The organism is Lacrimispora sphenoides JCM 1415, from assembly GCF_900105615.1.
Taxonomy (GTDB): Bacteria; Bacillota; Clostridia; order Lachnospirales; family Lachnospiraceae; genus Lacrimispora; species Lacrimispora sphenoides.
The window spans coordinates 4,402,501-4,459,363 of sequence record NZ_LT630003.1; the positions used below are offsets into that span (position 1 = coordinate 4,402,501).

Annotated in this window: 53 protein-coding genes, 7 tRNA genes and 3 rRNA genes (2 of these 63 running past the window's edge); 44 read left to right on the forward strand and 19 right to left on the reverse strand. The window is 45.6% G+C overall.

From position 1 onward, the window contains the following. The 10 genes from BMX69_RS19845 to BMX69_RS19890 form a co-directional block, all read left to right on the forward strand. A 16S ribosomal RNA gene (locus BMX69_RS19845) occupies window positions 1-181 on the forward strand; it begins 1,351 nt to the left of the window's first position. A gap of 95 nt (window positions 182-276) precedes the next feature. After that, window positions 277-394 (forward strand): 5S ribosomal RNA (gene rrf, locus BMX69_RS19850). 467 nt (window positions 395-861) lie between these two features. Then, window positions 862-3,753: ribosomal RNA gene (locus BMX69_RS19855) — 23S ribosomal RNA — on the forward strand. Together the 16S, 23S and 5S rRNA genes with 7 tRNA genes alongside form the textbook arrangement of a ribosomal RNA operon. 91 nt (window positions 3,754-3,844) lie before the next feature. After that, window positions 3,845-3,918, forward strand: a tRNA-Asp gene (locus BMX69_RS19860). Window positions 3,919-3,941: 23 nt separating this feature from the next. Then, window positions 3,942-4,014, forward strand: a tRNA-Val gene (locus BMX69_RS19865). A 36-nt stretch (window positions 4,015-4,050) separates the two neighbouring features. Then, a tRNA-Thr gene (locus BMX69_RS19870) sits at window positions 4,051-4,123 on the forward strand. A gap of 21 nt (window positions 4,124-4,144) precedes the next feature. Next, window positions 4,145-4,226 (forward strand) — tRNA-Tyr (locus BMX69_RS19875). A 46-nt stretch (window positions 4,227-4,272) separates the two neighbouring features. Next, window positions 4,273-4,346, forward strand: a tRNA-Met gene (locus BMX69_RS19880). 48 nt (window positions 4,347-4,394) lie between these two features. Next, window positions 4,395-4,467, forward strand: a tRNA-Phe gene (locus BMX69_RS19885). Between the two features lie 3 nt (window positions 4,468-4,470). Further along, window positions 4,471-4,543: transfer RNA gene (locus BMX69_RS19890), tRNA-Lys, on the forward strand. A 48-nt stretch (window positions 4,544-4,591) separates the two neighbouring features. Here BMX69_RS19890 and BMX69_RS19895 read toward each other — a convergent pair. After that, the gene (locus BMX69_RS19895) at window positions 4,592-4,822 is read right to left on the reverse strand and encodes a hypothetical protein (protein ID WP_025230668.1); all 231 of its coding nucleotides are present in this window, start codon (window positions 4,820-4,822) and stop codon (window positions 4,592-4,594) included. A gap of 169 nt (window positions 4,823-4,991) precedes the next feature. On the opposite strand from BMX69_RS19895, the gene BMX69_RS19900 reads away from it, so the two are divergent. Together BMX69_RS19900 and BMX69_RS19905 are read left to right on the forward strand one after the other, a co-directional pair. Beyond that, window positions 4,992-6,467 (forward strand): aminotransferase class I/II-fold pyridoxal phosphate-dependent enzyme, encoded by a 1,476-nt coding sequence (locus tag BMX69_RS19900; protein ID WP_100043313.1) that lies wholly within the window; start codon window positions 4,992-4,994, stop codon window positions 6,465-6,467. Between the two features lie 67 nt (window positions 6,468-6,534). Further along, window positions 6,535-7,125, forward strand: coding sequence for a guanylate kinase (locus BMX69_RS19905; RefSeq protein ID WP_054792004.1), 591 nt, complete (start codon window positions 6,535-6,537; stop codon window positions 7,123-7,125). Between the two features lie 125 nt (window positions 7,126-7,250). Here BMX69_RS19905 and BMX69_RS19910 read toward each other — a convergent pair whose 3' ends face one another. The 6 genes from BMX69_RS19910 to BMX69_RS19935 form a co-directional block, all read right to left on the reverse strand. Then, window positions 7,251-8,252 carry an ABC transporter permease gene (locus tag BMX69_RS19910; protein ID WP_025230671.1) on the reverse strand — a complete coding sequence of 334 codons (1,002 nt, stop codon included), beginning with the start codon at window positions 8,250-8,252 and terminating at the stop codon, window positions 7,251-7,253. Further along, entirely contained in the window at window positions 8,249-9,754 is a 1,506-nt protein-coding gene (locus tag BMX69_RS19915; RefSeq protein ID WP_100043314.1) for a sugar ABC transporter ATP-binding protein, read from the reverse strand. Before BMX69_RS19915 ends, BMX69_RS19910 begins: the two co-directional genes overlap by 4 nt. 36 nt (window positions 9,755-9,790) lie before the next feature. Next, complete coding sequence (locus tag BMX69_RS19920; RefSeq protein ID WP_100043315.1) at window positions 9,791-10,765, reverse strand: sugar ABC transporter substrate-binding protein; 975 nt, start codon at window positions 10,763-10,765, stop codon at window positions 9,791-9,793. 224 nt (window positions 10,766-10,989) lie between these two features. Beyond that, window positions 10,990-12,420 carry a sugar ABC transporter ATP-binding protein gene (locus BMX69_RS19925; RefSeq protein WP_100043316.1) on the reverse strand — a complete coding sequence of 477 codons (1,431 nt, stop codon included), beginning with the start codon at window positions 12,418-12,420 and terminating at the stop codon, window positions 10,990-10,992. Further along, window positions 12,417-13,451 carry a sensor histidine kinase gene (locus BMX69_RS19930; RefSeq protein ID WP_100043317.1) on the reverse strand — a complete coding sequence of 345 codons (1,035 nt, stop codon included), beginning with the start codon at window positions 13,449-13,451 and terminating at the stop codon, window positions 12,417-12,419. Before BMX69_RS19930 ends, BMX69_RS19925 begins: the two co-directional genes overlap by 4 nt. A gap of 17 nt (window positions 13,452-13,468) precedes the next feature. Next, the gene (locus BMX69_RS19935) at window positions 13,469-15,097 is read right to left on the reverse strand and encodes a response regulator transcription factor (protein ID WP_100043318.1); all 1,629 of its coding nucleotides are present in this window, start codon (window positions 15,095-15,097) and stop codon (window positions 13,469-13,471) included. Window positions 15,098-15,353: 256 nt separating this feature from the next. On the opposite strand from BMX69_RS19935, the gene holB reads away from it, so the two are divergent. From holB to BMX69_RS20020, 17 genes are all read left to right on the forward strand, one after another. After that, complete coding sequence (gene holB, locus BMX69_RS19940; RefSeq protein WP_100043319.1) at window positions 15,354-16,343, forward strand: DNA polymerase III subunit delta'; 990 nt, start codon at window positions 15,354-15,356, stop codon at window positions 16,341-16,343. Between the two features lie 3 nt (window positions 16,344-16,346). After that, entirely contained in the window at window positions 16,347-17,255 is a 909-nt protein-coding gene (locus BMX69_RS19945) for a PSP1 domain-containing protein (protein WP_025230678.1), read from the forward strand. Continuing rightward, window positions 17,245-17,982, forward strand: a complete 738-nt coding sequence (locus BMX69_RS19950) for a tRNA1(Val) (adenine(37)-N6)-methyltransferase (RefSeq protein ID WP_100043320.1) — start codon at window positions 17,245-17,247, stop codon at window positions 17,980-17,982. The genes BMX69_RS19945 and BMX69_RS19950 overlap by 11 nt, the downstream gene beginning before the upstream one ends. Beyond that, window positions 17,982-18,875: a 16S rRNA (cytidine(1402)-2'-O)-methyltransferase gene (rsmI, locus tag BMX69_RS19955; protein ID WP_051515223.1), complete on the forward strand. Its 894-nt coding sequence runs from the start codon at window positions 17,982-17,984 to the stop codon at window positions 18,873-18,875. The genes BMX69_RS19950 and rsmI overlap by 1 nt, the downstream gene beginning before the upstream one ends. A 124-nt stretch (window positions 18,876-18,999) precedes the next feature. Then, entirely contained in the window at window positions 19,000-19,965 is a 966-nt protein-coding gene (locus BMX69_RS19960; protein ID WP_100043902.1) for a beta-ketoacyl-ACP synthase III, read from the forward strand. 78 nt (window positions 19,966-20,043) lie between these two features. Then, window positions 20,044-20,277 carry an acyl carrier protein gene (acpP, locus tag BMX69_RS19965; RefSeq protein WP_025230682.1) on the forward strand — a complete coding sequence of 78 codons (234 nt, stop codon included), beginning with the start codon at window positions 20,044-20,046 and terminating at the stop codon, window positions 20,275-20,277. Then, window positions 20,277-21,200: an enoyl-[acyl-carrier-protein] reductase FabK gene (gene fabK / locus BMX69_RS19970; protein WP_092241458.1), complete on the forward strand. Its 924-nt coding sequence runs from the start codon at window positions 20,277-20,279 to the stop codon at window positions 21,198-21,200. Before acpP ends, fabK begins: the two co-directional genes overlap by 1 nt. Window positions 21,201-21,216: 16 nt before the next feature. Further along, complete coding sequence (gene fabD, locus BMX69_RS19975) at window positions 21,217-22,137, forward strand: ACP S-malonyltransferase (RefSeq protein ID WP_100043321.1); 921 nt, start codon at window positions 21,217-21,219, stop codon at window positions 22,135-22,137. 43 nt (window positions 22,138-22,180) lie between these two features. After that, window positions 22,181-22,921, forward strand: coding sequence for a 3-oxoacyl-[acyl-carrier-protein] reductase (fabG, locus tag BMX69_RS19980; RefSeq protein ID WP_054791996.1), 741 nt, complete (start codon window positions 22,181-22,183; stop codon window positions 22,919-22,921). 15 nt (window positions 22,922-22,936) lie between these two features. Beyond that, on the forward strand, window positions 22,937-24,175 hold the full coding sequence (gene fabF / locus BMX69_RS19985; protein WP_054791995.1) for a beta-ketoacyl-ACP synthase II: 1,239 nt from the start codon (window positions 22,937-22,939) through the stop codon (window positions 24,173-24,175). 10 nt (window positions 24,176-24,185) lie between these two features. Then, a complete protein-coding gene (accB, locus tag BMX69_RS19990) occupies window positions 24,186-24,665 on the forward strand; it encodes an acetyl-CoA carboxylase biotin carboxyl carrier protein (RefSeq protein ID WP_100043322.1) in 480 nt (159 codons plus the stop codon). A 62-nt stretch (window positions 24,666-24,727) separates the two neighbouring features. Then, window positions 24,728-25,153 (forward strand): 3-hydroxyacyl-ACP dehydratase FabZ, encoded by a 426-nt coding sequence (gene fabZ / locus BMX69_RS19995; RefSeq protein WP_174715190.1) that lies wholly within the window; start codon window positions 24,728-24,730, stop codon window positions 25,151-25,153. A 9-nt stretch (window positions 25,154-25,162) separates the two neighbouring features. Then, window positions 25,163-26,515 (forward strand): acetyl-CoA carboxylase biotin carboxylase subunit, encoded by a 1,353-nt coding sequence (locus BMX69_RS20000; protein WP_100043323.1) that lies wholly within the window; start codon window positions 25,163-25,165, stop codon window positions 26,513-26,515. 20 nt (window positions 26,516-26,535) lie between these two features. Next, entirely contained in the window at window positions 26,536-28,260 is a 1,725-nt protein-coding gene (locus tag BMX69_RS20005) for an acetyl-CoA carboxylase carboxyltransferase subunit alpha (RefSeq protein WP_100043324.1), read from the forward strand. Further along, complete coding sequence (locus tag BMX69_RS20010; protein ID WP_100043325.1) at window positions 28,260-29,381, forward strand: NAD(P)H-dependent flavin oxidoreductase; 1,122 nt, start codon at window positions 28,260-28,262, stop codon at window positions 29,379-29,381. Before BMX69_RS20005 ends, BMX69_RS20010 begins: the two co-directional genes overlap by 1 nt. Window positions 29,382-29,657: 276 nt before the next feature. After that, a complete protein-coding gene (gene uraA / locus BMX69_RS20015; protein ID WP_100043903.1) occupies window positions 29,658-30,920 on the forward strand; it encodes a uracil permease in 1,263 nt (420 codons plus the stop codon). A 196-nt stretch (window positions 30,921-31,116) separates the two neighbouring features. Next, on the forward strand, window positions 31,117-31,749 hold the full coding sequence (locus tag BMX69_RS20020) for a nucleoside recognition domain-containing protein (RefSeq protein WP_100043326.1): 633 nt from the start codon (window positions 31,117-31,119) through the stop codon (window positions 31,747-31,749). A 63-nt stretch (window positions 31,750-31,812) separates the two neighbouring features. Here the strand turns inward: BMX69_RS20020 and BMX69_RS20025 are convergent, their stop codons facing one another. From BMX69_RS20025 to BMX69_RS20070, 11 genes are all read right to left on the reverse strand, one after another. After that, a complete protein-coding gene (locus BMX69_RS20025; RefSeq protein WP_100043327.1) occupies window positions 31,813-32,226 on the reverse strand; it encodes a M67 family metallopeptidase in 414 nt (137 codons plus the stop codon). Beyond that, entirely contained in the window at window positions 32,223-33,026 is an 804-nt protein-coding gene (locus tag BMX69_RS20030; RefSeq protein WP_054791993.1) for a HesA/MoeB/ThiF family protein, read from the reverse strand. Before BMX69_RS20030 ends, BMX69_RS20025 begins: the two co-directional genes overlap by 4 nt. A 1-nt stretch (window position 33,027) precedes the next feature. Beyond that, window positions 33,028-33,234, reverse strand: a complete 207-nt coding sequence (thiS, locus tag BMX69_RS20035; protein ID WP_054791992.1) for a sulfur carrier protein ThiS — start codon at window positions 33,232-33,234, stop codon at window positions 33,028-33,030. Window positions 33,235-33,312: 78 nt separating this feature from the next. Continuing rightward, window positions 33,313-33,558 carry a sulfurtransferase TusA family protein gene (locus BMX69_RS20040; protein WP_054791991.1) on the reverse strand — a complete coding sequence of 82 codons (246 nt, stop codon included), beginning with the start codon at window positions 33,556-33,558 and terminating at the stop codon, window positions 33,313-33,315. Then, entirely contained in the window at window positions 33,551-34,411 is an 861-nt protein-coding gene (locus BMX69_RS20045) for a 4Fe-4S binding protein (protein WP_100043328.1), read from the reverse strand. The genes BMX69_RS20040 and BMX69_RS20045 overlap by 8 nt, the downstream gene beginning before the upstream one ends. Then, the gene (locus BMX69_RS24805; RefSeq protein WP_054791990.1) at window positions 34,401-34,580 is read right to left on the reverse strand and encodes a PLP-dependent transferase; all 180 of its coding nucleotides are present in this window, start codon (window positions 34,578-34,580) and stop codon (window positions 34,401-34,403) included. Before BMX69_RS24805 ends, BMX69_RS20045 begins: the two co-directional genes overlap by 11 nt. A 56-nt stretch (window positions 34,581-34,636) precedes the next feature. Then, a complete protein-coding gene (locus BMX69_RS24810) occupies window positions 34,637-34,867 on the reverse strand; it encodes a PLP-dependent transferase (protein ID WP_054791989.1) in 231 nt (76 codons plus the stop codon). Beyond that, entirely contained in the window at window positions 34,857-36,470 is a 1,614-nt protein-coding gene (locus BMX69_RS20055; protein WP_100043329.1) for a sulfate adenylyltransferase subunit 1, read from the reverse strand. The genes BMX69_RS24810 and BMX69_RS20055 overlap by 11 nt, the downstream gene beginning before the upstream one ends. Then, window positions 36,470-37,402, reverse strand: coding sequence for a sulfate adenylyltransferase subunit CysD (cysD, locus tag BMX69_RS20060; RefSeq protein WP_330387489.1), 933 nt, complete (start codon window positions 37,400-37,402; stop codon window positions 36,470-36,472). Before cysD ends, BMX69_RS20055 begins: the two co-directional genes overlap by 1 nt. A gap of 48 nt (window positions 37,403-37,450) precedes the next feature. Continuing rightward, window positions 37,451-37,762, reverse strand: a complete 312-nt coding sequence (locus tag BMX69_RS20065; RefSeq protein WP_054791985.1) for an indolepyruvate ferredoxin oxidoreductase subunit alpha — start codon at window positions 37,760-37,762, stop codon at window positions 37,451-37,453. Continuing rightward, a complete protein-coding gene (locus BMX69_RS20070) occupies window positions 37,752-39,440 on the reverse strand; it encodes an adenylyl-sulfate reductase subunit alpha (RefSeq protein ID WP_100043331.1) in 1,689 nt (562 codons plus the stop codon). Before BMX69_RS20070 ends, BMX69_RS20065 begins: the two co-directional genes overlap by 11 nt. A 225-nt stretch (window positions 39,441-39,665) precedes the next feature. Between BMX69_RS20070 and BMX69_RS20075 the strand changes: the two genes are divergently transcribed. From BMX69_RS20075 to BMX69_RS20100, 7 genes are all read left to right on the forward strand, one after another. After that, window positions 39,666-40,703 (forward strand): LacI family DNA-binding transcriptional regulator, encoded by a 1,038-nt coding sequence (locus BMX69_RS20075; protein WP_100043332.1) that lies wholly within the window; start codon window positions 39,666-39,668, stop codon window positions 40,701-40,703. Further along, window positions 40,700-40,876, forward strand: coding sequence for a hypothetical protein (locus BMX69_RS24210; protein ID WP_157724441.1), 177 nt, complete (start codon window positions 40,700-40,702; stop codon window positions 40,874-40,876). The genes BMX69_RS20075 and BMX69_RS24210 overlap by 4 nt, the downstream gene beginning before the upstream one ends. Before the next feature lie 285 nt (window positions 40,877-41,161). Next, window positions 41,162-42,226: a sulfate ABC transporter substrate-binding protein gene (locus tag BMX69_RS20080; RefSeq protein ID WP_100043333.1), complete on the forward strand. Its 1,065-nt coding sequence runs from the start codon at window positions 41,162-41,164 to the stop codon at window positions 42,224-42,226. A gap of 32 nt (window positions 42,227-42,258) precedes the next feature. Continuing rightward, window positions 42,259-43,107: a sulfate ABC transporter permease subunit CysT gene (gene cysT, locus BMX69_RS20085; RefSeq protein ID WP_100043334.1), complete on the forward strand. Its 849-nt coding sequence runs from the start codon at window positions 42,259-42,261 to the stop codon at window positions 43,105-43,107. A gap of 6 nt (window positions 43,108-43,113) precedes the next feature. Then, window positions 43,114-43,923 (forward strand): sulfate ABC transporter permease subunit CysW, encoded by an 810-nt coding sequence (cysW, locus tag BMX69_RS20090; protein WP_100043335.1) that lies wholly within the window; start codon window positions 43,114-43,116, stop codon window positions 43,921-43,923. Window positions 43,924-43,928: 5 nt separating this feature from the next. Then, a complete protein-coding gene (locus BMX69_RS20095; protein WP_100043336.1) occupies window positions 43,929-44,987 on the forward strand; it encodes an ABC transporter ATP-binding protein in 1,059 nt (352 codons plus the stop codon). A 93-nt stretch (window positions 44,988-45,080) separates the two neighbouring features. Further along, complete coding sequence (locus tag BMX69_RS20100) at window positions 45,081-45,617, forward strand: hypothetical protein (RefSeq protein ID WP_054791268.1); 537 nt, start codon at window positions 45,081-45,083, stop codon at window positions 45,615-45,617. Between the two features lie 415 nt (window positions 45,618-46,032). Here BMX69_RS20100 and BMX69_RS20105 read toward each other — a convergent pair whose 3' ends face one another. Next, window positions 46,033-46,281, reverse strand: a complete 249-nt coding sequence (locus tag BMX69_RS20105) for a TIGR03905 family TSCPD domain-containing protein (protein WP_054791270.1) — start codon at window positions 46,279-46,281, stop codon at window positions 46,033-46,035. 268 nt (window positions 46,282-46,549) lie between these two features. On the opposite strand from BMX69_RS20105, the gene BMX69_RS20110 reads away from it, so the two are divergent. The 8 genes from BMX69_RS20110 to BMX69_RS20145 all read left to right on the forward strand — a co-directional run. After that, on the forward strand, window positions 46,550-47,248 hold the full coding sequence (locus tag BMX69_RS20110; RefSeq protein WP_100043337.1) for a 5'-methylthioadenosine/adenosylhomocysteine nucleosidase: 699 nt from the start codon (window positions 46,550-46,552) through the stop codon (window positions 47,246-47,248). A 127-nt stretch (window positions 47,249-47,375) separates the two neighbouring features. Then, on the forward strand, window positions 47,376-48,317 hold the full coding sequence (locus BMX69_RS20115; RefSeq protein WP_054791271.1) for a hypothetical protein: 942 nt from the start codon (window positions 47,376-47,378) through the stop codon (window positions 48,315-48,317). Between the two features lie 206 nt (window positions 48,318-48,523). After that, entirely contained in the window at window positions 48,524-49,870 is a 1,347-nt protein-coding gene (locus tag BMX69_RS20120; RefSeq protein WP_100043338.1) for a glucose-6-phosphate isomerase, read from the forward strand. Window positions 49,871-50,060: 190 nt separating this feature from the next. Beyond that, entirely contained in the window at window positions 50,061-50,831 is a 771-nt protein-coding gene (locus BMX69_RS20125) for a DUF6612 family protein (RefSeq protein WP_092241392.1), read from the forward strand. Between the two features lie 772 nt (window positions 50,832-51,603). Continuing rightward, a complete protein-coding gene (locus tag BMX69_RS20130) occupies window positions 51,604-52,842 on the forward strand; it encodes an ABC transporter substrate-binding protein (RefSeq protein ID WP_054791272.1) in 1,239 nt (412 codons plus the stop codon). A gap of 104 nt (window positions 52,843-52,946) precedes the next feature. Further along, entirely contained in the window at window positions 52,947-53,867 is a 921-nt protein-coding gene (locus tag BMX69_RS20135) for a carbohydrate ABC transporter permease (RefSeq protein WP_025230729.1), read from the forward strand. Continuing rightward, on the forward strand, window positions 53,867-54,688 hold the full coding sequence (locus BMX69_RS20140) for a carbohydrate ABC transporter permease (protein ID WP_100043339.1): 822 nt from the start codon (window positions 53,867-53,869) through the stop codon (window positions 54,686-54,688). The genes BMX69_RS20135 and BMX69_RS20140 overlap by 1 nt, the downstream gene beginning before the upstream one ends. Before the next feature lie 96 nt (window positions 54,689-54,784). Beyond that, window positions 54,785-56,863, forward strand: partial view of a glycoside hydrolase family 2 TIM barrel-domain containing protein gene (locus BMX69_RS20145; RefSeq protein ID WP_100043340.1) — the 5' portion only. Its footprint extends 912 nt past the window's final position; the window shows 2,079 of its 2,991 coding nt (coding positions 1-2,079); it begins with the start codon at window positions 54,785-54,787; the stop codon falls past the right edge of the window.

A 56,863-nucleotide genomic window follows, 5' to 3' on the forward strand; every position in this document is an offset into this window, starting at 1 on the left:
AATGCCGCGGTGAATACGTTCCCGGGTCTTGTACACACCGCCCGTCACACCATGGGAGTTGGTAACGCCCGAAGTCAGTGACCCAACCGTAAGGAGGGAGCTGCCGAAGGCGGGACTGATAACTGGGGTGAAGTCGTAACAAGGTAGCCGTATCGGAAGGTGCGGCTGGATCACCTCCTTTCTAAGGAAGAAGAAGTAAGGGTTTTATATACTGTTGAGTCTTAAGTTTTCAAAGAAGTAAAAATGAATATGGAAACACCAAGAAGACAAAAGATTTCTGGTGCCGATGCGCTTAGGGGAGACACCCGTTCCCATCCCGAACACGATGGTTAAGACTTAAGCGGCCGATGGTACTATGCTGGAGACGGCATGGGAGAGCAGGTGGGTGCCAGATTACTTTAAAAAAATTCACTCTAGCGAGTGTTTTATATAGAACGGACATGTTCCAATGGGCGGAGGGAAAAGCGAAGCCTGTGTTAAAGAATGTGTTAACCTGATTCAGCAGGGCAGTGCTGTTTTATATAGCTGGTTTTTACCAGTGATTCGTGGGTTCGAGTCCATCGAGCAAGCGAATGACTGATAAACTTCAGTCAGGTGATGCCAAAAGAAAGTATTTATTGCTTTTGATGACATCGTGTATGTACCTTGAAAACCACATATTGAAATATATCTAGATAGAGTTTTTATATGTTAAAGTATAAAGACGACATCAAGACATCCGAGGTGTTACATCGAACGATGTAACCAAACAAAACTCGTTAAAGTAACCGTAACGTACGGTGAAATAACAAACCTAAGACCAGAGATACAACGCTATGTATCTTAGATTAGTAACCCGCACCCGCAGGTGAACATCGAATTGGTTAAGCTAATAAGAGCGCAGGGTGGATGCCTTGGCACTAAGAGCCGATGAAAGACGTGATAAGCTGCGAAAAGCTTCGGGGAGGAGCAAATATCCTTTGATCCGGAGATATCTGAATGGGGAAACCCAACTGAGCAAACCTCAGTTGTCGTATGGTGAATACATAGCCATACGTCGGGAACCCGGGGAACTGAAACATCTAAGTACCCGGAGGAAAAGAAAGAAAACTCGATTTCCAAAGTAGCGGCGAGCGAAATGGAAGGAGCCTAAACCAGTATGCGTGCATACTGGGGTTATGGACTGCAATAAGTGAGACGATTTGTTACCAGAACGGTCCTGGAAAGACCGGCCATAGAAAGTGAAAGCCTTGTATGGGAAAGCAATAGTCAGCGAGCAGGATCCAAAGTACCACGAGACACGAGAAACCTTGTGGGAATTCGGGGGGACCACCCCCCAAGGCTAAATACTACTTAGTGACCGATAGCGCATAGTACTGTGAAGGAAAGGTGAAAAGGACCCCGGGAGGGGAGTGAAAGAGAACCTGAAACCCTGTGTTTACAAGCTGTGGAACCACGTTAAAGGTGGAACCGCGTACTTTTTGTAGAACGGTCCGGCGAGTTACCGTTACTGGCAAGGTTAAGCACTTAAGGTGTGGAGCCGAAGGGAAACCAAGTCTTAATAGGGCGTTGAGTCAGTAAAGGTAGACCCGAAACCGGGTGATCTACCCATGTCCAGGTTGAAGTTTCCGTAAAAGGAAATGGAGGACCGAACGCACATCCGTTGAAAAGGGTGGCGATGAGGTGTGGGTAGGGGAGAAATTCCAATCGAACCCGGAGATAGCTGGTTCTCCTCGAAATAGCTTTAGGGCTAGCCTCGTATTAGTCTGCCGGAGGTAGAGCACTGAATTTCCTAGGGGGCGTCAAAGCTTACCAAAGAATATCAAACTCCGAATGCCGGCCAGATGATGTACGGGAGTCAGACTGCACGAGATAAGTTGGGTAGTCAAAAGGGAAAGAGCCCAGACCACCAGCTAAGGTCCCAAAGTGCGTGTTAAGTGGAAAAGGATGTGGGATTTCACAGACAACTAGGATGTTGGCTTAGAAGCAGCCACACATTCAAAGAGTGCGTAATAGCTCACTAGTCGAGAGGTCCTGCGCCGAAAATGTCCGGGGCTGAAACACGACACCGAAGCTGTGGAATGTATATTTATATACATTGGTAGAGGAGCATTCTTAACGCACAGAAGCATTACCGTAAGGAGATGTGGAGTGTTAAGAAGAGAGAATGCCGGAATGAGTAGCGAGATGGAGGTGAGAATCCTCCAGGCCGAATATCTAAGGTTTCCAGAGTAAAGCTGATCTGCTCTGGGTAAGTCGGGGCCTAAGGCGAGGTCGAAAGACGTAGTCGATGGACAACAGGTTGAAATTCCTGTACCGCATATTATCAGAACTGTGGGGACACAGAACCGAAGAAGAACCCGGGAATGAAAAGACCGGGGCAAGCACTGGACTGGCTGGAATGGCAAATCCACCCAGCAACAGGAAGGTGTGACGCGTACCGAACATAAGTAGGGAAGTCTTCGTAGGGGCTGTCAAGAAAAGCCGCTATTGTGTAATATGTGCCCGTACCGTAAACCGACACAGGTGGATGAGGAGAGAATCCTAAGGCCGGCGGGAGAAGCATTGTTAAGGAACTCGGCAAAATGACCCCGTAACTTCGGGATAAGGGGTGCCTGGGAAACCAGGCCGCAGAGAATAGGCTCAAGCAACTGTTTAGCAAAAACACAGGTCTATGCAAAACCGAAAGGTGAGGTATATGGGCTGACGCCTGCCCGGTGCTGGAAGGTTACGAGGAGGGGTTAGCGGCAACGCGAAGCTCTGAATTTAAGCCCCAGTAAACGGCGGCCGTAACTATAACGGTCCTAAGGTAGCGAAATTCCTTGTCGGGTAAGTTCCGACCCGCACGAAAGGCGTAATGATTTGAGCGCTGTCTCAACAATGCACCCGGTGAAATTGAAGTACCAGTGAAGATGCTGGTTACCTGCGCCAGGACGGAAAGACCCCATGGAGCTTTACTCCAGCTTGATACTGGGATTCGGTACTGCATGTACAGGATAGGTGGGAGGCTAAGAAGATAGGACGCCAGTCTTATCAGAGCCGATGTTGGGATACCACCCTTGCGGTATTGGATTTCTAACCTGCAGCCATGACCTGGCTGGGGGACAATGTCAGGCGGGGAGTTTGACTGGGGCGGTCGCCTCCGAAAGGGTATCGGAGGCGCTCAAAGGTTCCCTCAGAATGGACGGAAACCATTCGAAGAGTGCAAAGGCATAAGGGAGCTTGACTGCGACACCGACGGGTGGAGCAGGTAGGAAACTAGGACTTAGTGATCCGGTGGTATAAAGTGGGATTGCCATCGCTCAACGGATAAAAGCTACCCTGGGGATAACAGGCTTATCACTCCCAAGAGTTCACATCGACGGAGTGGTTTGGCACCTCGATGTCGGCTCATCGCATCCTGGGGCTGTAGTAGGTCCCAAGGGTTGGGCTGTTCGCCCATTAAAGCGGTACGCGAGCTGGGTTCAGAACGTCGTGAGACAGTTCGGTCCCTATCCGGCGTGGGCGTAGGATATTTGAGAGGAGCTGTCCTTAGTACGAGAGGACCGGGATGGACTGACCTCTGGTGTATCTGTTGGCTATCAAAGCCATGGCAGAGTAGCCAAGTCGGGAAGGGATAAACGCTGAAGGCATCTAAGCGTGAAGCCCCCCTCAAGATGAGATATCCCATCGCAAGAGTAAGACCCCTTGAAGACGACGAGGTAGATAGGGCAGAGGTGGAAGCATGGCAACATGTGCAGCTGACTGTCACTAATAGGTCGAGGGCTTAACCAGGTTGGTTTAGGTAAGAGGAAGAACGGATGAAAATAGATATGTAGCAATGTGTGGTTTTGAGGGTATATGCAACAGCCTTCAAAAAAGGTTTGGCCTGGTGGCTCAGCTGGTTAGAGCGCCGCCCTGTCACGGCGGAGGTCGTGGGTTCGAATCCCATCCGGGTCGTTTGAAAACTAAATTTTGTATATGGGATCTTAGCTCAGCTGGGAGAGCATCTGCCTTACAAGCAGAGGGTCATAGGTTCGAGCCCTATAGGTCCCATTCAGTATGCAAAGCAACACGCATGAGAAGATTTGTGCCGATGTGGCTCAATTGGCAGAGCAGCTGATTTGTAATCAGCAGGTTATCGGTTCGAGTCCGATCATCGGCTTGCATCACTTTAATAAAATATGGATGGGTTCCCGAGTGGCCAAAGGGGGCAGACTGTAAATCTGTTGCGACACGCTTCGATGGTTCGAATCCATCTCCATCCATTTAGTGATTAAAATCTTAATCACTGCATATACTATAATTGAATAACGCGGGGTGGAGCAGTCTGGAAGCTCGTCGGGCTCATAACCCGAAGGTCGCAGGTTCAAATCCTGCCCCCGCAATTTTTTTTGACTAATTTTATAAAAACGTGTACTAATGAAAGTACATAGGCCCAGATAGCTCAGTTGGTAGAGCAGAGGACTGAAAATCCTCGTGTCGCTGGTTCGATTCCGGCTTTGGGCATATGGGATACTAGCTCAGGTGGTAGAGCACTTGACTTTTAATCAAGTTGTCCGGGGTTCGAGTCCCCGGTGTCTCAGGACAAGCCTTGAAACAGAAATGTTTCAGGGCTTTTTATTTGCTATCATCATTCATCAAATTCTACAATCACATAATATCCCCGGTCATTGTGTTTTATCTCTTTGACAATGCCGTGATCAGATTTAATCCGGTCACGTCCTACGTAGCAGCCGGACATGGCCACTGCAGGGTCTATGATATAGCTATAGCTGCTGGTTCCTTCCCTTTCTATGATCTGAACTTCATCTCCGGCTTTAACCAGACCGGGACGCTCCATCTTAAATTCGATTAATCTCATAATATAACCATCTCCTTTTTCATTTCCAAAATTATATTATAGCTCTGCGAGAAAAAATTGTAAAGAGAGGATAAGGATGCTATACTAAAAGAGTCGGTTTATAAAGAAAAATGTAAAAAGAACAGGGAATGAGCCCAGTGGTTTATGCAGACGAAAGGCGGTTCATACTATGAATGTTACACCGAATTTATTAAAAAAGTTAATGGAATATGGAGAATCGGATTTTTATCCTTTTCACATGCCGGGACATAAAAGGCAGTATCATGGATCCTTTGCCGATAATTTTCCAAATCCTTTTTCCATAGATATTACGGAGATCGATGGTTTTGATAACCTGCACCATCCGGAAGGGATTTTAAAGGAGTCTATGGAATGGGCTTCCAGGGTATACGGGAGCAGCAGAACGTATTATCTTGTTAATGGAAGCAGCAGCGGGATCCTTAGTGCCATAAGCGGGACCGTATCAAGGGGTGGAACCATTCTTATGAGCAGAAACTGTCATAAGTCAGCGTTTCATGGAGTTTTCCTCAATCAGTTAAGCGCGGAATATATTTATCCACAAATTATACCTGAATTCGGTATTCAAGGTGGATTACTTCCGGAAAAAATCGAAGAGATGTTGATGAGCAATCGGAAGATTCAAGCGGTGTTTATTGTATCTCCAACTTATGATGGCATTGTATCTGATATTAAGGCCATTGCAGAGGTAGCTCATAAATTCCGCCTGCCACTCATTGTGGATGAAGCTCATGGAGCACACTTTTCCTTTGGAAGAGAGGTAGGATTTCCGGTTTCTGCTTTAGAACTTGGAGCGGATGTGGTGATTCAGAGCCTTCATAAAACTCTTCCTTCTTTTACTCAGACGGCTGTTATGCACGTAAAGGAAGGATATGTGGATATGGGGAGATTGGATCGCTATGTGCATATGTATCAGACCAGCAGCCCCTCCTACGTGCTGATGGCAGGGATCGAGGGCTGTATACGGTATATGGCCGGGGAAGGGCTGGAGCAGATGAGGATCTTTTCCGATAGAATAGGAGAGGTCCGAACGGCTTTGTCTAGTATGAAACACCTAAGGCTTCTTACGGATCAGGAAAAGGGGATGAATGGAATCTTTGATATGGATCTCTCTAAAATCATTGTTTCCACAAGAGGTACGGAGAAATCAGGAGCCTGGCTGGATGACAAACTGAGAGAGGAATATCATCTGGAGATGGAAATGTGCGGTTCAGACTATGTGACTGCCATAACGACACTTGCTGATACGCAGGAAGGTCTAAAACGGCTGTGTAAAGCTCTGCTTCATATTGATTCCGTGCTTTCTGCTGAGGAAGGCTGTGAAGATGAGAATTGCTTATATCAGGGGCTGGAGAGAATGCCGGAATGCCGGTTGAGCATTGCCCAAGCGATGGATGAACCGAGGCGAAGGATGGCTATTCCTGACTGCGAGGGTAAGATATCAGCAGAATTTGTTTACGTGTATCCCCCGGGGATACCCATCGTTGTACCAGGTGAGGTTTTAAAAAAGGAATCCATTGATCTGATTATGAAGTATAAAGAGCTTGGCCTTGCAGTTCAGGGGATGGAAGATGAAGAATCCAGAGAGCTTTTTGTGGTTGATGAAGCTGGAATAAATGTTAGATAGATTAAAAGATAAAATAAAAGTTAAAATAAAAGATAAAAAAGATAGGATAAAAGATGGAGCAGATAATATGGGCAAAATATTCTATGTAATGGGAAAAAGTGCTTCCGGAAAAGATACAGTTTATAAAAGACTTTTAAAGAGGCTTCCCCAATTAAAGAAAGTAGTTTTATATACCACCAGACCGATTCGGGATGGAGAAAAGGATGGGGTGGAATATTATTTTACTACCAGTGATAAGCTGGAGGAATTCCGAAAAGAACACAGGCTTATTGAGGAGAGGACTTATGAAACTGTTTATGGTCCGTGGAGCTATTTTACTGTTGATGACGGTCAGATCAATTTAGCCGGGAATAATGGATATCTGATGATCGGAACCCTGGAATCTTATGAAAAGACAAGGGCTTATTTTGGAGAGGATAGGTTGTTTCCTATTTATATTGAGGTTGAGGATGGAGACCGGCTTTTGAGAGCTATTAAACGAGAGAAGGGACAGAAGACACCTAAATATAGGGAACTTTGCAGAAGGTTTCTGGCGGATGAAGAGGATTTTAAAGAAGAAAATCTACTTAGATGCGGAATACATAAGAGATTCTGCAACCAGGAGCTGGAATCTTGCCTGGATGAGATCGTAAATGCCGTGACCGCAGAGATAGAATGAGTTGATCTTCCCCACTTCATTGCCGGAAAGGCATAAGTGGGGGGCTTACTTGATGAAGTTAAAATAAGCATGAAAGAGTTATGGAATTCCATAGCGCCTTTCATGCTTATTTTAAGGTTAAGCTTTTATTTAGCTGCAAGCCGTTTCGCCTTTGCTTCCATACGTGTCCTTGTTACATCGATAAATACAGCGGCGATGATAACCAGACCGATCACAATATATTGTACGGAACTGGAGGTATTTAAGAGTGTTAAACCATTTCGAATGGTAGAAATCATCAGGGCGCCGATTAAAGTTCCCCAGATGGTTCCTTTTCCTCCCATAAAGGAGGCACCGCCAATAATACATGCCGCAATGGCATCCGTATCATATGGTGAGATGGCAGCAGAAGGATTGGCAACAGCGGATCGTCCGACTATAACCAGTGCGGCAATGGAGCACATAAAACCGGATAAGCTGTAAACAAAAATCAGTATATTATCGGAATTGATTCCGGAAAGCCTGGCAGCTTCCGGATTACCGCCTACGCAGTAAATCATTCTTCCAAGTGCGGTTTTGTTTAAAAAGAAATGATATACGATATAGATTAATATTAAAATGATAAAGCAAAGTGGGATCCCGGAGAATCCGCCGGATACTTTAAATAAGTTGCTGGAGCCTAAAAATGTAACGGCAGCCGGAAAGTCGGAGATTGTCTTTGTTGAGACCACCAGCAGTGCCAGTCCGCACAGTACGTTTTTCATACCCAGGGTTGAAACGAAAGGATGGGGAAGATGCATTTTTGTGAGCAGGATGCCGTTTAAGAATCCAACGGAAATTCCGGTTATGATACAGACCAGGATTAATACCAGAGAGTTTGTAATGCCGAAGGATGATTTCAGCATACCCATCATACACGCGCACAGGATTGCATTTGCACCAACGGATAAGTCGATGCCTGCCGTAATCAGTACCACCAGCATGGCTGCGGAAATCAGCCCGTTAACAGCCGTTTGTCTTAGAATATTCATCATATTATTGAGTGTAAAAAATTTATCAGTTGCCAGTGATAAAACAATGAACAAAAGAACCAAGGCCAGTAAAGGAGCCACCTTTCCTATAATATCTTTCATTTTCTTCGTCTTCATCGAATTTCGCCTCCCCAAGCCGCTTTCATGATTATTTCCTGATTCAGGACATCTGTTTTTCTCGAAAGTTCACCCATGACTTTTCCTTCCCTCATGACGATTACCCGGTCACTCATTCCTATGATCTCCGGTAATTCGGAAGAAATCATGATAACACATTTTCCGGCACGGACCAGACGGTTCATGATGTTATAAACTTCGACCTTAGCACCTACGTCAATTCCTCTGGTCGGTTCATCAAATATGTAGATGTCCGCGTTTGTATTGATCCATTTTCCGATGACCACTTTTTGCTGATTGCCGCCTGACAGCTGCCCCACCACCTCATCGGCGGTGGGAGTTTTTATTTTCAAGTCACTGATATTTTCTTCGGCCAGCTGATCGATCTGTTTCTCATCAAAGAACAGGCCTTTCGTACAGCGTCTCATATTACTTAAGATCAGGTTTGTTCGGACTGATTGGGAAAGAACAAGTCCCTGCCCTTTGCGGTCTTCTGTTAAAAATGCCATCCCGCAGCGGATACCGGCTTTTGGAGACTTTATGGCCACTTTCTCCCCATTTACATAAATATCTCCGCTGTCATATGGGTCAGCACCGAATACAGCCCGGAATGTTTCGGTTCTGCCGGCGCCTACTAAACCGGCAAAACCGAGGATTTCTCCATGGTTTGCATGAAAGCTCACATCCCTTAATACACCTGCGGAGTTTAAATGCTCTACCCGGAGGGCTTCCGTACCGGTCTCCGCATCAATTTTCGGATATTGATTATCCAATGTTCTGCCTACCATGGCTGAGATCAGCGAATCGTTATCTAATTCATCCGTATTTTTTGTCAGGATGTGTTCTCCATCTCGCATGACTGTAACGCGGTCGCATAGCTCAAAGAGCTCCTCCAGCTTATGGGAGACAAAAAGAATAGCAATACCTTTTTCTTTTAAGGAACGGACTGTTTTCATTAACTGTTCCACTTCCTTTTCCCCAAGGCTGGATGTAGGTTCATCCATGATGATGAGTTTTGCATCGATCAGGACAGCTTTTGCAATTTCCACCATTTGCTGGATTCCCATACCATAGGAACCGCATTCTTTTTTTACAGCAATGTCCTGACCCAGGGAAAGCATAACTTCATGGGCTATTTCATGCATTTTGGTATAATCCAGAAACGGGCTGCCTTTCTTATTAATTGCTTTGTTAATAAAAATATTGTCTGTGACAGATAGAAGTTTAACAATATTTAATTCTTGATATACACAGGCAATACCGGCAGTTGCAGCTTCATTTGGATTCTTAAATGAAACCTTGTTTCCTTCGATGTAAATGGTGCCTTCTTCCGGAATATGTACACCGGTCAGTACCTTGATCAGGGTGGATTTACCGGCGCCGTTTTCACCGATCAGACCGTGGATCTCTCCAGGCCTGATTTGTAATGACATGTTTCGCATTGCTACTACACCAGGGAAGCGTTTTGTTACACCTTTCAGCTCAACCAAATAATTACTCATAATGCCTACAAACCTTTCTGTACATATTCAAATGGATTATTTCAGGTAGCCTTTCAGTGTTGTTAAGTATTCTTCTGCATTGTCTGCTGTAATGACTTCACAGCCGGTATCTACGAATGTATCAACGGTCTCTCCCTTTATCGCCTTAAGGGCTGTTTCAACCGCCTGATAGCCCATGGTATAAGCAGCCTGTGCACAGGTGGCCGTGATGTTGCCGTCAATGATATTCTGGACACCGCTTTGGTTGCCGTCGAAACCAACGATAATGACGTCCTTTAAACCAAGCTGTTTTACGGCATTGGATGCGCCTGCAGCCGTATCATCGTTGTGGCAGCATACGATCTGAATATCTCCGTTCTGAGCGGTTATGATATTTTCCATTACATTTGCAGCCGTATCCGGATTGGATTGGGCATACTGTATGGAAACAACCTCTACACCATTTTCTTCCAGAGCTTTTATATATCCTGCCTGACGGGCATCGCTGGTGGCATTGCCCTCAACGCCTCCGATAATAGCGGCTTTTGCACCTTTTCCGGCTTTTTTAGCTGCGAATAAACCACCCTGGTAAGCTGCGTTGTCGTTACCGGTTCCCACGAAGGAGACCTTTCCTGGTATTTCCGCATCAGTGTCAACGGTGATAACAGGAATTTTAACATCTCCGATTACACTTGCTACAGAGTCTGATTGAAGGGGGGAGATGACAAATGCATCTACACCGCCGGAGAGCATGGTTTCGATCATATTGTTCTGTTCATCATAAGCAGTTTCAGAGGCCGGACCCTGCAGATCAACCTTAACCCCTAAATCCTTGGAGGCCGCTTGAACACCTGCCGCAACATATCCCCAGTATTCACTGGAAAGTGTTTTCAGAATAACGCCAACGGTGATATCCCCGGAAGCAGTTTTTTCTGTTGCAGTTGGCTGTGAAACAGTCTTTTGTTCCCCGCAGCCAGTTACGGAAGCCAGTATAGCAGATACTAACAGCATGGATAAAATCTTTCTTTTCATTACTTTTAATCTCCCTTCCTACTCTCAATCGTTTTGATAGGTACAATGAATGATATGTGTTTGTTATTTTAACAGTAAAAAGAGGATGAAACAATGGTATATTTTGTGCTAAATGGGGGTGTATTTTTCGAAATCAGCTTTTTTATAATAAAAAAAGCCTTATTATTTTTAAAAATAAGACTTTTTTATGGTTAAAGTTTACAACAAACTTCCATTTGAAAGAGTTAATCCATTGCTATTGCTCCATTGTGAAAGGTAATATTCTTACCTTCCATGGTGTAAGCTTCTGCAATCTGGTTCGTAATGATGATTACAGAGATTCCTGACTTCAAAACTTCTTTCAGCAGGTTAATGGTGATCTGACGCATTTGAAAATCAACGGAGGAAAATGGTTTTATGCATACCAGGACCAGCGGCCGAACAAAAATCCAGCGGTAATATAAAAGCTTTAGTTTGCATTCATCACTGACCGAGTATGTTTTTTTCATCAATTCCTCTTCGCTGAATATTCCATCTAACAGGTACCGGGTCATCTTTCTGTATTTTTTTCTCAGAAAGAACTTTTTTTTATTTCGCTGGATCATAAACGTCATGTGGTCTAAAACGGTCATATCGGCGAACAGCATTTCTTCCATTGGCCTTGCTTCGATGAAGGCGATGCCATCCCGGATGGACTGGTGAACGGATTGAAAGGAATATTCTTTTCCGTTTAATAAAATTTTACCTGCTTCAAATCCACATTCTCCCTGCAGAATTGGAAGGATATTTCTGCATTCTGCAGAATCCAGGTCCAATATGTTTAAAACTTCTCCTGCATTTAACGATAGAGTAAAAACGGGAAGATCCGGCAGCTTTACATTTTGGAATTCAAGAACCGTTTTTTTATCAATCTGCTTTTGTAATAAGTCATTTCTTTTTAAGGTGTTTTTTCTGGTCTTTTCAAACAATTCCATATAGGTCTGAAATTTAGAGAAATCTTCCCGGTTCATATGGCCGATGGTCCTGCCGTTTTTGATAATCGTTATTTCATCGGCATATTTGTATAATTTGGTGGAGCTGTTTACAATGTAGAGGAACGTCATACCCCGGTCTTTTAATTTTGTCACCAGAGCAAAGAAGTTTTTGAGCTGCTCTTCTGTCATGATCATTTCGATATCCGTTATAACGGCCAGACTGCATCCGGAGACATAAGCGCGCATTAACTCGGCTTGTTTCTGCATGCCGGGGTCCAGCATGTGGGCTTTAGCAAGCAGGGGAATGGAAATATCCCAATCCTTAAAGAGTTTCGGAGCGTGCCTGCAGAGAGGATTTACCCGGCTCCAGAAGGGGACCCTGCCGCTGGCCACGAAAATGTTCTCAGCGACACTCAGCTCAGAAAAGATTCCTTTGTTGCGGCCGATAAATGCAGTCTGCTTTAACATCTGTTCCTGAATTTTGGAGGATACTATTTTTTCCCCTTTATAATAGGACCAGCCGTAGCCTGGTTTTAAGTTTCCGTACAGAAGCTGCAGGAAATATTCTTTTTCAATGGTATTGTTGACGATGACACAGCAGATTTCTCCCTCAAATGCCCGAAAGAAGAGTCCATTTAAATAAGCCTGGCCATCCATGGAACAGTGTATATTTTCATAACGGATCACTTCTTTTTTCATCATCCAATCCCTTCTGTCTGCTCAAACATATAAGGAAGTGTGAGACATACTTCGGTTCCGATTCTGGGAGTGCTTAAAATGTGGATGCCATATTCGTCACCCATGAGAAGACGGATTCTGGAATTTACATTTATGAGTGCGATTCCTCCCTTTCCTCCTTCATTGGCGGAACTGTCATTGGCATCCATTCGGGAAAGCTTTTCATTGAGGCAGCCAAGCCTGGCTTCTTCAATGCCGATCCCGTCATCAACCACGGAAAGATAAAGTACGGTATCACTGTGCTCGATGTCAATGACAATGGTTCCCCCTGAAACCTTAGGTTCCAATCCGTGTTTAATGGCATTCTCCACGATTGGCTGGAGAGTTAGCTTGGGGATCCGGGTTTTTAAAATTTCTTCATCATCCAGGGGCAATTTGATTTTTAATTCCAGCTTATCATCAAAGCGGTATTTCTGTATTAAAAAATAATTTTCTACATTGTTAAGCTCTTCCTGAAGGGTGCTGAGACTCTCCATTTTTGAAGTTGTATAGCGGAAGAATACAGCAAGAGCCTCTGTGATCTTTCCGATTTCCGGGACTCCCGCCATAATCGCATCGGAACGTATGGATTCCAGTACATTATAGAGGAAATGAGGGTTGATCTGATTTTGTAGGGCTAAGTATCTTGCCTGCTGTTTGGCATTTTCCATTATTTTATCCTTGTCCAGGATGGTGTGTACCTTTAAAAGCAGGGCATCTGTATCCGGTGAGATTCCTTCCAGATTTTTAAATATTTCGGTAAAAATAATCCCATCGTTGAAAAGCTCTATTTTTTTCCGGATGGTCCGAAAGGGTTCTAAAATCATAATTTTACCTATAGCAAGCATGAGGAAAAAGGATAACAGCATACTCCACGCCATAACTGTATATAGGATGGATTCCGTCAATTCCGGCCTAAGCAGAATCAGAAAGAACAGGATCAGGGCAAGACAGCTCCATGAAATCATGGCTCTTATCCAGATCAGAATCCGTTTTTTTAACCATTGTTTTTTCAAAGGATCTCCTCCCCTTTTCAGCGTTCCAGAAACATTTTGCGGTATTCATTGGGAGAGACGCCCAGCGCCTTTTTAAACTGTTTGGTAAAAAATTTGATATCACTGTAACCAACCAGTTCCGCTACTTCGCTTACGTTCCGCTCTTTTTCCACCAGAAGCTTTTTGGCGGCCTCTATCCTTACCATCTGTATATATTCGGTCAGTGTTTTCCCTGTTTCTTTTTTAAATAAGTATGAAAAATAGGTATAGCTGAAACCGGCGTTTTTTGCCAGCTCTTCCAGCTTTATTTGAACGCCCTTGTTTTTTTCTATATAGTGCTTGGCATAAGCAACCGGTTTTATTTCCCTGCTTTTTAAATGGCTCAGAACTTCAAGCAATGATTTTGTAAGGGTCTCTTCCAGGAGTTCAAAAGCCTGGTCAAGGCTGATGCAATGCTCATACATTTCAGAGAAGTAAGCGGCTTTTCCGCTTTTGTCCAGAGAGGCATCAAGAAGTTCAAACCAGTCCAGATAATTATGGGCCAGCCGGAGCAGCTCCATTTTAATATCAAGCCCGGAGATGTTTTTTTCCGTTTGCATGATTTGTTTTGCATCATTTAAGCAGCTTTTTATTTCTTCCGGTTCAAAGGATTCCGGTCTGTCTTCTAACAGCCTGGAAATCTCTGCGGTTAAGGAGTTCTTTTCTTCTGATCCGGCAGCAGGCGCATTCAATTTCGACACCGTATTGGCATCCGTAAGGAGCCGGTTGTACATGGCGATCCGGCTGTACTGTATCTGCCTGATCAGTTCCTCGTCTGTATCCACCTGCTCTGTGATGATAGCTGAAAAGTATATCTTTGGAAATAGATCCTGAAGTCCCATGACCCGGTCTCTGACATGGTTTAAGGCCTTCATCAGTTCTTCCTTATCTGAAGGTTCATGGAACAGTAATAAAAATATTCCCTCTTCGGATGCCTCAATCGTTAAATCTCCTTCTTCAGAAGCAAATTCGACCTGAAGGATCTCAATCGTTTTATCAATTAAAAGCTGATAAGCATCTTTTGTAAAATCCTTATACTCAATATCCGGCTTCACAACCAGACACCGGCCGCCCTGGTTAACAACCCGGGACGGATTGATTTTTCGAACTTCTTTTAATACGGACTCAGGCTTTTCCTCCGGTTTTTGCTCCAATACCATTTTTAGAAATACCCGTTTAAACTCTCCGGAATAGTTTCTTATGGTTTCTTCTAAGTGCATCTGGACTTCCTGGCTGCTTTTCTGCTCCAAGGTTTCTTTGACCAGTTTTTTTAACGTACGGGTCAGGTCATCCTGGTTAATTGGCTTCAGCAAATAATCCCGTACTCCGTACCGGATTCCCTGTTGTGCGTATTGAAAGTCCTTATAGCCGCTTATGATAATGCATTTAAGAGAAGCATTCTGCTTCTTGGCCTCTTCAATCAGCTGGAGGCCATCCATACCCGGCATTCTGATGTCCGTAAGCAGAACGTCAGGTTTCTTTTCCTGAATCAGCTGAAATGCAGAAATGCCATCATAAGCAACCCCCAATAGCTTTACCCCTATCTCATCCCAGTCGATCAAATATTCTAAAAGCCTGCAGATTTTCTTTTCGTCGTCTGCTATTATTATTCCTAAAATTGAAATCATCCCCTATTGTTTTAATTCCGATACAAATACCTTCTCTTCTCAGTATACTTCACCGGGTTTATAATCTCAACTTAAAAAGTTTATGTGCTGAAAAATATTGACTGAAAATGTGCAGAAATGCGGGAAATGAGAAAGGATTTGCCAATACTTCTTTCTTGTGGTGATAAACGTTCTATGTTATAATTAGTTAAATTCGTTTTTCCGTTTTCAGAGACAGGGAGGACGGATTAGACAACAGTGACAGGGGGGTGCCTCTATGCCAGGGTTTAAAGATATCATCGGCCATGAGAGAATCAAAGAACATTTGCAAAAAGCCATTGAATCAAATCATGTTTCCCATGCGTACATTTTGACAGGGGAAGCGGGGATGGGGCGTAAGTCCCTGGCCAATGCATTTGCAATGACCCTTCTCTGTGAAAAGGGAAAGAGTGAGCCATGTATGCAGTGCCATGCATGCAAGCAGGTCATGAGCGAAAACCATCCGGATCTGATTTATTTATCCCATGAGAAGTCAGGAAGCATTGGCGTTGACGATATCAGGGACCAGATAAATAACACCATAATGATACGCCCTTATAGCAGTTACTATAAGATTTACATTGTGGATGAAGCGGAAAAGATGACGGTTCAGGCCCAGAATGCCCTGTTAAAGACGATTGAAGAACCTCCTTCTTATGCGGTTATTATGCTGCTTACGACCAATCAGGAGGCATTTCTTCCCACCATTCTTTCCAGATGTGTGCAGTTAAAGCTTAAGCCTTTGCAGGATTCGGTGGTAAGATCCTTTTTAACAGGATCTTTGGGAATCGCAGAGAGCAAAGCGGAGATTTATGCAGCATTTGCCAGAGGGAATCTTGGAAGGGCGATACATCTGGCTTCTTCTGAGGAGTTTCAGGTAATGTATAAGGAATTGATCCATATGCTGAAGCACATCAAGGATATGGATATTGTGGAGCTGCTTTTTTACATTAAGAAGATGAAAGATGAAAATCTGGATATCTATGACTGCCTTGATTTTATGCAGCTATGGTACCGGGATGTTTTAATGTATAAAGTGACTCAGGATATTAATCTTCTGGTTTTCAGGGAAGAATACAATACAATGAAAGAGATGAGCGCTGCCAGTGCTTATGATGGCATTGAGATGATATTAAAGGCCATTGACAAGGCCAGGATCCGTCTGGATGCCAATGTCAATACGGAGCTGGCTATGGAGCTCATGCTGCTTGTTATGAAGGAGAATTAATTTATGATAAAGGTAATAGGCGTTCGGTTCCGCAACGCAGGAAAAATTTATTACTTTGATCCCATGAGCCTGGAGGTACGGACCGGGGATCATGTAATTGTGGAAACTGCCCGGGGAGTAGAATATGGTTACGTTGTCCTTGGATGCCGGGAAGTGGAAGACGATAAAGTAGTTCAGCCCTTAAAGCCGGTGATCCGTATGGCAACCAAGGCTGACGATGAAGTGGAAAAAAGAAATCATGAAAAGGAAAAGGAAGCATTTAAGATCTGCAAAGAGAAGATCAGAAAGCACGGTCTTCAGATGAAGCTGATTGATGCGGAATATACCTTTGATAATAATAAGGTACTGTTTTATTTTACTGCGGACGGAAGAATCGATTTCAGGGAGCTTGTCAAGGATCTGGCTTCTGTATTCAAGACCAGGATCGAGCTTCGTCAGGTAGGAGTCCGGGATGAGACAAAGATCGTGGGAGGAATCGGCATCTGCGGAAGAACCTTATGCTGCCATTCCTACCTTTCAGAATTCATACCTGTATCCATTAAGATGGCAAAAGAGCAGAATCTGTCTTTAAATCCCACCAAGATATCCGGAGTTTGCGGAAGGCTTATGTGCTGCTTAAAGAATGAAGAGGAAACCTATGAGGAGCTTAACAGCAAGCTTCCCAATGTAGGTGATTTTGTGACAACGGATGACGGACTTAAGGGAGAGGTACATTCCGTAAGCGTTTTAAGGCAGCTGGTAAAGGTGGTTGTAACCATTAAGGATGAAAAAGAAATCCGGGAATACCGGGTGGATCAGCTGAAGTTTAAGCCCAGACGCCGTCGGGAGAAGGCTCAGGTAACAGATGAGGAGTTAAGGGCATTAGAGGCTCTTGAAAAGAAAGAAGGAAAGTCTAAGTTAGATGACAATTGATTTAAAAGAAAATGAACGTATAGATGATCTGCAAAGAAACGGATATCAGATCATACAGAACCGGGATGGGTTCTGCTTTGGTATGGATGCGGTTCTTCTTTCGGGCTTTGCGCTGGTAAAGCAGGGGGAAAAGGCGATAGATTTAGGGACAGGCACCGGGATCATCCCCCTCCTTTTGGAGGCTAAAAATCAGGGCCTTCATTATACCGGGCTGGAGATTCAGGAAGCGATGGCGGAAATGGCCAGAAGGAGCGTAGCCTTAAATCATCTGGAAGAAAAAATATCCATTGTTACGGGAGATATAAAGGAAGCCAGCCGTTTATTTGGCGCGGCTTCCTTTGACGTAGTGACCTCTAATCCCCCGTATATGAACGATTCTCACGGCCTTAAGAATCCGGAACTGCCTAAGGCCATTGCCCGTCACGAGGTGTTATGCACCCTTCATGATGTAACAAGAGAAGCAGCAAAGCTTTTGCGACCGGGCGGGAGGTTTTACATGGTACACCGGCCTCACCGGCTGGTTGAGATTATAACGGCTTTAAAAAGCTGTGGTTTGGAGCCAAAGCGGATGAAGATGGTTCATCCCTATGTGGACAGAGAAGCCAACATGGTTCTCATTGAAGCTGTAAGGGGAGGAAGATCCATGATCAAGGTGGAGGCTCCTGTTATTGTATATAAAGAACCAGGTGTGTATACGGATGAGATCTATACCATTTACGGGTATTGATGACGAAAAAGAGGAAACGGCTGGGAGCAGGAAAATTGGAAGAGAATAAAGGAAAGTTATTTTTGTGTGCAACGCCCATAGGGAATCTTGATGATATTACCCTGAGGGTTTTAAATACGTTAAAGGAAGTGGATTTGATCGCGGCGGAAGATACCCGACACAGCATCAAGCTTTTAAACCATTTTGATATTAAGACACCCATGACGAGCTACCATGAGTATAATAAGGTGGAAAAAGCCAGGTACCTGGTGGAGCAGATGAAACAAGGAGTTCAGATTGCCTTAATCACAGATGCAGGGACGCCGGGTATCTCGGATCCTGGAGAGGAACTGGTAAAGCAGTGCTATGAGGCAGGGATTGAGCTGACATCTCTTCCCGGACCGGCAGCCTGTATTACGGCTCTCACTCTTTCCGGGCTTGGTACCAGACGTTTTTCCTTTGAAGCGTTTTTACCGACGGATAAGAAGGAGAAGCAGTGGATTTTAGAGGAGCTTAAGGAAGAGACCAGGACCATGATCATTTACGAAGCACCTCACCGGCTTGTCAGAACCTTAAAGGAGCTTTATGAGGCTTTGGGAGACCGGAGGATCACCATTTGCAGGGAGCTTACGAAACGTTTTGAAACTGCGTTTCGAACAACCTTTTTGGAAGCCTTAAAGGCTTATGAAGAGGAAGATCCAAAGGGCGAGTGTGTCATCGTCATAGAGGGAAAGAGTATCAGGGAGAAAATAGAGGAAAGATCCATGGCTTCCCGGGAGATGTCCATGGAGGAACACATGGAGCTTTACGAAAGCCAGGGGATAGACCGGAAGGAAGCAATGCGCATGGTGGCAAAGGACAGGGGAATCAGCAAGAGAGAGGTTTATCAGTACCTGTTGAACCATGAATTGTAAAATTTCTCTTGACAATCTGCGTATCATTTTATAAAATTACTTTGATATTCAAAATATTTGAAATATAAAACAATCCAACGCGGCATGGTTCCCTCAGAGGTGGGAGACATGGATGGGGGAATTTATGACAACAAGAATAATAGGAACAGGTTCAGCTGTCCCGGAGCAAGTGGTAACCAATGACGATCTGGCAGGGTTTGTGGATACCAGTGATGAGTGGATAAGGACCAGGACCGGAATAAAGGAAAGACGGATCGCATCGGCGGAGTCGGGAACCTCTGATCTGGCCATTCAGGCTGCAAAAGAGGCGCTTATTAATGCCGATGTATCGGCAGATGAACTGGATATCATCATTTTAGCCACTTCTTCTGCGGACTGCTGTTTCCCCAGCGGCGCCTGTGAGGTACAGGCGGCAATCGGAGCTCACAGGGCAGCTGCTTTTGATTTAAGTGCGGCATGCTCCGGATTTGTTTATGCCCTAAATACAGTTCACGGCTTTATTAAGGCCGGGATCTACCGGACCGGGCTCGTGATCGGGGCGGATACCTTAAGTAAGCTGATAGACTGGAATGACAGAAGCACCTGTGTTCTGTTCGGGGATGGAGCCGGAGCGGCTGTCGTCCGGGCAGAAGAAAAGGGGATACTTCACATGACCATGGGAGCGGATGGCACCAGGGGAAGCGCTCTGGAATGCGGAGGAAGGACCACAGGAAACTTCCTCACTGGAGAGAAGCCGGAGCTTGGATATATGACCATGGACGGCCAGGAAGTGTTCAAATTTGCAGTCAAGACTGTGCCGGAGGCCATTAAACAGGTAGTGGAAGAAAGCGGAACCGACATAGAAGAAATTAAATATTTTATTCTGCATCAGGCAAATTACCGGATTTTTGAATCCATCGCAAAGCGGTTGAAGATACCTATGGAAAAATTTCCTACCAATCTGGAACGGTTTGGAAATACATCAGGAGCAACCATACCAATCCTTTTGGATGAGATGAACCGGGAAGGAAAGTTACAGCGGGGAGATAAACTCGTATTTGCCGGCTTTGGAGCAGGATTAACCTGGGGAGCCACTCTTTTGGAGTGGTAATGATTTCAGCTAATACTTTGAAACTCAAAGTAATAGAATAAAAATAATAAGAATGAAAATGAAAGAGGAGATTGAATGATGTTAGAGAAAATGCAGGAAATTATCGCAGAGCAGTTAAACGTGGAGGCAAGTAAAATTACCGCCGAATCCTCCTTCAAAGAGGACTTAGGAGCAGATTCTCTGGATTTGTTTGAGCTTGTTATGGCTCTTGAGGATGAGTATTCTGTTGAAATTCCATCTGAGGATTTAGAGAAACTGACTACGGTTCAGCAGGTTATGGACTATTTAAAAGCGAAGGGCGTGGAAGCGTAATGAAAACCAGAATTACCGAACTTTTGGGAGTGGAACATCCGATTATCCAGGGCGGTATGGCCTGGGTGGCTGAGCATCATCTGGCCGCTGCCGTGTCGGAAGCCGGAGGTTTAGGCCTCATCGGCGGGGCAAATGCTCCCGGCGAGGTGGTACGGGCGGAGATCCGCAAGGCAAAGGAACTGACGGGAAAAACCATCGGCGTCAATGTCATGCTGTTAAGCCCTCACGCAGAGGATGTGGCAAAGGTAGTGGTGGAGGAAGGCATCAAGGTGGTGACCACCGGAGCCGGAAACCCGGAAAAATATATGGATATGTGGAAGGCAGCAGGAATCAAGGTGATTCCGGTGGTGGCTTCTGTGGCTCTGGCAAAGAGAATGGAGAAATACGGCGCAGATGCAGTAGTGGCAGAAGGATGTGAATCCGGCGGCCATATCGGCGAACAGACGACCATGACGTTAGTTCCCCAGATAGTGGATGCAGTATCCATACCGGTGATCGCTGCCGGCGGTATCGGAGACGGACGGGGAATCGCCGCAGCATTTATGCTGGGAGCAGAGGCTGTCCAGATCGGAACCAGGTTTGTAGTTGCAAAGGAATCCATTGTCCATGACAACTACAAGCAGCGGATCATTAAGGCAAAGGATATTGATTCTGCAGTAACCGGACGCAGCCATGGCCATCCCGTAAGGTCTTTGAGGAACCAGATGACCAGGGAGTATGCTAGACTGGAAGAGGAAGGCAAGTCCTTTGAAGAATTGGAATATATGACCCTTGGAACTCTAAGAAAAGCGGTTCAGGAGGGGGATATCACAAACGGTACGGTTATGGCCGGACAGATTGCAGGTATGATTTCCAGGGAACAGACCTGCAAAGAAATGATTGATGAGATGATGGAACAGGCAGAACGATTGCTTGGCCGTTAAAGAGGAGTTTATTATCATGAGCAAGATTGCATTTATTTTCCCAGGCCAGGGTGCGCAGTACTGTGGTATGGGCCAGGATTTTTATGAGCAGACAAAGATTGGAAAAGAAACATATGATATGGCTTCCAGCCTGCTTGGTTTTGACCTACCGGAGCTTTGCTTTGAAAAGAATGACCGGCTGGATATTACGGAATATACTCAGGCAGCCATGGTAACCACCAGCATTGCCATGCTGCGGGTGCTGGAAGCAGAAAAGGGCATAAGACCGCAGGTAACTGCCGGTTTAAGCCTGGGAGAATACTGTGCGCTTGCGGCTGCAGGCGTCATGAGCGATGCAGATGCCATCCGGACTGTCAGGCAGAGGGGAATCCTCATGCAGGAAGCGGTTCCTAATGGGATCGGAGCCATGGCGGCTATTCTGGCACTGGATGCCTTAACGATTGAAGAAGTATTAAGCGGTATGGAGGGAGTCCAGATCGCCAATTACAACTGCCCGGGGCAGATTGTAATATCAGGTAAAAAAGAGGCTGTGGAAGCAGCAAATGAAAAGCTTCTGGCAGCAGGTGCAAAACGGGCGCTGATGTTAAATGTCAGCGGACCTTTCCATTCCTCCATGCTCACCGGTGCGGGGGAGAAATTGGGAGAGGTGCTTAAGGGCGTGGAAATAAAAACCCCTCAGATTCCCTACGTGGCGAATGTGACAGCCCAGTATGTAACCGCCAGTGAAATGGTAAAGCCTTTGCTTAAGGAGCAGGTGTATTCTTCCGTGCGGTGGCAGCAGAGTGTGGAAACCATGGTAGCAGACGGTGTGGATACCTTTATCGAAATCGGGCCGGGTAAGACATTGGCCGGGTTCATTAAGAAGATTACGAAAGACGCAAGAGTCTTTAATATAGAGAAGCTGGAAGATATGGCGAAATTGATCAATTTTTCCTAAAGGTGAATCGAACTCCCTTTTAAGGATGCAGGAGGAAAAGAACATGTTAGATGGTAAGATAGCAGTGGTGACCGGAGCCGCCAAAGGAATCGGAAGGGCAATTGCCGTAAAGCTGGCAGACCAGGGAGCAACCGTGATTATTAATTATAATGGTTCTGATTCCCAGGCCATGGAAGTAGTGAAGGAGATTGAAGAAAAGGGTGGTAAGGCAGAAGCCGTTCAGTGTAACGTAGCAGAATATGAAAGCGTGGGCGTATTATTAGAAGGTGTGATAAAGAAATACGGTAAGCTGGATATTCTTGTGAACAATGCAGGGATCACACGGGATAATCTGCTGATGAAGATGTCTGAAGAAGATTTTGATGCGGTGATCAATACCAATTTAAAGGGTGTATTCAACTGCATGAAGCATGTTGCCCGCCAGATGATCAAGCAAAAGAGCGGAAGGATCATAAATATTTCCTCTGTCTCCGGCGTGTTAGGCAATGCCGGGCAGGCAAATTACTGTGCAGCCAAGGCCGGTGTTATCGGTATCACCAAGTCTTTTGCCAGAGAGGCCGCAAGCAGAGGAATCACAGTAAATGCAATAGCCCCCGGTTTTATCCATACGGCGATGACTGAGGTTCTGCCGGATTCCGTAAAGGCAGCATCCTTAGAACAGATCCCGATGAAACGTTTTGGAGCAGTAGAAGATATTGCCGGAGTGGCAGCATTTCTGGCATCAGAGGAAGCTGGGTACATCACTGGTCAGGTGATCAGTGTGGATGGCGGCATGGCTATGTAAGCGAGGAGAGATGGTATGAAGAGAAGAGTGGTAGTAACCGGCATGGGTGCCATTACCCCAATCGGGAAAGATGTAGAGAGCTTTTGGAATGGCTTAAAGGAAAATAAGGTGGGGATCGGACCGATCACCCAGTTTGATACAACGGATTATAAAGCAAAACTGGCTGCCGAGGTAAAGGATTTTGATCCAAAGGATTATATGGATGTAAAGGCAGCAAAACGTATGGAACGCTTTGCCCAGTTTGCCGTGGCGGCTTCAAAGGAAGCCTTAGAGACGTCAGGCATTGACATGGAAAAGGAAGACCCTTACCGGGTGGGCGTAAGCGTTGGTTCAGGAATCGGAAGCTTACAGGCCCTTGAGAGGGAGAATAAAAAGCTTTTGGAAAGAGGGCCGGGCAGGGTAAATCCCCTTCTGGTTCCTCTGATGATATCTAATATGGCGGCCGGAAACGTGGGAATCCAGTTCGGATTAAAAGGAAAGTGCATCAATGTGGTAACTGCCTGTGCCACTGGAACCCATTCCATAGGGGAAGCCTTCCGTTCCATCCAGTACGGAGAAGCGGATGTCATGGTGGCGGGAGGAGCAGAAGCCAGCATCACCCCGATCGGTGTGGCAGGATTTACGGCTCTTACGGCACTTACGACTGCAGATGATCCCCTGCGCGCTTCCATCCCATTTGATAAAGACAGAAGCGGCTTTGTTATGGGAGAAGGAGCAGGCGTGGTTATTTTAGAAGAGCTGGAGCATGCGCTCTCAAGAAATGCGGTCATCTACGGTGAAGTGGTTGGCTACGGTTCAACCTGTGACGCATACCACATCACATCCCCGGCTGAGGATGGAAGCGGTGCGGCAAGAGCCATGACCGAGGCCATAAAGGATGGGGGAATTGCTCCTGAGAATATCGATTATGTGAATGCCCATGGTACCAGCACTCATCACAATGACCTGTTTGAGACCCTGGCCATTAAGACTGCCTTAGGCGACCATGCAAAGGATGTAAAGATCAGCTCCACTAAGTCCATGGTGGGCCATCTCTTAGGCGCTGCAGGAGGGATCGAGTTCATTGCCTGTGTAAAATCTATCCGGGATGGCTTTGTTCATGCAACTGCCGGCCTTTTAGAAGAAGGAGAAGGCTGTGATCTGGATTATACCAAAGGGGAAGGTGTTGCCTGTGATGTAACATATGCCATCAGCAACTCCCTGGGATTCGGCGGACATAATGCCAGCATTCTTGTGAAGAAGTTTGAACAATAGGAGGCAGTCTATGGAGATCAATGATATTATCAGGCTGATGCAGGCTGTAAAAGAAAATGAATTAACCAGCTTTAGAATGGAAGAGGGAGACTTAAAGCTTTCCATTAAGAAAGAAAAAGAAAGAGAATTCGTGACAATATCCGGAAATTCTGTGGTTCAGACAGAAGCGGCAGCAGGTGTTTTCGCCCAGCAGGCGGTTCCCGCGGTCACTCCAGCCGGGAAGCCCTTGGAAGGGGCTGGAAATGATATCTGTTCGGATAAGCTTGTATCCTCTCCTTTGGTAGGAACTTTTTATAATGCGTCGTCTCCTGAAAGTGAACCATTTGTAAAGGTTGGAGATCAGGTTAAGAAGGGGCAGGTCTTAGGAATTATCGAAGCCATGAAGCTGATGAATGAGATTGAATGTGAATTTGATGGCGTGTTGGAAGCCATTTTGATAGGTAACGAAGATGTGGTGGAGTACGGTCAGCCTCTGTTCCGTATCCGGTAATCAGTTGTGAAATCTAAGAGAGGCCCAGAGGCTGGGCCTCTCTTTTAAAAGCAGGAGGGCGCATGATGTTAGGTATTAAGGAGATTCAGGAGATTATTCCTCACAGACACCCGTTTTTACTGGTGGACTGCATCGAGGAGTTTGAGCCTGGAGTGAGAGCGGTTGGATATAAATGTGTGTCTTATAATGAACCTTTTTTCCAGGGACATTTTCCGGCAGAGCCGGTAATGCCGGGAGTCCTGATCATAGAGGCCCTGGCACAGGTAGGTACAGTTGCAATGTTAAGCATGGAAGAGAATAAAGGGAAAATTGGTTATTTTGGTGGTATTGACAAGGCCAAATTCAAGCACAAGGTCATCCCGGGAGAAAGGCTTAAGCTGGAATGTGAGATCATTAAGCGCAAAGGTCCTGTGGGTGTGGGAAAGGCAACCGCAACCGTAGACGGGAAGCTGGCGGCCAGTGCGGAACTGACATTTATGATTGGGTAGGTGAGGCTCATGTTTGATAAGATTTTAATTGCCAACCGCGGAGAGATTGCGGTACGTATCATAAGGGCCTGCAGGGAAATGGGGATTAAAACGGTTGCTGTTTATTCAGAGGCGGACCGGGAGAGTCTTCATACCTTATTAGCCGATGAGGCGATCTGCATTGGTCCGGCCCCCTCGACCCAGAGCTACTTAAACATGGAGAGGATCCTCACGGCCACCGTAGCCATGAAAGCGGATGCCATTCATCCAGGCTTTGGCTTTTTATCGGAAAATGCCAGGTTTGCGGAACTTTGTGAAAAGTGTAACATTACCTTTATCGGCCCATCTGCAGCAGTAATAGGGAAGATGGGAAATAAATCCGAGGCCAGAAAGACTATGATAGAAGCAGGGGTCCCCGTGATCCCAGGCGGAAAAGAAGCGGTCCGCCAGGTACAAGAGGCGAAGGCAATGGCGGAAAGGATCGGTTTTCCTGTTATGATCAAGGCTTCCTCAGGAGGCGGCGGGAAAGGTATGAGGATTTCCAGAAGCCTGGAGGATTTCGAGGCTAATTTTAAGAATGCCCAGATGGAGTCCGTAAAGGGATTTTCAGATGATACCATGTATATTGAAAAATATATCGAAAAGCCAAGGCATATTGAATTTCAGATTATGGCTGATCAGTTTGGAAATGTAGTGCATCTGGGGGAACGTGACTGTTCCATTCAAAGACGCCATCAAAAGGTGCTTGAAGAATCCCCGTCAGCAGCTATCTCTGAGGAGTTAAGGAACCGCATGGGAGAGATTGCGGTCCGCGCGGCCAAGGCCGTTCACTATGAGAATGCAGGAACAATTGAGTTCCTTTTGGATAAACATAAAAATTTTTATTTTATGGAAATGAACACCCGAATCCAGGTGGAGCATCCGGTGACGGAAATGGTGACCGGCCTGGATTTAATCAAGGAACAGATCCGGATCGCAGCAGGAGAGCCATTAAGTGTAAGGCAGGAGGATGTAGCCATTACAGGCCATGCCATTGAATGCAGAGTCAATGCAGAAAATCCTGCGAAAAACTTCATGCCCTGTCCTGGCCTTATAAAAAATGTCCATGTGCCCGGAGGCAACGGAGTCCGCATAGACACACACATTTACAACGAATATAAGGTTCCGGCCAATTATGATTCCATGCTGATGAAGATGATCGTCCACGGAAAAGACCGGGAGGAAGCCATCTTAAAGATGAGAAGCGCTCTTGGAGAACTGATCATCGAGGGGATTGAGACAAATGTGGATTTTCAGTTTGATATCCTGAGTCATGAAGCTTACCGGGATGGAGATGTGGATACGGATTTTATTCCCAAATATTTTCCGGATTATGTCCGGTAGGCAGGTAAAGGAGCAATCTTATGTTAAAAAGCATGTTTAAGAAAACCTATACATTAATAGACAGCAAATACAAGGCTCCTGAAAAAGCAGAGGAACCGGGCATTCCGGAAGGGCTGTGGAGGAAATGCAATAAATGCTGTCAGCCCATCTATGTGGAGGATGTGCGAAGCAATCATTTCATCTGTCCAAAATGCAAGGGATATTTCCGTCTTCATGCTTACCAGAGGATTGAGATGGTAGCGGATGAGGGGACCTTTGAGGAATGGGATAAGGAGATGGAATTTAAAAATCCCCTTGATTTTCCGGGATATGAAAAGAAGGTCGCAGCAGCCAGGGAAAAAACCGGGCTTTCCGAAGCCATTGTCACCGGCTGCTGTGAAATGAATGGCCAGAAGGCAGTGATCGGAGTCTGTGATGCCCGTTTCATCATGAGCAGCATGGGTCATGTGATGGGGGAAAAGATCGCTAGGGCCGTAGAGCGGGCGACGAAGGAGAAGCTTCCGGTGATCATCTTTGCATGTTCCGGAGGAGCCAGGATGCAGGAGGGGATTGTATCACTCATGCAGATGGCAAAGACTTCGGCAGCCTTAAAGCGCCATCACAAGGCAGGCCAGCTTTTTATCAGTGTCCTTACAGACCCTACCACAGGCGGGGTGACGGCCAGTTTTGCCATGTTGGGTGACATCATTCTGGCAGAGCCTTTCGCCCTGATCGGATTTGCAGGCCCCCGGGTAATTGAACAGACCATTGGTCAGAAGCTGCCGGAAGGATTCCAGAGAGCGGAATTTTTGCTTGAACATGGCTTCATTGATAAGATCGTACCCAGGGAAGAGATGAAGGAAACCTTGGCTAACATCTTAAGGCTCCACAATCCCCAAAGCAGTCAGGACCTTCCTGTGGATAACCGAACAAAAGCGGAATCAAATGGTGGAAAAAAGAAGGTTCTCCGGTTGAAAAAGAATAAAAGGAGTGCCTGGGATACCGTATTGCTATCCAGAAGCTCGGACCGGCCGGTGGCATCGGATTACATTCATGCGCTGTTTGATGATTTCATGGAGTTTGCCGGGGATCGTTATTATAAAGATGACGGGGCAATTATAGGCGGGATCGCTTCCTTCCATGGAATTCCCGTTACGGTCATCGGACAGGAAAAAGGGAAGAATACTAAGGATAACATCAGGCGTAATTTTGGAATGCCATCACCCGATGGATACCGGAAGGCTCTGCGGCTGATGAAACAGGCGGAAGTCTTTGGCCGTCCGGTCATCTGTTTTGTGGATACACCGGGAGCCTTCTGCGGCCTGGAGGCCGAAGAAAGGGGCCAGGGAGAGGCCATCGCCAGAAATTTATTTGAAATGGCAGATTTAACCGTGCCGGTTCTTTCCATTGTTATAGGAGAGGGCGGCAGCGGCGGCGCTCTTGCCATGGCGGTTGGAAATGAAGTCTGGATGATGGAGAATTCCATTTATTCTATTCTCTCCCCCGAGGGCTTTGCATCGATTTTATATAAAGACAGCAAAAAGGCAAATGACGCTGCCAGGGTCATGAAGATCACGGCCAGGGATTTAATGGAGTTAGGTCTCATAGAGCGGGTGATCTCAGAAGAAGAACCGGCCTGTGCAGATAATCTTGACCGAATTGCGGAGGAAATGGATAAGGCCATGGAAGAATTTTTTGCCGTTTTCCTTACCATGACAAAGGAAGAACTTGCAGATCAAAGATATGAAAGATTTAGGAGAATGTAATGGGAACATTAAAACCTTTGATAATAGGAGAGCTGGTGGCAAACCATCCGGTGATCCAGGGCGGTATGGGAGTAGGAATCAGTCTTTCTTCTTTAGCAGGAGCAGTGGCAAAGGCCGGAGGGATCGGAATTATTTCTACGGCTCAGATCGGTTTTCGGGAGCCGGATTTTAAAGAGAATCCATTGGAAGCAAATCTGCGGGCCATTGGACAGGAAATGAAAAAGGCAAGAGAAATCGCGCCGGAGGGCATCATTGGGTTTAACATTATGGTTGCCACGAAAAGTTATGCAAGCTATGTGAAAAAAGCGGTAAAAGCCGGAGCGGATCTTATCATATCCGGAGCCGGGCTTCCTGTGAGCCTGCCGGAATATGTGGCAGAGGCAGCGGAAGAGGCCGGAGTCGCGTTAAAAACCAAGATAGCTCCCATTGTATCAACGGTTAAGTCTGCTATGGTTATTTGCAAGATGTGGGACCGTAAATACCATCAGGCGCCTGACCTGGTAGTAGTGGAAGGGCCTCTGGCAGGAGGACACTTAGGATTTTCCAGAGAGGATCTGGGAAACCTTGGGGTGGATACAGAGGATGTGGAACACACCTATAAGCAGGCGGAATATGAAGAAGAAGTAAAAGGCATTATCCGGCTGGTAAAGGAATATGGAGATAAGTACAATAAGGTGATCCCGGTCGTGACCGCGGGAGGCATTTACTCCCATGAGGATGTCATGCACCAGCTCTCCCTAGGAGCCGACGGCGTCCAGGTGGCGACCCGGTTTGTGACCACCGAGGAATGCGATGCACCGGAAGCGTTTAAGCAGGCTTATCTTCATGCAAAGAAAGAAGATATCGTCATTACCAAAAGCCCGGTTGGAATGCCGGGAAGGGCTATTAAGAATCCTTTCTTAAAGACCGTGGGAGATACTCCTTTCCGTCTGGAGCATTGCTATCAATGTTTGGACAAATGCGACAGGAAGACCATTCCTTATTGTATTACGAAGGCTTTGGTTAACTCCGCAGAAGGGAGAACCGAAGAAGGGCTTGTCTTTTGCGGCAGTAAGGCTCATCTTGCAACCCGGATGGAAACGGTAAAAGAGGTTATGAAAGATCTGGTTGGTGAGAATTGATTCTAATAAGTGCAATGAGCCAGGGTTAAGCCAGCTTGACTTTGGCGGCTGGAATATTTAATTAAAAGGGGCTGCAAAGCTGCCGGTTTGAAGAAACCGGGGGCAGCAGCCTTTTTTCCGGAGTATTGGGCGGATAAGACTCATTCATAAGCTGAAGTCCAATGGTGTACACTGGAAGAATTCTCCAATTTTAAGTGGTTGCGTGAAAATAGAGGTAGTGCTATAATGGGAAAGATAAAAAATTTTAAGAAGACTAAGAGAGAAATGGAGAGCTGTATGGAAAGCAAGAAAATCATTCAGGTGGAAGAGAAAGTGCCATTTAAGTTGCTGGTGCCTTTAAGTATCCAGCATATGTTCGCAATGTTCGGGGCATCGGTCCTGGTTCCTTTTATATTTGGAATCAACCCGGCAGTTGTACTGTTCATGAATGGAATGGGAACATTATTTTTTATTTTCATAACAAAGGGAAAAGCACCGGCATACCTTGGCTCCAGTTTTGCATTCCTGGCACCGGCAGGAATTGTTATCAGCAAATGGGGCTATAATTATGCCCTGGGCGGGTTTGTGGCCGTGGGGATTTGCGGTTGTGTTGTGGCACTGATTATTTATAAATTCGGTTCAGACTGGATTGATATCGTTCTTCCTCCGGCCGCTATGGGACCGGTTGTGGCACTGATTGGACTTGAGCTTGCTGGAACAGCGGCAGCCAATGCAGGCTTAAAGGATGAAATGATTGATATGAGAAATGTCATTGTATTTCTGGTAACTCTACTGACAGCGGTACTTGGTTCTGTGGTATTCAGAAAATTCTTATCTGTTATCCCGATTCTGGTTGCAATAATTGTAGGATATGTGGCAGCACTTTTAAGTGGTGTTGTAGATTTTAGTGAGGTCAGCACCGCAGCATGGTTGTCCTTGCCTAATTTTGCAGCACCGAAGTTTAAATGGGAAGCAATTGTCATTATTCTTCCAGTACTTCTGGTCGTTACTTCAGAACATATCGGCCATCAGATTGTAACCAGTAAAATTGTAGATAGAGATTTGATAAAGGATCCCGGGCTTCATCGCTCTCTGCTGGGAGATTATATATCAACTACCCTTTCCGGCCTCGTCGGTTCAGTACCAACCACCACATATGGGGAAAATATCGGTGTCATGGCTATGACAAAGGTATACAGCGTCTATGTAATCGGGGGAGCGGCAGTTCTTTCTGTTGCCTGCTCTTTTATCGGAAAGATGACGACATTAATCAATACAATTCCAGGGCCGGTAATCGGCGGAATTTCCTTCTTACTTTATGGAATGATCGGAGCCTCAGGTATTCGTATTCTGGTAGATGCACAGGTTGATTATGGAAAATCCAGAAATATGGCCATGACCTCCGTTATCTTTGTAACAGGACTATCCGGTGTTGCCGTAAAGTTTGGAAGCATCCAGTTATCAGGTATGGTTCTCGCATGTGTGGTAGGCATGTTGATGGGCCTGATGTTCTTTGTTCTGGACAAGCTGAATCTTACAAATGACAGGGATCATGCGTAATTAGAATAAGGAAATATCCGGGAGTGTTAATGACCGGAAAATGTGAATATAGGATCTGTATATACCGCAAAGCAACGAACTATCATGCTTTGCGGTTTTTTGCGCAGAATTTGTAACAGGGAAAACACATAAGGCTATTTTGGCGGGAATAAGATGGATTAAGAAGAATTGAAAGAAGTTAAAAAGAGGAAAAGCAATGCTGAATTATTTATGGGCCTTCATGATGCTGGTTGGAGTCCTTTGGGGAGCATTCCACGGGAATTTAAATGGTGTGACAGATGGGGCTTTAACCTCTGCAAAAGATGCTGTTATGTTGTGCATCACCATGCTGGGAATCATGTCTTTTTGGAGCGGAATCATGGAGGTTGGGCGGAAATCCGGATTGATCGAACGGATGTCACAAAAAATGAGCCCCGTACTTCATTTCCTTTTTCCACGGATTCCGGATGAACATCCGGCGCTTGAATACATATCTACTAATATCATCGCTAATATTCTGGGGCTTGGGTGGGCGGCTACCCCGGCAGGACTAAAAGCCATGGAGGCTTTAAAGGAGCTGGAAGAGAAGCGGAGAAAAGGAGAAGTTACCGGGAAGTATGTGGCAAAGCCGGTTCCGGAAGGAACTGCAAATAATGAGATGTGTACGTTTCTTATCATAAATATTTCTTCCCTTCAGTTAATACCGGTTAATATGATCGCCTACAGAAGCCAGTACGGCAGTCCTAATCCAATGGCTGTGGTGGGGCCGGCTTTATTGGCAACATTGGTTTCTACGATAGTGGGTGTTGTATATTGTAAATTGATGGATACAGGTAAGCATTCGTTTTAAAACAGAGCGTCCAGGAATGAAAGTCTTATAAGCCTTCATTCCTGGACGTTTGCACGCGCTTCATTAAGGTATGGCAACTATTTCTTCTTGCTTCACCGTATCCCCGGTAATGCCAAATGCTTTCAGCACAGGTACCTCTTCGGCCAGGGATAGGATTAGATAGCTCGCAGAAGGATCATAGGCCAGGCGGATATCCTCCATGGAGGGCCAGGCAGGAGTAGATGGATGAGAATGGAAATTCCCAAGGGGCAACCAACCGTTTCTGCGCATATCCTTGATTGCGGAGAGATGCTCTTTGGGGTCAATGGAAAAATGCTCCGGGCTTTGGTCGGGATTGGAAAGCAGATATACCTTCTCAACCGTCTTACTGCCGCCCTCCACAGTACCTGCAATCAATCCGCAGACCTCGTTGGGAAGGCCGTTCCTGGCGTGTTCCACAATTAATTTAACATCAGTCTTTTTTATCGTAAGCTTCATTTTAAATCACACACCGCCTGTTCATAATCAAAGGGAGCCAAAATAGAGAGATGTTCTCCGCATACCTCACAGCCCGGGTTCTTTGGAAGCTTGATTTTACGAAATGTCATGGATAATGCGTCATAGGTCAGGAGTGAACCGGTCAAGAGTTCCCCTTTGCCAATGAAATATTTGATTGCCTCCATTGCCTGGAGGGTACCGATGACACCGCCCATCGTACCAATCACACCGGCCTGTCTGCAGGTGGGAACTGCATCTGGTGGAGGGGGATTCTTAAAAACGCAGCGATAGCAGGGGCCCTGCCCCGGTACATAGGTCATCAGCTGCCCTTTGAACCGGATAATGCCGGCATGAGAAAAAGGCTTCTTCGCCAGTACACAGGCATCATTAATCAGAAACTTAGCGGGAAAATTATCGGTGCCGTCAATGATAAAATCATAATCGGAAATCAGATCCATCACATTGTCTGCTGTCACAAAAGTACGGTAAGTTTTGACTGTCACGTCAGGGTTAATGGCCTTGATGCTTTCTTTGGCTGACTCCACCTTGGCTTTGCCCACATCGGGCGTGCTGTGAATGACCTGCCGCTGGAGGTTGGAAAGATCCACTTCGTCAGCATCGGCTACCCCGATGGTTCCTACACCCGCAGCAGCCAGGTACAGCGCACAGGGAGCGCCAAGCCCTCCGGCTCCGATGATCAGTACCCTGGCATCCAGAAGCTTTTTCTGTCCCTTTACACCTACCTCGGAGAGAAGGATGTGCCGGGAATAGCGTTCTAACTGCTCATTGGTAAATGCCATATCACTGCCCTCCGCCCATAAAGTATAAAAACTCAACGCTGGCACCGTCGTGCAGCTGTGTTTCGCCGAAAGCATCTCCGGAAATAAACTCATCGTCAACAGATACAGTGGCATATTGGGGTGTTTCTATCTGCTCTATTTCTATCAGCTCCGCTACAGTCAGTCCGTCAGCGTATTCTTTTTTATTTCCTGCTATAGTTAGTATCATTTCGATTCCTCCATAATTTAATCGATGTGCTGAAAGGGAAGATAATGATTGACATTTATCTTACAGATGTTAAGCCAGCTATTCTCCGGCTTTTCGCACGATCAGGTTATAGGTTCCGTCTTCATTCTCTGTCAGGCGCAGAATTTGATGTCCCTCTTCCTTTACACTGCGGGGAACATTTTGCACCGGTTCACCGTCGTTTAATCGAATGGACAGGATTTGTCCTTCGTCTAACTCTTCAAGTGCCACTTTTACTTTGACAAAGGTGGCCGGGCAGACCACATCTGTGATATCCAGTGTTTCATTTATATTAAAATCAGCCATTGTAAGCAGCCTCCATTTCACGTTTGAATTCCTCCCAGCCTGTGCGTTCGATGGCGACCCGGAATCGCTCGCTGGGTTTTGCATTCCTGTTGAAGAAATCAAGTGCCGCATCGGTTACACGAAATAAAGTTTCTTTGTCACGGATAATAGGCAAAAATTGCTGTCCCCTGGCAATTAAGTTGCCGAAGGTACCCCCGAAGGAAACCAGATATCCCGGTTCGCTTTTCCAGGCGTCAAAGGGGCAGGATTTGGCGCAGCGGCCGCAATTGCTGCATTTATCGCGGTCCATGAGAATTTTGCCGTCTGTTTGGGTGAGAGCGCCTTCCCGGCAGGCTTTGGTACATACACCGCACAGGGTACAGGCCTCTTGAATCCAGTCCACTGTATAGCCGCCCTTTATGCCTAGGTCATTTTCCTCCGCCTTGAGGCAATTGTTCATACAGCCGGTTACCCCAAACTTAAATTTATGAGGCAGTTCCCGTCCAAAATACCGGTCGGAAATCTCTACCGCAAGGGGATAAGTATCTATGCAGCCGGACGGGCAGATGGCGTTGCCTTGGCAGGCTGTAACGGTTCGCACCCGGGGACCGCAGACGCCGGTGTCCACGCCGCCATCTTCCAGATCAGCTTTGACTGTATCCACATCCTCCAGCTTGATAAAAGGAATCTCTACGCCTTGGCGGGAAGTAAGATGGACATGGCCATCGCCGTATTTCTCGCTGATTTCGGCAATCACGGCCAGCTGCGCAGCTGTTAGATTGCCGCCCACTACCTTTAACCGCAAGGAGAAATGGTTTTTCTGTACCTGACGCATAAATCCGCCGTTTTTCAATTCTTTATAGTTAACTGCCATAATTATCCCCGCTTTCATATATTTTTGAAATTGCCTGTGCAAAATCTTCTTTTAAATCTTCAATATCTTCCAGCCCGACGCTGACACGGATCAGGTCGTCATATACGCCTGCGTTTTGTTTTGTCTCCTCGCTTGCATGGCTGTAAATGGTGGAGGCGGGATGAATCACCAGTGTGCGTACATCCCCGATGTTGGTTGCAATACGAACGTATTTCAGCGCATTAATCAGACTGCATCAAGACCGCCTTCCAGAACCGCAATTCTCTTTTCAAAAGCAGAAATTGTGGGGTTGGATATACGCGTATAGGCAAACTCAGAGGCCGTATTCGCAAAAACCTTTTCCAGTTTTTCTGCCGATTCCTGGGCAAAGGCCGATACCAGATACACGGGAGGAAGTGTTGCGCCATGAAAATCCGGAGGAAATGCTCCGTGTAAAAACCTGGTATTAAATTTCATAAGAATCCTCCCAAATCAGCACACGGCGGTATTTTCCAAAATTACGGGGCAGTTCTCCTTCTGTCTGAATGCCGTTGGTATTAATCAGCGGTATCTTTTCATCACGGCTGCCAAACCCCACAAAAACTCCCTGACGAATGCAAGCGACCTCCTGGCCGCAGGGCAGATCAAAATCAAGAGGATAATCAAACTGGTCGGTTTTTAAAGGAAGGGCATCTCCCGCTATATATACAACCGGATCAGGGCTATGACGCAGCACAGCATGAATGCCCGGATGGTAATAAAAGTTATCAAACAGCCGAATGATCAGCTTTTTCTCTCCATCTTGCAAGAGGATACCCTCTTGTTTTTGTTCGTCTGTCTCTTCAATGACGCCGCAGGCGGTCGTAGAGTGTTTCACCCGGTCGATTAATATCAGTTCGCCCAGGCTTTTATGCCGTTTGAATTGATCCAATACAATAGGTTCGGACAATGAGATCTCGCAGCGCAGTATTTCATTTTTGCCCACTGATTCGGCAGGCAGCAGTACGCCGCTGTTTATATCCACTTTATGCTGGATACCCGTCACAACGGCCGGGCTTAGCTTAGTCCCCAGTTTGAGTAAATACTCCTTTCCGGGAATCAGATTTTCTTCATCCATCCATAGAAGTGTGGCAATAAAGGTCCTTTCCAGCTTGAGGCCGGCGTCTTTAACCAGCACACAGCCCCGGGAAACATCCACTTCCCGGTCAAGCTGAATGGTGACCGGCTGTCCTACAGACGATTCGGCCGCATTTTTCCCGGCAATGGAAATGGATTTTACAAGAGCGTGTTCTCCGCTTGGCAAGGCTGTCAGCTGATCGCCAACTGATACCCTGCCTGCCTCCACCTGCCCCTGGAACCCTCGAAAGCTATGGTCGGGGCGGCAAACCCGCTGCACTGGCATATAAAACCCTGCTTCCGGCTGTTCATCGGAAATATCCACTGTTTCCAGATGCGAAAGCAATGTTTCCCCTTGATACCACGGCATATTTTCCGAATGTCTGGTGACATTGTCTCCTTCTGTGGCTGAAACAGGGATGATAACCACATGTTCCAGTGACAATTCCTCGCAAAGAGCCACGATATCTTTCGATATCTCGTTGAATTTTTCCCTGCTATAGGAAATCAGATCCATTTTGTTGACGGCAAAAATGAAAAAGCGTATCCCCATCAAAGAACAGATCCTGGTATGCCGGCGGGTTTGCGCCAGCACGCCCTGGGATGCGTCTACAAGAATGACCGAGAGCTCCGCAAAAGAGGCACCCACCGCCATATTCCGTGTATACTCTTCGTGGCCCGGCGTGTCGGCTACGATAAAGCTTCGTGCATTGGTTGTAAAGTAACGGTAAGCAACATCAATTGTGATCCCCTGTTCCCGTTCAGCCATCAGACCATCTAACAGGAGAGAATAGTCGATCGCGCCGCCCCTGCTTCCCACCTGGCTATCCAGAATCAGTGCCTGCTCCTGATCCGCATAAAGCAGCTTTGAGTCATACAGAATATGCCCGATCAAGGTGGATTTCCCGTCGTCCACACTGCCGCAGGTAATAAATTTCAAAAGTCCGTTTTCTGTACTGCCCATTAAAAATACCCCTCCCGTTTCCGACGTTCCATGCTGCCGGCCGTCTCATTATCAATGACCCGGCTGGTGCGTTCACTTGTGGCCGAGGCCAGCGTCTCCTTGATTACTGCCTCCAGTGTATCTGCTTCGGATTCCACTCCGCCGGTGAGCGGGTAACAGCCGAGTGTGCGAAATCGGACTTTTTTGAGCTGCGGAACTTCCCCCGGACTTAAACGCATCCGGTCATCGTCTACCATGATAATGTTTCCATCCCGATAAACGACAGGACGTTCTTTTGCAAAATACAAGGGTACAATGCCGATATTTTCCCGCCGGATATATTGCCAGATATCCTTTTCTGTCCAATTGGAAATAGGGAAGACGCGCATGCTCTCACCCTTACTAATCTGCGTATTGTATAATTTCCACATCTCCGGGCGCTGGTTTTTGGGATCCCATGCGTGATATTCGTTCCGAAAGGAAAAGATTCGCTCCTTTGCCCGGGATTTTTCCTCGTCTCGCCGCCCGCCGCCAAAGGCAGCCGTGAACTGATATTTGGTAAGCGCGTCTTTGAGCGCTTGCGTCTTCATAATATCGGTGTATGCGGCGCCGTGGTCAAAGGGATTAATTCCTTGCGCGATCGCCTCTTCGTTCCGGTAGACCAGCATATTGATGTTTAACTCTTTTGCGCGCTGGTCACGAAATGCAATCATTTCACGAAATTTCCAGCTGGTATCGATATGCAGAAATGGGAAAGGCGGCTTTTCCGGGTAGAAAGCTTTCATGGCCAAATGAAGCATTACCGACGAATCCTTTCCGATAGAGTATAGCATCACCGGACGTTCGCACTCAGCAGCGACCTCACGAAAAATATAGATCGCTTCAGCTTCCAATTGATCTAAATGTGTCAGAGACATGGGGATCTCTCCTCTCTTGATATAATCTGTTTTCATATGGATTAATTGTTCGCTTGCCAGCGAGACGAAAACAGGTAAAAGTGTTTAGTATTTGTTGGCGCTGCGGCTGTCTACCGTCAGCGTTTTTGTGCTGCCATCCGGATTTGTGAGCATCCAGTGCAGCTGGGTACCGGTTCGCCGGATGGTAAACCGGCCGCCCAGTCCCCCGATGTCCTCGCCCAGATAAAGCGCAATGGCCTGTACCGGACACTCCTTAAGACAGGATGCGCAGCCCCAGCAACGCTCCGGCCGTAAAATTTCAGCTTTTCCCTGTTGCAGGCGTATCAGGCTGCCGGGACAGATGCTGCGGCACCGGCCGCATCCAATACATTGCTCTGACCTTATTTCAATGCTCATATGTTTCTCCTTCCCCAAAAAGCGGCCGGAAGAGAATCTTCAAATTGCCGTTCTCAATCCTGGAATTGACATAGCATTCCATTTCGGAACTGATGTCCGGGTAATCGGTGTTCTCTGCAAAGCTGTGCCAGCGTGTTTCCCGCCGGGCTGCCAAATGGGCGATCACTGACCGGCTGAGGATTAATCGTTCACGCAGCTCCAATATGTATACAAGTTCCTGCATATCCGGGGCTGCCAAAGCGTTTGTCTGCCTTTGAATCTCCTCAATCTTTTCATCGGCAATGCGGAGGGAGTCTTCAGAAAAACGGTAGTCGGAGCCAATCCCTCCGGCGTATTGATCCATGACGGACTGCATTTTTTCTTCCAATTCGTCTGTGGTAACACTGACTTTATCCTGGCTTATAAATCGCTCCAACCAGAGCTTTTTTTCCAGTACCTGCCCGGCATCTGGCAGCGCAGCTTCTCTGATCATGCAAGAAATCGCTGCATTTGCTGCGATTTCTCCCTCTGCAAATGCACCGGTTACGTACTTTTGGGGGCACCCTCCGGCCACATCTCCGGCAGCAAACAGTCCCTTTATGGTGGTTTCCCGATTGGTATCCACCCAATAGCCGCTGGCCGTGTGTCCTCCTACGATATAGGGTTCGGTTCCCTCAATTTCTACGTTTTTGATGCGGGGTGTTTCACCGCTTTCCAACCATCTTAGCGTTTGACTAGGTGCCATGTTGAGATACGCTTTCTGTAAATCCTCATCCTGTTCTTCTGTGATCCCCATGGTGCGCAGGGTGCATGGACCGCGGCCTTCACGGCTTTCTGTCACTGTTCCATGCAGGCGCTGAGAGGTGGTCAATCCATATTTCTGTTCATAGATCTCTCCCTGGGAATTGATCTGCTTTGCACCGACACCCTGTGCCAGCGTTCCTGTAGGTGCAATGGTATCCTTGCAGCGCAGGGCAATAAAGCGCATTTCCAAAGTGGTCATCTCAGCACCTGCCAGAATGCCCATGGCATATCCGGCACCGGTATTGAAGGGCGGATACCACATTTTGTGCCGGGAAAATCCGGGATGATTGGGGCGGTATAGGCCTGCAGCGCCGCCGGTGGCGCAGAGTACTGCTTTGGCCGTAAGGACGTACAGCACCGGCTCATCTATGCTGATGGCATAGGCGCCCTGAATGCGATTGTCCTTCACAATATACTCAAACACGTTGACGCGGTTCATCACTGTAATTTCCGGTCTCTTTGATACGGCGTCAGCCAATATCGGTTTTATGTTTTCTCCGTTTATTTTAATATTTCGATTACCGCGTATGGTATATCCGCCTTGCTCATCCTTGAGAACCGTAAGTCCCAGTCCTTCCAGTTTTTGCGCTGTCCGGTTCAGTCTCTCGGCTATTGTCAAAAGTAAGTCACCGCGTACAATCCCTTGCGCGTCGTTACGGGCGTAATCCACATAATCCTGAGGCGTTTTTCCCGGCACGATGTATGCGTTGATTGCATTGACCCCTGCGGCCAGGCAGCCGCTGCGCCGTATATCCGCCTTATCGGTAATCAATATGCGGCCGCAGCTTTGTTCACTGAATGTCAAAGCAGCATAACACCCTGCTGTGCCGCCGCCAATGATCAAAAAATCTGTTTCTAAATATTCCGTACGTAGCATCTTACTGAACTGTTTCATGAAATCACCTACTTTATCTATGGGAAATATATAATATGACTCATTTTACTTGTTCGAAAGATGGAAATCCAGAGCAAATTACGCAATCGTTACACAAGAAAATCAGTAAAATTATGGAAAAAACTGGCGCAAACGTTACACAAGATTTATCTTGATTTTTCATATTTATCTATATATCATACTAAACATATAGATATAATATGTTAATTGGGGGAGGGTAATCGTATGACATTAAAAGAAGTTGCGGCACGGGCCGGGGTTTCTGTGTCCACCGTTTCCAGAATTATCAATTCAGCGGACGGGAGCTTCGCCCGCAAGGAAACCCAGGACCGGGTATGGGCTGTCATCAAGGAAACTGGTTATATGCCCAACCAGAGTGCACGGAACTTAAAAAGGGGGAAAAACGGGGGACAGCAAACACCGGCCGGAACGTTTGCCTGTATTTTAGGGAGAGCGAAGACTTTGGATGATAATCCCTTTTTTGCTCAGCTTGCGCAAGTCATTGAACAGCAGGCCATGGAACGAAACTATCCTGTACGGCTCTCTTATTCCGTTTTTGATATCAAAATGATCTCGACCCTTGAAAAAATTGAATCGGCAAACGTGGACGGCGCTATTGTGCTTGGGCGGTTCAGTGAGGCAGCAACAGCATTCCTGGAGAGTCATTACAAAAATATCGTTTATGTGGGACGTAATTTAATTCATGCTGAATGGGATCAGGTAATTTGCGATGGCTATGAGGCAACACAAATGGCCATAGAACACCTTGTCTCCTATGGCCACCGGCGGATTGGCTATATTGGTGAAACAGACGATGAAACACGGTACCAGGCGTATCGTGATATGATTTGTAAATGCGGACTGGAAGACAACCGGCGTTTCGTTTGCAATGTCCCGCACACCGGCGAGGGGGGATACCGGGGAGCGGATCTGCTTTTGCGCGGGTGTGCTGAGTTGCCCACCGCAGTTTTTTGCGCAGCCGATGTGTCAGCCATTGCTGCATTGCGCCGCTTCAGGGAGGCGAGAATCAAGGTCCCGGAGCAGCTTTCCATAATCAGCATGGACAATATAGAATTGTCCAGCTATGTTTCTCCCATGCTGACAACAGTTGGCATGCCAATTGCTGAAATAGGAAGCATGGCGGTACAGTTGCTCATCGGCCGGATTCACAAACAACACCGGCTCCCGCTGAAACTATACCTGCCGAATAAGTTGATGCGGCGGGAAAGCGTATTCAATATAAACGAAGGAATGTATATATGAAAGACAAAATACGATGGGATATCCTGCTTGTTGGTTTCGGTAATTTGGCGGTTTTAGAGGGTGAGGTGAGGTTCCTGTTTCCCGGCTGCCGGGTCATCTCTGCACGGACGGTACAGTCAGGGCTTACGCTTTCTCCTATCCGGCAGATGTTTCTGCAAACGATTGCTGAATGATATGACCTTTTTATATAAGCAAACGTTTGCTTAATTTGCCGTTGCAATCATGGAATCAGATTCGTATAATGCATAGTAAACATATTTGTTTTGTATGTAATGGATTTGGGGGTGAATCTGATGCGAAAAAAAACTGCTCTGCGCATGACGGCAAAGTGCCGATGTTATAAATGTTGTCACTTTACTGCTGGGAAAACCTGTGGCTTAAAAGAACGAATGTGATTTCAGATTTTCTAAATTAAAATGAGGCATAAAAATAACATGGCGAAATGAGGTATTTCCATTATGAAACGTATAACGATATTATCCAATAAGGTCTTAGGGCCAACTGTCGTATTAGCTTCTGTCCTCGGTGTATTAACGGGCTGCTCCGGTAATGCTGTCACTTCTGATGGGAACCGTGGGGCCTCTGAATCAAAAACGGTATCAATTACAAATGTCTCCTATGACCCTACCCGGGAGTTGTATGAGCAATATAACAAGCTTTTCCAAACCTATTGGGAGGAGGAAAAAGGGCAGGCCGTGGAAATCACTCAGTCTCACGGCGGATCAGGCAAGCAGGCACGTTCCGTATTGGAGGGCAACGAGGCCGATGTGGTAACACTGGCCCTTGAGGGCGATGTGGATGAACTGCGAAAAGGCGGACTGATTGAAGACGGCTGGGTAGACGAACTTCCAAAGAACAGTTCCCCCTATACCTCCACAATTGTATTCCTGGTTCGAAAAGGGAATCCGAAAAACATTCAGGATTGGGATGATCTTGCCGGGCCAGGTGTTGAAGTCATCACCCCTGATCCGAAAAGCTCCGGCGGCGCCCGGTGGAACTTTTTAGCTGCCTGGGCCTACTCCGATAAAACATATGGCGGGAATGAGACAAAGAACAGAGAGTTTTTACAAGCGCTTTACGCCAATGTATCCGTACTGGATTCTGGCGCCAGGGGAGCAACCACAACATTTGTAGAAAACAAAAAAGGGGATGTGCTGTTGGCGTGGGAGAACGAGGCGTTTCTTTCGGTGGTGGAGCATCCCGATGAATATGAGATTATAACTCCCAGCTTAAGCATTCTGGCACAGCCGTCCGTTGCTGTGGTAGACGCCAATGCCAAAAAGCACGAAACAGAGGAGATTGCTAAGGCTTACCTTGCTTACCTCTATTCAGACGCGGCTCAGCGGCTGGAGGGAGAAAATTATTACCGTCCTTCCAATCCTGACATCCTGAAGGAATTTGGAGATACCTTTGATCTTGATATCCAGCTGGTCAATATCAACGATGATTTTGGAGGGTGGGCTTCCGCCAGTGAGAAATTTTTTGCCGACGGGGCGATTTTTGATCAGATTTATAAGAAGTAACACGGCTGCAATCGCCAGGCGCAGGGGGAATCATGCATAACTTTGAAAAAATTTTTTTAAAACGGAAAATCAGAGTGATACCAGGATTTGGTCTTTCCATCGGCATCACGGTCACAATGCTCAGCTTGGTTGTGCTGATTCCTCTGTTTTCTGTATTCTTACTACTTTCCGATTCTTCTTTCAGCGATTTTTTGAGAGTGATTACGGATAAACAAACGATAGCGGCCTATCAGGTCAGTCTCAGCTGCTCCGCCATTGCCGCGGTCGTTAATGTGGTGTTCGGTATTTTGCTGGCCTGGATTTTAACCCGTTATCAATTTCCTATGCGGCGGATATTGGATGGCCTGATCGAGCTGCCGCTCGCCCTTCCCACTGCTGTGGCAGGGATTGCGCTGACCACCTTATATTCTGAACACGGATGGATTGGCAGATGGTTTGCAAAAATAGGAGTGAAAATCTCCTATTCAAAAACAGGAATTGTGATTGCTATGATTTTTATCGGAATACCACTTGTGGTACGCTCCGTTCAGCCGGTTCTGGAAAAGCTGGATCCACAGTATGAGGAAGCGGCACAGGTATTAGGAGCCAGCCGCTCCCGTACCTTCTTTAAAGTGGTGCTTCCTGAAATTCTGCCGGCTGCCCTGACCGGTTTCGGCCTTGCCTTTGCCAAGTCCATTGGCGAATATGGCAGCGTGGTGTTTATCGCGGGAAATATCCCCTATGAGACACAGATCGTACCGCTTATTATCATGAATAAGCTGGAACAGTTCAACTATCCGGCTGCAACAGCAATTGCTTTCGTAATGGTGGTATTTGCGTTCCTGCTCCTGTTCGGTATCAACTTAATTCAGGCGCGCATCCAAAAAATTGCAAGGGGGTAAGGGCGAATGAAAGAGAACATCATAAAATGGCTTTTGATCTTAATTGGAGCGGCGTTTTTAGGCATCATGCTCGTATTGCCTCTTGCCGCCGTGCTGGTATATTCCCTGCGTCAAGGCTTTGAGGTTTTCTTCCTGGCAGTTACTGATGATTATACTGTGAAAGCACTAAAGCTGACGCTGTTTACTACGGTCATTTCTGTTGCTGTGAATACACTGTTTGGCGTTTTTGCTGCCTGGGGTATTTCTAAATTCCAATTTCGGGGAAAGCAGGCGCTTACTACGCTGATCGATATCCCATTCTCTATTTCCCCAATTATCGCGGGGCTGGTGTTTATACTGGTATTCGGGCGAATTGGCTGGGCATACCCTTTGCTGGAGGCATGGGATATTAAAATTGTATTTGCCGTACCTGGAATTGTATTAGCAACGATTTTTGTTACCTTTCCCTTTGTTGCCCGAGAGCTGATTCCCTTGATGCAGGCACAGGGCAGCGATGAGGAGGAAGCCGCAGCCCTGATGGGTGCGAAGGGGCTGCGGATTTTCCGCAAGGTTACTTTTCCGCATATCAAATGGGGACTCTTGTACGGTATTATTCTCTGCACAGCACGTGCTTTGGGCGAGTTTGGTGCGGTATCGGTAGTATCCGGCCATCTGCGAGGTAAGACAAATACATTACCGCTGCACGTGGAAATTCTGTTCAATGAATTTAAACTGACTGCGGCTTTTGCTGTCTCATCTATTTTGGTGTTGATTGCGGTATTGATTCTGATCCTGCGCAATATTGTAGAGTATCGTGTCAAGCGGGAAGAGAGGTAGGGCCTATGTATGTACAGCTAAAAAACATCAATAAAAAGTTCGGTTCTTATCAGGCCGCGGAGAACATTAGTTTTTCCATTGAAAAAGGAAAGCTGATTGGGCTGTTGGGTCCCTCAGGAAGCGGGAAAACAACTATTTTACGTATGATTGCAGGACTGGAAGCGCCGGACAGCGGCGATATTTATATCGATGGCCAGTGTGTGAACGGTCTTCCTGCAAGCAAACGGGGGATTGGCTTTGTATTTCAAAACTACGCCCTATTTCGTTATATGTCGGTTTTTGATAACATTGCATTTGGCCTGGAAGTACAGAAAAAGGATAAGACGTATACCAAACAGCGGGTAAACGAGCTGATAGAGCTTATCGGGCTGAAAGGGCTGGAAAACCGGCGGCCTCACCAGCTTTCAGGAGGACAGAAGCAGCGTGTGGCTTTTGCCAGGGCACTCGCGCCGAACCCTCATCTGCTGCTGCTTGATGAGCCCTTTGCCGCCATTGATGCGAAGGTGCGTAAAGAATTGCGTACATGGCTGAGAGAGACCATAAACAAGGTTGGGATCACCAGTATCTTTGTCACCCACGATCAGGAGGAAGCAGTCGAGGTAGCGGATGAAATCATCATCACCAATACTGGCCATATTGAACAAATCGGGTCACCGGTGGAGATTTATAAAAATCCGGCTACACCTTTTGCTGCGAGGTTTATTGGTGAATCCATGATTGTAGAGGATTATGGCCGGCTCAGCGGCTTTGAATTGGAAGAGGGCTATGAAAAAGCCGTTCTTCGGCCTGAATTCATAAAGGTCACAAGAACGGACAAAGAGGTCTATCCACACGCTTCTCAGCGTGCGGTCATCGAAGACAGCCTTTTTCGAGGCAATATGTTAGAGTTGAGATTGAATGTCAGTGGGATAAAGCTTGTTGCATACCGGTCCTTAGAGGATGACTTCCTCGCTGTCGGTGAAGAAGTCAGTGTGCTGATTTACCGTTTGTATCTTTACAACGACACACAGGTGCGCCTGGCGGAAAACAAGTCTTTTCAGGCCAGCGATATATTTACCATCTGACAGGTCAGTTTTCTTTGGGAGGGCTCCCCTTCTCATGATATGAACCAGTGATAAGTGTTTCTTCTGTTATCAGCTCATTCTGGAGGCGGTAAGATGAATCTTCTTTTAAAGTCAGGTGCTCTGTACCAGGAAGACAATAAGGCATCCGGCCTGGCATTGGCCAACATACACAATTGCTTGTTCGGTTTAGAAAAGCATATTATTGCAGGAGAAAAACAGTTCCTCACCCAGATCCGGACGGAGGTGCCTACCGGTGAGCGGATTTGTGATGTCTGCTCCAGGCAATACCTGCTGAAAAATTCTGACGGCGAGATTCTGTTATCCGGCGTTCCAAAATATGCAGACGAAAACGGTCCTTTCATTGTGTGGAAGTTCGGCTATCGGATGCCGCGGGTAAAATCTGCAGAACTCATGTTTCAGGACCGGATCGGACTTCTGCAGATGATCAACAGCCAAAACTACCGTTTGACTGACTCTTCCGGTAAAGTGATCCTCACTCTTTCACGCAGGGGAATCTTTTCTCGTTGCTGGAACCTTGACGCAGCAGAGGAGTTCTGTCCTGAGTTTTTATGTGGTATCTTTATATTTTGCCGATATATGGAGCAGGAGAATGAATTATTCATTGTATAACTGCAAGAACTTATGAAAGGTGTTCTGCTTTAAATATTTTCTGATAAGTGAATAGGAATAATAGTGATAGAGTGTGTTTCCAGGACATGGCCTTAAGAAGAAAAATAAACTGACCCGGAATAAGAGTGTTTTAATTCTTTCATTCCGGGCCGCTTATTATGTATATGCTGCAGATCTTAAATTTCCTCATAGTGCAGAAGCCTCTTGCGTATTTGACTGTATTTTAATATGGTGGTGTCCACATACACTCAGGCATATACAGCGGCTGTACCATCTTCATCATAATTATTCCTCTTCAAAAGGAGAAATGTCATGTAATCCCACCATCATATTTTCTTTATAAGAGCAGGAATTCCGTTAATGGTATTCTAGCATGACAGAATTATCTTGTAAACACGTGTGTAAAATTTAAGCCTTAGGACAGAGTTCCTTTATAGTTTTTTAACGCCTGTGCCAGCTGATCCGGGCAGGAGGTGGGTCTGAAGCCGCACTGGATCCCTTCCAGCCTTTTGATTGCTTCGTCTACATCCATGCCTTCCACCAGCCGGGACACGCCCTGGGTGTTGCCGGAGCAGCCGCCTACAAACTGAACTTTAACCAGTTTGTTATCCTCAACTTCAAAATTGATTTCCTGCGAACAAACGCCGCGTGTTTTATATTTCAAATTAAATTCCTCCAAATTATAAAATTTCATTCATAGCAGATTATAAAATTATAGGAAATCCAGGCAAGGATGTCAATAGCTCTTTGCAAACCGGAAATATTCAGTCATTCCAAACCGTGATTCATACGAGGATCAGCCTTTAAGTCCAAAGAAATCCAGTGAATTTCCCGTGTATTTTTCCTGACAAATTTGATACAAACTGTTATAATAGGTAGCAGTGTACTTATATGCCCGGAAAACACGGGTTTAAATGGAAAGGAGAACAATTATGTTAGGAATCATCGGGGCCATGGATGTAGAAGTGGCAGAAGTAAAAAAAGCCATGGAGGATGTTACGGTAGAGACCATCGCTGCAATGGATTTTTATAGAGGAATCTTAAAAGGGAAGGAAGCGGTGGTGGTTCGTTCCGGCATCGGCAAGGTAAATGCGGCAATCTGCACTCAGATTCTGGCCGATCATTACCATGTGACTGCGGTCATCAATACCGGAATCGCCGGTTCTCTGAAGAATGAAATCAACATCGGGGATGTGGTGCTGTCCACAGATACGGTCCATCATGATATGGATGCCACTGGCTTTGGATACCCTGCAGGGCAGATCCCCCAGATGAAGGAATTTGCTTTTCAAGCAGATGAAAGGCTTCGGAATCTGGCTGAAGAGTGCTGCAGGAAGGTCAATCCTGAGATTGAAGTTTTCGTCGGAAGGGTAGTTTCAGGGGACCAGTTTATTTCTGATAAGGTTAAGAAACAGTGGATAGGGGATACCTTTGGGGGATATTGTACGGAAATGGAAGGAGCTGCGATCGCACAGGCGGCGTACTTAAACCACATCCCTTTTCTCATCATCAGAGCCATTTCAGATAAGGCGGATGACAGCGCAAATATGGACTATAGCGAGTTTGAGGAGAAGGCGGTTAAGCATTCTGTGAACCTTATTTTAGCCATAGCTGAACGGTATTCATATTAGGTTAAGAATCGAATCCTGACAGGATTTGACGAACGATTCTAGGCTCTCTCATCTTCCCAAAGCGAAATCGTGTGATTATAATAAACCTATCACCGGTCGAAACCGGAAAGAAAGGGGAGTTATAATTATGCTGGAATTTTTACAGACAGGCAAGGCGCTATTCGTGCTGGGAGCCCTGTGCGGCATCGGCATTGTCACCAGATGGCTGACACGTAACCTCTACAAAAGATTGATCAAAGAATCTGATAACCTTACATTGACCAAAAACAAGAGTCTTCGGGCATTTAAACAGAAGACGGAAAACACGTACCAGATTAACCAGGGAATCCCAAAGGTAAAGCCGTATCTGGAACGGCAGATGTATGATTTTAAATATATGGGAGTAACACTCCACGGCTGGAATATATTTTCCAACCAAATGACACTATGGTGCTTTCTGGCAGGAGGTGCGGCGGCATTTGCATCCTACTGGTTCCGTGCCGATTCTTATTACATAGTCTTGTATGGCTCTGCAGGTATCATGGGCGGACTGTTTACTATTCTGGTAGACCACGGCGCAGGAATTGTGGAGAAGCGGCAGCAGCTGTTTGCGACTCTGGACAATTATCTGGAGAATACGTTGATTTACCGGTTGGATATGGAAAGAGAGGAAACACAGGCAATGTCGGGGCCTCATATGGAAACCCGTGAAAATATAAGATCCATTTATTCCCAGTCACCAAAGGGAGGAGTAGAAGTCGAGCCGGAGCAGGACAAGAAGGCAGACAGGAGAAGCGCAAGGCAAAGAAATGGGACATTAGAAAAACCCTTAAGGAGCCGCACTCACAAACAGTCCATGGATGTGTTTTCCGATGCTCCGGAGCAGGTGCCCGAAAGAGCGGAAAGCCAGGCGCAGCCAGACCTTAAGAACTCCAGGCGGGATGTGGATTACTTAAAACGGAGCCTGGAACAGATTGCCGCCAGCAGGGAAAGAGAACGGGGCGGCAGGCAGGGAGAGGACTGGTTAAAGGATCTAAGCCCTGATGAGTTAAAGCTGATCGGTGAAATTCTTCAGGAATATTTAACGTGAACGTTTGGAAGGCGGAAAGAAAATCATGTCGCATTCAGAACCATTCTGTGGTATAATTTTCCTAAGCAGGGAGTCAGAAACCTGAAGTCAAATAACCCATAGCTAGTTACGGGCTATTTGGCCCCGCAGGCAGTTGCCAAGGTCAGGAAAGCTTGGCTTCGGCTCGCTGCCGTTGCGAGAATAGAAGGAAAAGGAGAATAATAGCAATGGGAAATGTAATTTTTGATTATTCCAGGGCAGCAGGATTTGTATCAGCAGAGGAAATGGAGAACATGAAGGCCACAGCAATGTGTGCAAAGAGTGTGCTGATGGACAAGTCTGGTGCAGGCAGTGATTTCTTGGGTTGGATCGATCTTCCGGTGGATTATGATAAGGAAGAATTCCAGAGAATAAAGATGGCAGCAGAGAAAATTCAAAATGATTCGGATGTTCTGCTGGTCATCGGTATCGGCGGTTCCTATCTTGGAGCCAGGGCAGCCATAGAATTTTTATCCCACAGCTTTTACAATGTATTGCCAAAAGGAAAACGTAAAACTCCGGAGATTTATTTCGTTGGAAACAGCATCAGCAGCAAATACATCCATGACCTAAAGGATGTGCTGGAAGGAAAGGATTTCTCCGTTAATATTATATCAAAATCAGGAACCACCACAGAGCCGGCAATCGCTTTCCGGGTATTTAAGGATATGCTGATTGAGAAATATGGCCGTGAAGAGGCAAATAAAAGGATTTATGCCACTACGGATAAGGCAAGGGGCGCTCTGAAGAATCTGGCTGACGAGGAAGGCTATGAATCTTTCGTGGTTCCGGATGACGTAGGAGGACGTTTCTCAGTGCTTACAGCAGTCGGCCTTCTTCCGATTGCAGTATCCGGCGCTGATATTGATAAATTAATGGAAGGCGCGGAGGCGGCCAGGATGGAAGCCCTGGAAGCGCCCTATGAGTCAAACGGCGCCCTTCAGTATGCGGCTGTGCGCAATATCCTGCTTCGGAAAGGGAAAACGGTGGAGATCGTGGCAAACTATGAGCCAAGCCTTCATTATGTTTCCGAGTGGTGGAAGCAGTTATTTGGAGAAAGTGAAGGAAAAGATCAAAGAGGGATCTTTCCAGCCGCAGTGGATTTAACCACAGACTTGCACTCTATGGGACAGTTTATTCAGGATGGGGCCAGAATTATGTTTGAAACCGTGCTGGATGTCGAAGAATCGTCCGCGGAAATTCTCCTCAAGGAAGAAGCAGTTGATACCGATGGTATGAACTACCTTGCAGGAAAGAGCGTTGATTTTGTTAATAAGAGTGCTATGAACGGAACCATTCTGGCTCATACCGACGGAAACGTGCCAAATCTTATGGTAAGGATTCCCGGACAGGATGAGTACAGCCTGGGACAGCTGTTCTACTTCTTTGAATATGCTTGCGGCATCAGCGGATATATTTTGGGTGTAAATCCGTTTAACCAGCCAGGAGTAGAAAGCTATAAGAAGAATATGTTCGCACTTCTTGGAAAACCTGGATTTGAGAAGGAAAGGGAGGAACTCTTAAAGAGGTTATAGAGTGTTGGCAGGAAACGCCGGTATTCTGGTTCAGACTTAAAAAAGTCGGACCGGAGTACCGGCTTTTATATATTTTTTGGCTTAATTGGGAACAATAAAGAGATATTTAAGAAAAACTTAGATATGAAATGTCGGTGCAGTATAGTATACTTATAATTGTGATAAAAACACATAATTAAAGGAGGAAGATATGAAAAAATATTTAATGCTTTTACTTGCTGTGGCTACGGCCCTGTCATTGACTGCTTGCAAAGGGGAAAAAGATCCAAAGGTGCTTTATGATGAGGCCTCGAAAAAAACGTCGGAGCTGACATCCATGGATGTGACCTCTGTGATCAACATGCAGATGACCCAGGGAGAGGAAACCACAGACATCAATATGGATCTTGATATGAAGATGGCGGACATTAACACCGAGAACATGAGATATCTGGCTAAGGGCACTACTTCACTTATGGGCCAGAATCTGGATATCCTCATGTATTATGAGAACGGTTATTATTATATGGATTCCATGGGCCAGAAGGTGAAATACGCCATGGATTTAGATGCCATGATGAAACAGGTAAAGCAGAGCACAGAAGGCGCAAGCGTAAATTCTTCTTATCTCAAGGAGATCACGGCAAAGAAGGATGGAAATAACCAGGTCCTTACCTTTACGGTTGATGCTGAAAAGATGGATGCCTACGTTCAGGATATGATGGGGCAGTTAGGAACCAACATGGAAGGCGTAACTTACACCATCAAAGAGGCAAGCGGTGAAGCAACGGTCAATAAGGATGGGTACTTTACAAACTCAAAGGTCAAGATGTCCCTTGAAATGAATACTCAGGGTGAGACGATAGCTATGGTAATGGATACAGATTCCACTTACAACAATCCTGGTCAAACCGTTGAGGTCACAGCGCCGGATCTGGAGGGATATACGGAAATCGATGCAAGCGCAATGGAAAACCAGTAAATCGATTGCATAATAAAAAGTTCCCATCATTAGCTCATACCTAATCAATGAAGTATTAAGGAATATTCAGAAAGGCAAAGGCATTTGAAGCGGCAGGATATGCCAGAAAGCTTCCGCCTTTGCCTTTTTTAAATATTTTGAGTTTATCTCTATGTGAAAGCTATACATTTATTCATAACTGCCATTATCTCCATTTACCATTGCCTTAAATTCTTAATCGCACTTTTCGTACAATTCTGTATGGTCTGTTAATAAATATATTGATTCAAATCCTATATTACCTAAATTTTTTCTGGAAAAAACCAAATAGTAATTTGATATGCTAAATCCGCGATAAATTTTTTAGACATATAAATTGGGTTTGAGTCTTTCTGTTCATGGAAGTCATTTTCTATAAATCCTGCCAAGCTGTAATTTCCCACTTTTCATCTTAAAAATTTACCATTGAGAGATTCCTGTTTTTTATTGTGCACTCATTTTGTTAGAACAATAATCTTCCGCCTTTGAATCTTCCTTCTCCATACCTTATATATAGCATGGGTGTTAAGAACATTGTCTATATATTTTAGTAAAATGTGGTAAAGATTTACTGGAAGAATATTTGAGGAAAATATAAAAAGTTAATAATAATCACAAAAACAGGTAATTATGCACAAATACCATATATGAAAAATGTTAAAAATAGAAGAAGATACAAAGATTCGACTAAAATTGTTGAAAAATTACTTAGTAAATTATATAATGATTTTATCAAAAAAGAGGAGGTATTTTTATGAAAAGAAAGTTGGCAGCATTGTGTATGTTATCTCTGACAGTTATAACCGTATTAAGTGGATGCGGCGGAAGTAATGCCAATCAGGATTCAGCAAAAGGCGGAAAAACTAAAATCCGTTTTGCATCCTGGGATGTGGCAGAAGATGTAGACCGCCAGCAGGAGCTGGTGGATAAGTTTAATGCGGCACATGAGGATATTGAAGTAGCTCTGGAAGCCTATGGTAAAGATTTTGATACAAAAATCAGTGCAGGCATGGGATCCGGGGATACTCCCGACGTAATGTATATGTGGAATTATCCAGCGTATTATCAGGGGTTAGAACCGCTGGATAGCTTTATTGAAAAAGAAGGGGAAGCATATAAAGCTAATTTCTATGATACCTTATGGAATTACAACTCCATGGATGGACAAATATATGGTATTCCGATCGGATTTACGACACACACCTTGTTCTATAATAAGGATTTATTCCAGGAAGCAGGAATTCCTGAGCCTACCAATGATTGGACATGGGATGATTTGCAGCAAGCGGCAAAGACCATATCTGAAAAAACCTCTGCAAAAGGCTTTGCATTCCCGATGAAGCCGGATCCATATGATTTTGAAATGTATTTATGGAGCAATGGAGCAGCGTATTGTGACAATGAGGGAAAGCTGGAGGGAAACATTAATTCCAAAGAGTCAGAGGAAGTGTTCCAGATGTTCCAGGATATGGAGAAAGATGGATATGCAGTTGCAACGGAAAAAAGCGGAACCGATGAATTCCGTTCCGGAGCAGTAGCAATGTATGTTTATGGTGCGTGGTCAATTAATTCCTTAAAGGAAGACGGTTTAAACTACGGCGTGGTTGCGATTCCCGCTTTTGCCAATGCAGGAAAAGATTCTGTCAGTATTTTAAGTTCTTCCGGTATCTCCATTTCAAAAGACAGCAAGTATAAAGAAGCAGCATGGGAATTTGTGAAATTCTGGACCAATGAAGAATCCAATAAAGCGCGTATTGGTCTGGAATTACCGGTACTTAGCAGTGTTGTAGGATCTGAAAAGATTATGGATCAGCCGGAATATGCACCATTCTACTTAATGCTTGAACAAAGCACGGGTTATACTTCTGCAAGCTTTATTATTAAAGAGTGGTCTGAATTATCAGAAAACCTGTCCTTGTCCTTTGAAGAAGTATTTAATCCAAGTTCTCTTCAGAGCGTACCGGATGTATTGAACAGTGCGGCACAGCAGTAAAACAAAATAGAAAAGAAGAATTTGGCGGTCTGGTGAATCGCTGCCAGATAGCCAGATTCCTCTAAGGGGCTACGAAAAAGAATCAGCTTAATGGGAGAATCGCTATGAAGCAAAAAAAGTTTATAAGGAATGCAACTCCATATTTCTTCATTACTCCGTGGATTATTGGGTTTTTAGTATTTACAATCGGACCGCTTATTCTGTCCCTGGGCATGAGCTTTTTTGACTGGCCATTGACGTCTGATCCGGTATTTAAGGGGTTCGGTAATTATACTGAGATGTTCACAAAAGATACTCAGTTCTGGAAGTCCCTGACAATCAGCTTGAAGTATGCAGCAATTTTTGTACCGCTTAATATGGCGATTGCGCTGTTCCTCGCAATGTTAATCACACAGCCGGTAACCGGCGTTAAAATGTACCGTACGATTTTCTATATACCGGCAGTTATTTCCGGTGTTGCGGTATCGATTATCTGGGGCTGGATTTTAAATGGGGACTATGGCGTATTGAATTATTTATTATCCTTACTGGGGATTACAGGCCCCAGGTGGCTGGTAGACCCTGCCTGGGCGCTGTTTGCAGTTGTTTTGGCCAGTGCTTTTGGCGTAGGAACGATGATGCTTATTTTCTACACGGATATTAAGAATATATCAATTGATTTATATGAAGCATCATCTTTAGACGGAGCCAGTCCGGCAAGACAGTTTTTTAGTATTACGCTGCCGATTATTACACCTACCATTTTGTTTAATTTAATCACTTCTGTTATCAGCTCTTTCCAGCAGGTGACGCTGGTAATGCTGCTGACCGGAGGCGGACCGTTAAAATCCACCTATTTCTATGGGCTGTATACCTATAACAATGCGTTTAAGCACCATAAGCTGGGCTATGCAAGCGCCAATGCTTGGGTGATGTTTATTATTATCTTAATTCTGACGGCACTGATCTTTAAGTCTTCTTCTACATGGGTATTCTATGAAACGGAAGCAAAGAATGGAAAGAAAAAAAGGGGAGGTAAAAAATAATGAAAATGTCCATGAAGTCAAAAGTGATTATCTATACCCTTCTGACTGCTGTTGCAGTTTACTTTCTGGCACCTTTTATTTATATGTTTTTTACTGCCTTTAAGACGGAAGCAGAAGCCATTGCCTACCCGCCCCGGCTATTTCCTTCTAAATGGCTGTTTGAAAACTTTAAAAACGCATGGGAATCACAGCCCTTTGGTACATACTTAAAAAATTCAATTATCATAACGGTTATGACGACTGCAGGGCAGATCCTTTCCTGTTCCTTGGTGGCATATGGTTTTGCAAGGTTTGAATTTAAAGGAAAAAACCTGTTATTTATGATTTTGCTTTCTACTATGATGATTCCATGGGATGTTACCATGATTCCTCAATATATGGAATTTAATTTATTTGGCTGGATTAATACTTTAAAACCGCTGGTTGTGCCGGCATGGTTTGGCTCGGCCTACTATATTTTCTTAATGAGGCAGTTCTTAATGGGGGTTCCAAAGGACTTTGAAGAGGCGGCGCGAATTGACGGTGCCAATGCATTTCAGATTTATTGGAAGATTTTCATGCCGATCTTAAAGCCTTCCCTCATTCTAGTAGGCGTCTTAAATATGATTACGGTGTGGAATGATTATCTTGGGCCATTGATCTTTCTTCATGACAGAAGCAAATATACACTTGCTTTAGGTCTTGCAACCTTTAAGGGAGTTCACAGCACACGGATTATCCCTATGCTTTGTATTACAATCATTATGATTATCCCGCCAATTATTATATTCATTATTGCGCAAAAGTATATTGTAGAAGGGACAAGTGGTTCTATTAAATAGAAAGAGCAGCCGGGTTAAGTATTTCATGTGCATAGATGCACTGTTTTCTTCCCGGCTATATATTTTTTGACACAAACACATAGAGGAGAAACAAAGATGATAAGGCGAACAAAAAAGAGATGGGAAGACCAGGCGCAGGGACATATTGGAAGAAGGGAAGCCCGTACAGAATTTTATAAAGATTCTGCTTCCAGAATTAATTTAAACGGAGAGTGGAAATTCCTCTATTTGGAAGCGCCGGAACTGTCCCCGGAAGGATTTATGAACAAAGGAACAGAAACAGATTGGGATATGATTGATGTGCCTTCTGTTTGGCAGTTAAGAGGATATGACCGGATGCACTATACGGATGTGTTATATTTGTTTCCGATCAATCCGCCTTTTGTACCTTCAGAAAATCCCACAGGAATTTATAAAAAAACAGTCCACATCAACAGGGAGTGGATTCAGAATGATACCATATTAAAATTCCACGGTGTGGACAGTGCATTTGATGTATGGATCAATGGAATACATGCAGGATACAGCAAGGTTAGCCGCCTTCCAAGTGAATTCGATATTACAGCCTATATCCAGGAAGGGGAAAATGACATTACAGTACGGGTCTACAAATGGTCGGATGGAACGTATTTGGAAGACCAGGATATGTGGTGGCTTTCCGGGATTTATCGTGATGTGGAATTAATCAATGAACCGAAAGATGGTGTTTTTGATTGTACCGCGGATGGAGATTTGGACAGCTCTTATAAAAATGGGATCTTAAGAGCAGATATTACCACAAAGCAGGAAATTTGTGATGGTACATGGAAATTAGAGAGAGATGGAAAGGCAGTTACCGGCGGCACCTTTCAGACAAAAGAGGGAAAGACACACATAAAAGAGACCATTCCCGGTGCAGAGCTTTGGACGGCAGAAACCCCTAATTTATATGAACTGACAGTATCTGCAGGTAAGCATGAAGTTGTGGTACGTGTTGGATTTCGAAAGATTGAAATAAAAGATAATAACTTTACGGTAAATAATCAGGTGATTCTGTTAAATGGTGTGAATCATCATGACTTCCATCCCAAAGAAGGGCGCTGTGTCACGCAGGAACAGATGAAAGCAGATATCCTGCTTATGAAACAGTATAATATCAATGCACTGCGCTGTTCCCACTATCCTGCCAATGGATATCTGTATGATTTATGCGATGAATATGGGCTCTATGTGATTGATGAAGCAGATTTAGAATGCCATGGATTTGAATGGGTAGAGCGGTATGACTGGATTACAAATGACCCATCCTGGAAGGAAGCCTATGTGGACAGAAGCGTGCGCATGGTAAAGCGGGATAGGAATCATCCATGCATTATCATGTGGTCCATGGGAAATGAATCCAGCTTTGGCTGTAATTTCAGAAGTGCCGCCAAGGCAGTAAAAGAACTGGATGCTTCCAGGCTGCTCCACTATGAGGGAGATTATGAAGCAGAAGTGACCGACGTGTATTCTACCATGTACACAAGGCTGAAAAGGCTGAAAGAGATCGGAGAATCAGATTTTAAAGGAAATAAACCCCACGTGATGTGTGAATATGGTCACGCAATGGGAAATGGACCGGGCGGATTAAAGGCATATCAGGAAATGTACCGTAAATATAAACGGCTTCAAGGCGGCTTTTTGTGGGAATGGTATGACCATGGAATACTTACCGAAGAAGAAAATGAGACTTACTACCGCTATGGGGGGAATTACGGGGATTTTCCCACTAACGGGAATTTCTGCATCGATGGGCTGCTAATGCCGGATAGAACCCCATCCCCTGCCATGCTGGAATACAAACAGGTCATTGCTCCGGTGGAAGTGACAAGAATAGGTGCAGGACGGGAGATTCTTGTAAGAAACTATTATGACTTCCTGACTTTGGGCCATGTTTCTTTACGTTGGGAGATCCAGACAGAAGAACATATCATTCAGGAAGGATGCATTTCCCATATGACGGCCCTTCCTCATGAAGCTGAGAAAGTAACCATACCTTTTCTTCCATTCATAGCAGAAGCAAATACCGATTACTATCTGAATATTACGGTCTGCCAGAAACAGGATACGAACTTTGCAAAAGCCGGCCATGAAATTTCAAAAGTACAGTTTCCGTTGGATATACGTTGCGATGTACTGGAGGAACGTCCCAAAGGT

What these genes read in the sequence shown, in the direction of transcription:
- BMX69_RS19895 (WP_025230668.1), bottom strand. Translation starts at nt 4,822, where the DNA reads ATGAGATTAATCGAATTTAAGATGGAGCGTCCCGGTCTGGTTAAAGCC.
- BMX69_RS19900 (WP_100043313.1), top strand. Translation starts at nt 4,992, where the DNA reads ATGAATGTTACACCGAATTTATTAAAAAAGTTAATGGAATATGGAGAA.
- BMX69_RS19905 (WP_054792004.1), top strand. Translation starts at nt 6,535, where the DNA reads ATGGGCAAAATATTCTATGTAATGGGAAAAAGTGCTTCCGGAAAAGAT.
- BMX69_RS19910 (WP_025230671.1), bottom strand. Translation starts at nt 8,252, where the DNA reads ATGAAGACGAAGAAAATGAAAGATATTATAGGAAAGGTGGCTCCTTTA.
- BMX69_RS19915 (WP_100043314.1), bottom strand. Translation starts at nt 9,754, where the DNA reads ATGAGTAATTATTTGGTTGAGCTGAAAGGTGTAACAAAACGCTTCCCT.
- BMX69_RS19920 (WP_100043315.1), bottom strand. Translation starts at nt 10,765, where the DNA reads ATGAAAAGAAAGATTTTATCCATGCTGTTAGTATCTGCTATACTGGCT.
- BMX69_RS19925 (WP_100043316.1), bottom strand. Translation starts at nt 12,420, where the DNA reads ATGATGAAAAAAGAAGTGATCCGTTATGAAAATATACACTGTTCCATG.
- BMX69_RS19935 (WP_100043318.1), bottom strand. Translation starts at nt 15,097, where the DNA reads ATGATTTCAATTTTAGGAATAATAATAGCAGACGACGAAAAGAAAATC.
- holB (WP_100043319.1), top strand. Translation starts at nt 15,354, where the DNA reads ATGCCAGGGTTTAAAGATATCATCGGCCATGAGAGAATCAAAGAACAT.
- BMX69_RS19945 (WP_025230678.1), top strand. Translation starts at nt 16,347, where the DNA reads ATGATAAAGGTAATAGGCGTTCGGTTCCGCAACGCAGGAAAAATTTAT.
- BMX69_RS19950 (WP_100043320.1), top strand. Translation starts at nt 17,245, where the DNA reads ATGACAATTGATTTAAAAGAAAATGAACGTATAGATGATCTGCAAAGA.
- rsmI (WP_051515223.1), top strand. Translation starts at nt 17,982, where the DNA reads ATGACGAAAAAGAGGAAACGGCTGGGAGCAGGAAAATTGGAAGAGAAT.
- BMX69_RS19960 (WP_100043902.1), top strand. Translation starts at nt 19,000, where the DNA reads ATGACAACAAGAATAATAGGAACAGGTTCAGCTGTCCCGGAGCAAGTG.
- acpP (WP_025230682.1), top strand. Translation starts at nt 20,044, where the DNA reads ATGTTAGAGAAAATGCAGGAAATTATCGCAGAGCAGTTAAACGTGGAG.
- fabK (WP_092241458.1), top strand. Translation starts at nt 20,277, where the DNA reads ATGAAAACCAGAATTACCGAACTTTTGGGAGTGGAACATCCGATTATC.
- fabD (WP_100043321.1), top strand. Translation starts at nt 21,217, where the DNA reads ATGAGCAAGATTGCATTTATTTTCCCAGGCCAGGGTGCGCAGTACTGT.
- fabG (WP_054791996.1), top strand. Translation starts at nt 22,181, where the DNA reads ATGTTAGATGGTAAGATAGCAGTGGTGACCGGAGCCGCCAAAGGAATC.
- fabF (WP_054791995.1), top strand. Translation starts at nt 22,937, where the DNA reads ATGAAGAGAAGAGTGGTAGTAACCGGCATGGGTGCCATTACCCCAATC.
- accB (WP_100043322.1), top strand. Translation starts at nt 24,186, where the DNA reads ATGGAGATCAATGATATTATCAGGCTGATGCAGGCTGTAAAAGAAAAT.
- fabZ (WP_174715190.1), top strand. Translation starts at nt 24,728, where the DNA reads ATGATGTTAGGTATTAAGGAGATTCAGGAGATTATTCCTCACAGACAC.
- BMX69_RS20000 (WP_100043323.1), top strand. Translation starts at nt 25,163, where the DNA reads ATGTTTGATAAGATTTTAATTGCCAACCGCGGAGAGATTGCGGTACGT.
- BMX69_RS20005 (WP_100043324.1), top strand. Translation starts at nt 26,536, where the DNA reads ATGTTAAAAAGCATGTTTAAGAAAACCTATACATTAATAGACAGCAAA.
- BMX69_RS20010 (WP_100043325.1), top strand. Translation starts at nt 28,260, where the DNA reads ATGGGAACATTAAAACCTTTGATAATAGGAGAGCTGGTGGCAAACCAT.
- uraA (WP_100043903.1), top strand. Translation starts at nt 29,658, where the DNA reads ATGGAAAGCAAGAAAATCATTCAGGTGGAAGAGAAAGTGCCATTTAAG.
- BMX69_RS20020 (WP_100043326.1), top strand. Translation starts at nt 31,117, where the DNA reads ATGCTGAATTATTTATGGGCCTTCATGATGCTGGTTGGAGTCCTTTGG.
- BMX69_RS20025 (WP_100043327.1), bottom strand. Translation starts at nt 32,226, where the DNA reads ATGAAGCTTACGATAAAAAAGACTGATGTTAAATTAATTGTGGAACAC.
- BMX69_RS20030 (WP_054791993.1), bottom strand. Translation starts at nt 33,026, where the DNA reads ATGGCATTTACCAATGAGCAGTTAGAACGCTATTCCCGGCACATCCTT.
- thiS (WP_054791992.1), bottom strand. Translation starts at nt 33,234, where the DNA reads ATGATACTAACTATAGCAGGAAATAAAAAAGAATACGCTGACGGACTG.
- BMX69_RS20040 (WP_054791991.1), bottom strand. Translation starts at nt 33,558, where the DNA reads ATGGCTGATTTTAATATAAATGAAACACTGGATATCACAGATGTGGTC.
- BMX69_RS20045 (WP_100043328.1), bottom strand. Translation starts at nt 34,411, where the DNA reads ATGGCAGTTAACTATAAAGAATTGAAAAACGGCGGATTTATGCGTCAG.
- BMX69_RS24810 (WP_054791989.1), bottom strand. Translation starts at nt 34,867, where the DNA reads ATGAAATTTAATACCAGGTTTTTACACGGAGCATTTCCTCCGGATTTT.
- BMX69_RS20055 (WP_100043329.1), bottom strand. Translation starts at nt 36,470, where the DNA reads ATGGGCAGTACAGAAAACGGACTTTTGAAATTTATTACCTGCGGCAGT.
- cysD (WP_330387489.1), bottom strand. Translation starts at nt 37,402, where the DNA reads ATGAAAACAGATTATATCAAGAGAGGAGAGATCCCCATGTCTCTGACA.
- BMX69_RS20065 (WP_054791985.1), bottom strand. Translation starts at nt 37,762, where the DNA reads ATGAGCATTGAAATAAGGTCAGAGCAATGTATTGGATGCGGCCGGTGC.
- BMX69_RS20070 (WP_100043331.1), bottom strand. Translation starts at nt 39,440, where the DNA reads ATGAAACAGTTCAGTAAGATGCTACGTACGGAATATTTAGAAACAGAT.
- BMX69_RS20075 (WP_100043332.1), top strand. Translation starts at nt 39,666, where the DNA reads ATGACATTAAAAGAAGTTGCGGCACGGGCCGGGGTTTCTGTGTCCACC.
- BMX69_RS24210 (WP_157724441.1), top strand. Translation starts at nt 40,700, where the DNA reads ATGAAAGACAAAATACGATGGGATATCCTGCTTGTTGGTTTCGGTAAT.
- BMX69_RS20080 (WP_100043333.1), top strand. Translation starts at nt 41,162, where the DNA reads ATGAAACGTATAACGATATTATCCAATAAGGTCTTAGGGCCAACTGTC.
- cysT (WP_100043334.1), top strand. Translation starts at nt 42,259, where the DNA reads ATGCATAACTTTGAAAAAATTTTTTTAAAACGGAAAATCAGAGTGATA.
- cysW (WP_100043335.1), top strand. Translation starts at nt 43,114, where the DNA reads ATGAAAGAGAACATCATAAAATGGCTTTTGATCTTAATTGGAGCGGCG.
- BMX69_RS20095 (WP_100043336.1), top strand. Translation starts at nt 43,929, where the DNA reads ATGTATGTACAGCTAAAAAACATCAATAAAAAGTTCGGTTCTTATCAG.
- BMX69_RS20100 (WP_054791268.1), top strand. Translation starts at nt 45,081, where the DNA reads ATGAATCTTCTTTTAAAGTCAGGTGCTCTGTACCAGGAAGACAATAAG.
- BMX69_RS20110 (WP_100043337.1), top strand. Translation starts at nt 46,550, where the DNA reads ATGTTAGGAATCATCGGGGCCATGGATGTAGAAGTGGCAGAAGTAAAA.
- BMX69_RS20115 (WP_054791271.1), top strand. Translation starts at nt 47,376, where the DNA reads ATGCTGGAATTTTTACAGACAGGCAAGGCGCTATTCGTGCTGGGAGCC.
- BMX69_RS20120 (WP_100043338.1), top strand. Translation starts at nt 48,524, where the DNA reads ATGGGAAATGTAATTTTTGATTATTCCAGGGCAGCAGGATTTGTATCA.
- BMX69_RS20125 (WP_092241392.1), top strand. Translation starts at nt 50,061, where the DNA reads ATGAAAAAATATTTAATGCTTTTACTTGCTGTGGCTACGGCCCTGTCA.
- BMX69_RS20130 (WP_054791272.1), top strand. Translation starts at nt 51,604, where the DNA reads ATGAAAAGAAAGTTGGCAGCATTGTGTATGTTATCTCTGACAGTTATA.
- BMX69_RS20135 (WP_025230729.1), top strand. Translation starts at nt 52,947, where the DNA reads ATGAAGCAAAAAAAGTTTATAAGGAATGCAACTCCATATTTCTTCATT.
- BMX69_RS20140 (WP_100043339.1), top strand. Translation starts at nt 53,867, where the DNA reads ATGAAAATGTCCATGAAGTCAAAAGTGATTATCTATACCCTTCTGACT.